Annotated in this window: 49 protein-coding genes and 6 tRNA genes (2 of these 55 running past the window's edge); 30 read left to right on the top strand and 25 right to left on the bottom strand. The window is 55.6% G+C overall.

Translation table 11 applies throughout. The features are described from left to right. The 5 genes from DW088_RS04790 to DW088_RS04770 all read left to right on the top strand — a co-directional run. On the top strand, positions 1-838 hold the 3' portion of the coding sequence (locus DW088_RS04790; protein ID WP_158574612.1) for a bifunctional folylpolyglutamate synthase/dihydrofolate synthase. It extends 467 nt beyond the left edge of the window; 838 of the gene's 1,305 nt are visible here — the last part of the coding sequence; its start codon lies off the left edge, out of view; it ends in the stop codon at positions 836-838. Positions 839-995: 157 nt separating this feature from the next. Further along, a complete protein-coding gene (locus DW088_RS04785) occupies positions 996-1,316 on the top strand; it encodes an anti-sigma factor antagonist (RefSeq protein ID WP_118359905.1) in 321 nt (106 codons plus the stop codon). Beyond that, positions 1,316-1,753: an anti-sigma F factor gene (spoIIAB, locus tag DW088_RS04780; RefSeq protein WP_110435313.1), complete on the top strand. Its 438-nt coding sequence runs from the start codon at positions 1,316-1,318 to the stop codon at positions 1,751-1,753. Before DW088_RS04785 ends, spoIIAB begins: the two co-directional genes overlap by 1 nt. Next, positions 1,750-2,457 (top strand): sigma-70 family RNA polymerase sigma factor, encoded by a 708-nt coding sequence (locus tag DW088_RS04775; protein WP_243029788.1) that lies wholly within the window; start codon positions 1,750-1,752, stop codon positions 2,455-2,457. Before spoIIAB ends, DW088_RS04775 begins: the two co-directional genes overlap by 4 nt. A 276-nt stretch (positions 2,458-2,733) precedes the next feature. Continuing rightward, a complete protein-coding gene (locus tag DW088_RS04770) occupies positions 2,734-3,318 on the top strand; it encodes a PBECR4 domain-containing protein (protein WP_147323783.1) in 585 nt (194 codons plus the stop codon). A gap of 42 nt (positions 3,319-3,360) precedes the next feature. Here the strand turns inward: DW088_RS04770 and DW088_RS04765 are convergent, their stop codons facing one another. Next, complete coding sequence (locus tag DW088_RS04765) at positions 3,361-5,775, bottom strand: ATP-dependent helicase (RefSeq protein ID WP_118359903.1); 2,415 nt, start codon at positions 5,773-5,775, stop codon at positions 3,361-3,363. A 125-nt stretch (positions 5,776-5,900) separates the two neighbouring features. Between DW088_RS04765 and DW088_RS04760 the strand changes: the two genes are divergently transcribed. Continuing rightward, the gene (locus DW088_RS04760) at positions 5,901-6,275 is read left to right on the top strand and encodes a DUF4186 domain-containing protein (RefSeq protein ID WP_118359901.1); all 375 of its coding nucleotides are present in this window, start codon (positions 5,901-5,903) and stop codon (positions 6,273-6,275) included. Between the two features lie 81 nt (positions 6,276-6,356). Here the strand turns inward: DW088_RS04760 and DW088_RS04755 are convergent, their stop codons facing one another. Next, the gene (locus DW088_RS04755; protein ID WP_117489659.1) at positions 6,357-6,551 is read right to left on the bottom strand and encodes a hypothetical protein; all 195 of its coding nucleotides are present in this window, start codon (positions 6,549-6,551) and stop codon (positions 6,357-6,359) included. 439 nt (positions 6,552-6,990) lie between these two features. Here DW088_RS04755 and DW088_RS04745 point away from each other — a divergent pair, with 439 nt between their 5' ends. The 17 genes from DW088_RS04745 to panD all read left to right on the top strand — a co-directional run bounded on the left by DW088_RS04745 (position 6,991) and on the right by panD (position 30,729). Then, complete coding sequence (locus tag DW088_RS04745; protein ID WP_110435309.1) at positions 6,991-7,515, top strand: adenine phosphoribosyltransferase; 525 nt, start codon at positions 6,991-6,993, stop codon at positions 7,513-7,515. A 62-nt stretch (positions 7,516-7,577) separates the two neighbouring features. Then, positions 7,578-8,939, top strand: a complete 1,362-nt coding sequence (locus DW088_RS04740) for an NCS2 family permease (protein ID WP_118359897.1) — start codon at positions 7,578-7,580, stop codon at positions 8,937-8,939. A 231-nt stretch (positions 8,940-9,170) separates the two neighbouring features. Next, positions 9,171-18,500 carry a prepilin-type N-terminal cleavage/methylation domain-containing protein gene (locus DW088_RS04735; RefSeq protein WP_118359895.1) on the top strand — a complete coding sequence of 3,110 codons (9,330 nt, stop codon included), beginning with the start codon at positions 9,171-9,173 and terminating at the stop codon, positions 18,498-18,500. 21 nt (positions 18,501-18,521) lie between these two features. Then, entirely contained in the window at positions 18,522-19,376 is an 855-nt protein-coding gene (locus DW088_RS04730) for a hypothetical protein (protein WP_118359893.1), read from the top strand. Continuing rightward, on the top strand, positions 19,369-19,731 hold the full coding sequence (locus DW088_RS04725) for a type IV pilus modification PilV family protein (protein WP_118359891.1): 363 nt from the start codon (positions 19,369-19,371) through the stop codon (positions 19,729-19,731). Before DW088_RS04730 ends, DW088_RS04725 begins: the two co-directional genes overlap by 8 nt. Before the next feature lie 4 nt (positions 19,732-19,735). Further along, complete coding sequence (locus DW088_RS16025) at positions 19,736-20,431, top strand: type IV pilus modification PilV family protein (RefSeq protein WP_199720408.1); 696 nt, start codon at positions 19,736-19,738, stop codon at positions 20,429-20,431. A gap of 86 nt (positions 20,432-20,517) precedes the next feature. Then, positions 20,518-20,970 carry a prepilin-type N-terminal cleavage/methylation domain-containing protein gene (locus tag DW088_RS04715; protein ID WP_118359889.1) on the top strand — a complete coding sequence of 151 codons (453 nt, stop codon included), beginning with the start codon at positions 20,518-20,520 and terminating at the stop codon, positions 20,968-20,970. A 78-nt stretch (positions 20,971-21,048) separates the two neighbouring features. Continuing rightward, complete coding sequence (locus DW088_RS04710; protein WP_118359887.1) at positions 21,049-21,426, top strand: hypothetical protein; 378 nt, start codon at positions 21,049-21,051, stop codon at positions 21,424-21,426. A gap of 146 nt (positions 21,427-21,572) precedes the next feature. After that, a complete protein-coding gene (locus tag DW088_RS04705) occupies positions 21,573-22,340 on the top strand; it encodes a prepilin peptidase (RefSeq protein WP_118359885.1) in 768 nt (255 codons plus the stop codon). 21 nt (positions 22,341-22,361) lie between these two features. Continuing rightward, positions 22,362-23,618, top strand: a complete 1,257-nt coding sequence (locus tag DW088_RS04700) for a type II secretion system F family protein (protein ID WP_118359883.1) — start codon at positions 22,362-22,364, stop codon at positions 23,616-23,618. A gap of 41 nt (positions 23,619-23,659) precedes the next feature. Beyond that, on the top strand, positions 23,660-25,099 hold the full coding sequence (gene pilM / locus DW088_RS04695; protein ID WP_118359881.1) for a type IV pilus biogenesis protein PilM: 1,440 nt from the start codon (positions 23,660-23,662) through the stop codon (positions 25,097-25,099). Further along, entirely contained in the window at positions 25,096-25,800 is a 705-nt protein-coding gene (locus tag DW088_RS04690; RefSeq protein WP_118359879.1) for a hypothetical protein, read from the top strand. The genes pilM and DW088_RS04690 overlap by 4 nt, the downstream gene beginning before the upstream one ends. Next, the gene (locus DW088_RS04685) at positions 25,797-27,479 is read left to right on the top strand and encodes a GspE/PulE family protein (protein WP_118359877.1); all 1,683 of its coding nucleotides are present in this window, start codon (positions 25,797-25,799) and stop codon (positions 27,477-27,479) included. Before DW088_RS04690 ends, DW088_RS04685 begins: the two co-directional genes overlap by 4 nt. A gap of 273 nt (positions 27,480-27,752) precedes the next feature. After that, positions 27,753-28,619: a Rossmann-like and DUF2520 domain-containing protein gene (locus DW088_RS04680; protein ID WP_158574611.1), complete on the top strand. Its 867-nt coding sequence runs from the start codon at positions 27,753-27,755 to the stop codon at positions 28,617-28,619. Continuing rightward, positions 28,616-29,461, top strand: a complete 846-nt coding sequence (gene panB, locus DW088_RS04675; RefSeq protein WP_117489630.1) for a 3-methyl-2-oxobutanoate hydroxymethyltransferase — start codon at positions 28,616-28,618, stop codon at positions 29,459-29,461. Before DW088_RS04680 ends, panB begins: the two co-directional genes overlap by 4 nt. A gap of 20 nt (positions 29,462-29,481) precedes the next feature. Then, the gene (panC, locus tag DW088_RS04670) at positions 29,482-30,330 is read left to right on the top strand and encodes a pantoate--beta-alanine ligase (protein WP_118359873.1); all 849 of its coding nucleotides are present in this window, start codon (positions 29,482-29,484) and stop codon (positions 30,328-30,330) included. Between the two features lie 3 nt (positions 30,331-30,333). After that, the gene (gene panD / locus DW088_RS04665; protein ID WP_117751412.1) at positions 30,334-30,729 is read left to right on the top strand and encodes an aspartate 1-decarboxylase; all 396 of its coding nucleotides are present in this window, start codon (positions 30,334-30,336) and stop codon (positions 30,727-30,729) included. 470 nt (positions 30,730-31,199) lie between these two features. Here panD and DW088_RS04660 read toward each other — a convergent pair whose 3' ends face one another. Further along, complete coding sequence (locus DW088_RS04660; RefSeq protein ID WP_118359871.1) at positions 31,200-31,706, bottom strand: DUF2798 domain-containing protein; 507 nt, start codon at positions 31,704-31,706, stop codon at positions 31,200-31,202. Between the two features lie 267 nt (positions 31,707-31,973). On the opposite strand from DW088_RS04660, the gene DW088_RS04655 reads away from it, so the two are divergent. From DW088_RS04655 to DW088_RS04645, 3 genes are all read left to right on the top strand, one after another. Further along, positions 31,974-34,517: a heavy metal translocating P-type ATPase gene (locus DW088_RS04655; RefSeq protein WP_118359869.1), complete on the top strand. Its 2,544-nt coding sequence runs from the start codon at positions 31,974-31,976 to the stop codon at positions 34,515-34,517. Then, entirely contained in the window at positions 34,514-34,780 is a 267-nt protein-coding gene (locus DW088_RS04650; RefSeq protein WP_110435290.1) for a metal-sensing transcriptional repressor, read from the top strand. Before DW088_RS04655 ends, DW088_RS04650 begins: the two co-directional genes overlap by 4 nt. Positions 34,781-34,898: 118 nt before the next feature. Further along, the gene (locus DW088_RS04645; protein ID WP_118359867.1) at positions 34,899-35,837 is read left to right on the top strand and encodes a hypothetical protein; all 939 of its coding nucleotides are present in this window, start codon (positions 34,899-34,901) and stop codon (positions 35,835-35,837) included. Positions 35,838-36,492: 655 nt separating this feature from the next. Here the strand turns inward: DW088_RS04645 and DW088_RS04640 are convergent. The 6 genes from DW088_RS04640 to DW088_RS04615 all read right to left on the bottom strand — a co-directional run bounded on the left by DW088_RS04640 (position 36,493) and on the right by DW088_RS04615 (position 37,245). Continuing rightward, positions 36,493-36,568, bottom strand: a tRNA-Val gene (locus tag DW088_RS04640). Positions 36,569-36,572: 4 nt separating this feature from the next. After that, a tRNA-Lys gene (locus DW088_RS04635) sits at positions 36,573-36,648 on the bottom strand. Positions 36,649-36,813: 165 nt separating this feature from the next. Further along, a tRNA-Gln gene (locus DW088_RS04630) sits at positions 36,814-36,888 on the bottom strand. 71 nt (positions 36,889-36,959) lie between these two features. Next, positions 36,960-37,036, bottom strand: a tRNA-His gene (locus tag DW088_RS04625). A gap of 26 nt (positions 37,037-37,062) precedes the next feature. After that, positions 37,063-37,139, bottom strand: a tRNA-Arg gene (locus DW088_RS04620). A gap of 32 nt (positions 37,140-37,171) precedes the next feature. Then, positions 37,172-37,245 (bottom strand) — tRNA-Gly (locus DW088_RS04615). A gap of 155 nt (positions 37,246-37,400) precedes the next feature. Between DW088_RS04615 and DW088_RS04610 the strand changes: the two genes are divergently transcribed. Both DW088_RS04610 and DW088_RS04605 read left to right on the top strand, forming a co-directional pair. Further along, positions 37,401-38,099 carry a response regulator transcription factor gene (locus tag DW088_RS04610; RefSeq protein ID WP_118359865.1) on the top strand — a complete coding sequence of 233 codons (699 nt, stop codon included), beginning with the start codon at positions 37,401-37,403 and terminating at the stop codon, positions 38,097-38,099. Beyond that, on the top strand, positions 38,083-39,735 hold the full coding sequence (locus tag DW088_RS04605; RefSeq protein ID WP_118359863.1) for a sensor histidine kinase: 1,653 nt from the start codon (positions 38,083-38,085) through the stop codon (positions 39,733-39,735). Before DW088_RS04610 ends, DW088_RS04605 begins: the two co-directional genes overlap by 17 nt. Positions 39,736-39,769: 34 nt before the next feature. On the opposite strand, the gene DW088_RS04600 is transcribed toward DW088_RS04605, so the two are convergent. The 10 genes from DW088_RS04600 to DW088_RS04555 all read right to left on the bottom strand — a co-directional run bounded on the left by DW088_RS04600 (position 39,770) and on the right by DW088_RS04555 (position 49,159). After that, positions 39,770-40,024: a DUF4177 domain-containing protein gene (locus tag DW088_RS04600; RefSeq protein WP_181967608.1), complete on the bottom strand. Its 255-nt coding sequence runs from the start codon at positions 40,022-40,024 to the stop codon at positions 39,770-39,772. A 99-nt stretch (positions 40,025-40,123) separates the two neighbouring features. Then, on the bottom strand, positions 40,124-42,406 hold the full coding sequence (locus DW088_RS04595; RefSeq protein WP_118359861.1) for an ATP-dependent Clp protease ATP-binding subunit: 2,283 nt from the start codon (positions 42,404-42,406) through the stop codon (positions 40,124-40,126). Between the two features lie 57 nt (positions 42,407-42,463). Beyond that, the gene (locus DW088_RS04590) at positions 42,464-43,090 is read right to left on the bottom strand and encodes a CvpA family protein (RefSeq protein WP_158574610.1); all 627 of its coding nucleotides are present in this window, start codon (positions 43,088-43,090) and stop codon (positions 42,464-42,466) included. Then, the gene (locus tag DW088_RS04585) at positions 43,077-44,330 is read right to left on the bottom strand and encodes a DUF5711 family protein (RefSeq protein WP_118359857.1); all 1,254 of its coding nucleotides are present in this window, start codon (positions 44,328-44,330) and stop codon (positions 43,077-43,079) included. Before DW088_RS04585 ends, DW088_RS04590 begins: the two co-directional genes overlap by 14 nt. Before the next feature lie 64 nt (positions 44,331-44,394). Next, positions 44,395-45,171, bottom strand: coding sequence for a tRNA pseudouridine(38-40) synthase TruA (truA, locus tag DW088_RS04580; protein ID WP_243029786.1), 777 nt, complete (start codon positions 45,169-45,171; stop codon positions 44,395-44,397). A gap of 137 nt (positions 45,172-45,308) precedes the next feature. Continuing rightward, a complete protein-coding gene (locus tag DW088_RS04575) occupies positions 45,309-46,112 on the bottom strand; it encodes an energy-coupling factor transporter transmembrane component T family protein (RefSeq protein WP_118359855.1) in 804 nt (267 codons plus the stop codon). Next, complete coding sequence (locus tag DW088_RS04570; RefSeq protein ID WP_118359853.1) at positions 46,106-46,981, bottom strand: energy-coupling factor transporter ATPase; 876 nt, start codon at positions 46,979-46,981, stop codon at positions 46,106-46,108. The genes DW088_RS04575 and DW088_RS04570 overlap by 7 nt, the downstream gene beginning before the upstream one ends. 19 nt (positions 46,982-47,000) lie before the next feature. Further along, on the bottom strand, positions 47,001-47,852 hold the full coding sequence (locus DW088_RS04565) for an energy-coupling factor transporter ATPase (RefSeq protein WP_118359851.1): 852 nt from the start codon (positions 47,850-47,852) through the stop codon (positions 47,001-47,003). Positions 47,853-47,881: 29 nt separating this feature from the next. Then, complete coding sequence (locus tag DW088_RS04560) at positions 47,882-48,748, bottom strand: class I SAM-dependent methyltransferase (protein WP_118359849.1); 867 nt, start codon at positions 48,746-48,748, stop codon at positions 47,882-47,884. Between the two features lie 186 nt (positions 48,749-48,934). Beyond that, the gene (locus DW088_RS04555; RefSeq protein ID WP_117489502.1) at positions 48,935-49,159 is read right to left on the bottom strand and encodes a hypothetical protein; all 225 of its coding nucleotides are present in this window, start codon (positions 49,157-49,159) and stop codon (positions 48,935-48,937) included. A 144-nt stretch (positions 49,160-49,303) separates the two neighbouring features. Here DW088_RS04555 and rlmD point away from each other — a divergent pair, with 144 nt between their 5' ends. Continuing rightward, positions 49,304-50,938 (top strand): 23S rRNA (uracil(1939)-C(5))-methyltransferase RlmD, encoded by a 1,635-nt coding sequence (rlmD, locus tag DW088_RS04550; RefSeq protein ID WP_118359847.1) that lies wholly within the window; start codon positions 49,304-49,306, stop codon positions 50,936-50,938. 24 nt (positions 50,939-50,962) lie between these two features. Then, positions 50,963-51,208 (top strand): DUF6061 family protein, encoded by a 246-nt coding sequence (locus tag DW088_RS04545; protein ID WP_118359845.1) that lies wholly within the window; start codon positions 50,963-50,965, stop codon positions 51,206-51,208. A gap of 51 nt (positions 51,209-51,259) precedes the next feature. On the opposite strand, the gene DW088_RS04540 is transcribed toward DW088_RS04545, so the two are convergent. The 6 genes from DW088_RS04540 to DW088_RS04515 form a co-directional block, all read right to left on the bottom strand. Next, a complete protein-coding gene (locus DW088_RS04540) occupies positions 51,260-53,905 on the bottom strand; it encodes an ABC transporter permease (RefSeq protein WP_118359843.1) in 2,646 nt (881 codons plus the stop codon). A 15-nt stretch (positions 53,906-53,920) separates the two neighbouring features. After that, complete coding sequence (locus tag DW088_RS04535) at positions 53,921-54,592, bottom strand: ABC transporter ATP-binding protein (protein ID WP_118359841.1); 672 nt, start codon at positions 54,590-54,592, stop codon at positions 53,921-53,923. A 134-nt stretch (positions 54,593-54,726) separates the two neighbouring features. Continuing rightward, the gene (locus tag DW088_RS04530; RefSeq protein ID WP_118145861.1) at positions 54,727-55,626 is read right to left on the bottom strand and encodes a sensor histidine kinase; all 900 of its coding nucleotides are present in this window, start codon (positions 55,624-55,626) and stop codon (positions 54,727-54,729) included. Then, positions 55,619-56,296 carry a response regulator transcription factor gene (locus DW088_RS04525; RefSeq protein WP_118145863.1) on the bottom strand — a complete coding sequence of 226 codons (678 nt, stop codon included), beginning with the start codon at positions 56,294-56,296 and terminating at the stop codon, positions 55,619-55,621. The genes DW088_RS04530 and DW088_RS04525 overlap by 8 nt, the downstream gene beginning before the upstream one ends. A 16-nt stretch (positions 56,297-56,312) precedes the next feature. Further along, positions 56,313-57,485: a hypothetical protein gene (locus DW088_RS04520; protein WP_118359839.1), complete on the bottom strand. Its 1,173-nt coding sequence runs from the start codon at positions 57,483-57,485 to the stop codon at positions 56,313-56,315. Between the two features lie 35 nt (positions 57,486-57,520). Beyond that, positions 57,521-57,671, bottom strand: partial view of a hypothetical protein gene (locus tag DW088_RS04515; RefSeq protein WP_118359837.1) — the 3' portion only. Its footprint extends 764 nt past the window's final position; the window shows 151 of its 915 coding nt (coding positions 765-915); its start codon lies off the right edge, out of view; it ends in the stop codon at positions 57,521-57,523.

Genomic DNA, 57,671 nt, shown 5'->3' with positions numbered 1-57,671 from the left:
TGTCATCAAAAATGCGGAGGTCTGCGTGATTACGCCGATTTCGCTCGACCATATGGCGGTGCTCGGCAACACAACGGCGGTCATTGCGGCCGAGAAGGCAGGTATTTTCAAGCCGGGTACGGCGGTTGTCTGCGCGGACGGTCAGCCGAACGATGTACAGCGGGTGCTGCGCCGTGCCTGCGATGCGGCGGGCGCTGTCTGGTTCGGCGGAGCGGAGGACTGCCGCGTGCTGCGGTGCGACATCAGCGGTTCGGCGTTCGTGTATGAGGGACAGGGCTACACCATTGCCATGCCCGGACGGCATCAGCTGCAGAATGCGCGGACGGCTCTGCGGGCGCTGAACGCACTGCGTGAGCGCGGCTGGAACATTCCGACCGAAGCCGCTGTGCGCGGTCTGGCGCGGGCGCGTATCGCAGGCCGGCTGGAACGCGTGGTCGATCAGCCGCTCATCCTGCTTGACGGCGCACACAATGCCGCAGGCGCGGACGCGTTGTGTCACGCGGTGGATGAGCTGCTCAAGATGAAGCGGCTGCACGTTGTGATGGGCATGGTGCGCGACAAGGACTACGAAACCTGTGTTCACGAGGTAGCCAGCCGCGCGGACGACTTTTACGCCTGTGTGCCGGATGCGGGTGAGCGTTCGCTGGATGCACACACGATTGCAGAGCTGGCGCGGCAGTCGTGCAAGAGCGTGTACGAGTGCGAATCCGCCGAGCACGCCATTGAGCTTGCGCTGGAGCATGCGAAGATGAACGACTGCATTCTTATCTGCGGTTCGCTGTACCTCATCGGTGAGTGCGAGAAGATTTTGCGCGGCCGACCGAAAACGACAGATTAAAATGGAATAAACAGGTAAAATAAGGCTTGTACTTTGAAAGTACAAGCCTTTTATTTTTGTGTCAGTTGTTTTCAATAGGTATATTGTTTGGTATATCGCAGGGCGGGGTGCCCTGCGAAATAAGAGGTAATATTTTGCTGATTTCGAGGTGACATATATGCTGCAAATCACGCAGAGAAGGCAGGATGGCACGCTGATCGCGGTGTACACCGGTGAGCTGGACCATCATGCAGCACGGACGGCGATCGAGCAGACCGAGGATCTGCTGGTGCTGTTTCCGTGTGAAAAGCTGGTGCTCGACCTGTCCGAGCTGACGTTTATGGACAGCTCCGGTCTGGCGGTCGTCCTGCATCTGTACCGCACCTGTTCCCGCAGCGGACGCGAATTTGCGGTGCGCGGCACACCGCCGCAGCCGATGCGGGTGTTTGAGGCGGCCGGTCTGCCGCAGGTGATGGTTTTTGAAAGGGGGAAGGAATAATGCGGGCGGTCATCAACAAAATGAGCCTGAAATTCGAGAGCCATTCGGTCAACGAGGCATTTGCGCGGCAGGCGGTCGGCGCGTTTGTCGCGCAGCTGGACCCAACGATGGAGGAGCTTGGCGACATCAAAACCGTGGTCTCCGAGGCGGTGACAAACGCCATTGTGCACGGCTACGCGGACAAATGCGGATTTATCACGGTCACGGTGCGGCTGTTCGAGGGACGCGCTCTGGAACTGAAAGTAAAAGACGCCGGATGCGGCATTGAGAATGTCGAGCAGGCGCGCCAGCCCATGTTCACCACGGGCGACGACACGCGCAGCGGCATGGGATTCACTATCATGGAGACATTCACGGACAAAATGCGCGTGCGCTCCACGCCGGGGAAGGGAACGCTGGTTGCGATGGTCAAGGTGCTGAAGGAGCGGCAGGCGTGACCGGAGAAATGCGCACGCTGCTTGAGCAGGCGGCTTCGGGCGACAGGGATGCGGAAGCGCGGCTGATCGAGGACAACAGCGGTTTAATCTGGTCGATCGCGCGGCGGTATTACGGGCGCGGCACCGAGCCGGACGATCTGTATCAGCTGGCGTGTGTCGGCTTCATCAAGGCCGTGCGCGGTTTCGATGTGTCGCGCGGCAACGAGTTTTCTACCTATGCGGTGCCCAAAATCGCGGGTGAGATTCGGCGGTTTCTGCGGGACGACGGTGCGGTCAAGGTCAGCCGGGCGGTCAAGGAACGCGCGGTTCGTGTGCGCCGCCTGCAAAGCGATTGGGAGAGCCGGAACGGGCGGTCACCGACTGTATCGGAACTGGCACAGGCCGCCGGATTGACGGTCGAGGAAGTAGCGGCCTGCGAGCAGGCGGACGTGTCGGTGGACTCGTTCGAGCGGGAGCTGTCCGGCGGCGGACGCGTAGGTGATCTGGTCGGTGACGAGGGAATGGAGGAGAGAACCTGCCTGCATCTGTCGCTGCACGAGGCACTGCAGGACTTGCCAGACCGCGACCGGCAGGTGCTCAGTCTGCGCTATTCACGTGACTTGACGCAGCAGCAGGTCAGCCGCATTGTCGGCGTGTCGCAGGTGCAGGTCTCGCGCATCGAAAAACGTGCCATAGAGAAGCTGAGGGAAATGCTGAGAGAGTAACAGAAAGTCGAAAAAAGAAGAGGAATTGTTCCGGTCGGATTGACATATTTCTCGGTTTGCGGTATTATAATAATACCAGACGGCATCATAGAGTGTCCGTCGCAACTATGAAGCAGGCAATGGGACCGATTTCCGTGTGTCTGTGGAGTTATGTATGTGGGTTCGGGTGAGTACCGCAGATCGGTGTAGGCGTAAGCTGAAAGAAAACACCCTTGAAAGGGATCTGCTTGCAGATCCCTTTCATTTTTACATAGAAATGACGGTGTTGGTATGTGTTTGCTGCGGAAAGCAGCGGAAGCGTGGGAAAAATTATTAAATCTTCGGTATGATATGGTGTTCGGACGCAAAAAGAAAAGCTACGTGGTTTCACTTTCGTTTGAACGCTATGATTTTCCGCATTTAGTCGGTATGCAGTACGCAAATGATGTTGATTTTAAGATCAACTCAGCAGAGTATTACGGCGAAAAGCTGATAACAGCAATTTTATCCGGAAGATTAGATCCGAAGCGGATTGAAAAATCGAAGAACTGGGATCGTATACAAAAACGATTGCAGGTGCTTGTAAATTTACAGGATACGCTGGAAAATGGTTTTTCATTCTTTCTGTTTTCCAAAGCAAAAGTGCCGAGATACAGTAAAATAGATGCAGAGTACCTGATTCGCAACAATCATTCAGGCGAAATGTTCTTTGTTTTTCTGGATAAGGAATCCGGAAGATATTTCTGTAAATCTGCATTTGGTTCGGAAATGGATTATTCTCGCAACCAGACACCGTTGACGCTGCTGTATAAATGCAGGGTAGAAGGAGAAAATAAGGAAGTTTTATTTCAGCACCCAAAGTATGTTGCAGACACTATATAAAAAGGAGATTCTCGTAGAGAATCTCCTTTTTTATAATCAATCTCAAATTTTGTGCATAAACTGTCCGGCCGACTTGGCCATCAGCCGCTTGGTGCCCTTCTGATCAAATGCAATTTCGAGCAGGGCATCGCCGCCCATCGGCTTTACCGACACGATCAGTCCATCGCCGAAGGCCTTATGGAACACGCGGTCACCGGCGGCAAAATTCGGCAGCGGCTTGCTTTGGGCTGCCGAGGTCAGCGACGCGCTCGGCGCTGCATTTGCAGCGGAAACGTACCGCGCGCGCGCCACCTGCGGACGTGAAAGCGTTGGATCGGGTGCAGTTGCGTTTGAGAACCGGCGGCTTCCGGTGATATTGCTCTCAAGCAGCTCCTCCGGCATCTCATCAACAAAGCGCGACGGATGCGAATACTGCGTGCGGCCGTACAGCAGGCGGCGCTCCGCGCAGGTGAGATACAGCTGCTCCTTCGCGCGGGTGACGGCAACGTAGCACAGGCGGCGTTCCTCCTCCATGTCCTCGTCCTTCTCCATTGCACGGAAGCCGGGGAACAGCCCGTCTTCCATGCCCGCGAGGAATACGACAGGGAATTCCAGACCCTTGGCGGCATGCATGGTCATCATGATAACCGCGTCATCGTCCTCGCCGGACTGGTCGGCATCCGTGTACAGCGCCATGTTCTCGAGAAAATCGCCGAGCGACGGCGTTTCGGTCTTGTCCTCGTAATCGACAATGTAGGATTTTAACTCCTCGATGTGCTCAATGCGGCTTTCCTCTTCTGCGCCGCCCTTTAGCTGCAGCGCACGGATGTAGCCGCTTTTGTCCATGAGTTCGTCGTACAATTCGGAAAGCGAGACAAATTCCCGCAGCTTGCGCAGATTTTCGATCATCTCGCCGAACTTCTCCATTGCCGCGGCGCCGCGGGACAGGGCAGGGTACTGAGAAGCATGGCATACCACATCATACAGCGTCGTGCCGTACTCGACGGCAAGCTGCATGGCGGTTTCGACCGACTTATCGCCAATCTTGCGGGCAGGCGTGTTGATGATACGGCGCAGACGCAGCTCGTCTGCCGGATTTTCGATCACCCACAGGTAGGCGAACATGTCCTTGACCTCGGCGCGCGAGAAGAAGTCGCGGCCCTTGTACACGCGGTACGGAATGCCCGCGCGGATGAACGCGGCGGCAATGTTATCTGAAAGCACGTTGTTGCGGTACAGAACGGCAAAATCTCCCCATTTCCGGCCCTGCTCCACGCCTTCGCGGATGGTATCGGCAATGTAGGCAGCTTCGCCTTCCTGGCTGTCCGAGCGATGCAGACGGATTTTCGCACCGTCACCGTGGTCGGTCCACAGCTCCTTGCCCTTGCGGCCGACGTTGTTGCGGATAACCTCGTTTGCGGCATTCAGAATGTTGCCGGTCGAGCGGTAATTCTGTTCCAGACGGATGGTTTTCGCGTCTTTGAACTGCTTTTCAAACTCCAGAATATTCGTGATCGTTGCACCGCGGAACTTGTAGATACTCTGGTCGTCATCACCGACCACGCAGATGTTCTCATAATAACCTGCCAGCAGGCTGGTGAGCACATACTGCGCATAGTTGGTATCCTGATACTCGTCCACGAGAACATAGCGGAACTGGCGCTGATAGTATTCCAGCACCTCGGGGTTGTTCTGCAGCAGCAGCACGGTTTTCATGATAATGTCATCGAAATCCAGTGCACAGGCCTTTTTCATGGCCTTTTCGTAATCGCGGTAGACGTCTGCGACCTTTTCCCGGAAGTAGTCACCAGCGGCATCCGCGCTGAACTGACGCGGGGTCATCAGCTTGTCCTTCGCGCGGGAGATCATGCCCATCACGGTTCGCGGATCAAAATTCTTGGGATCGAGATCGAGCTTTTTCATTACGTTGAGAATGACGCGCTTCTTGTCGTCCTCATCGTAGATGGTGAACGCGCTCTCAAAGCCGAGCAGGTCAACGTGCTTGCGCAGAATGCGCAGGCAGGCTGTGTGGAAGGTGTACGCCCAGACAGCGGACGCGGCTTCCTCGTCACCGAGGGCAAATTCCAGACGCTCGCGCAGCTCACGCGCGGCCTTATTCGTGAACGTGATCGCAATCACCTGCCATGGGCGGGCGGGATTCATCGCGCACAGGTGCTCTGCGCGGGCGCGGTTCTCCGGCTTAGGATCGGTCAGGTATTCGGTCAGGAACAGAAGATCGTCCTCGGTCGCCCAGTCGGGCGCAAGTTTACTTTCCAGTCCGTCACCGAACTTGAGAATGTTGATGATGCGGTTGATGAGCACGGTCGTCTTGCCGCTGCCTGCACCCGCCAGGATGAGCAGCGGGCCTTCGGTCTGATAGACAGCCTCGCGCTGCTTGTCGTTTAATTTGGAAAAGCGCTGTTCGATGATCGCACGCCGGACAGCGGCATATTTCATATCAAATTTGGTCGGTTCCATAGTTTTCCTCGTTTCGTTTGAAGATACACAGATAGTATACCATATTATATGGAGCAGAACAAATGTTCTTTTTCCGTTGACTAAGACAGGGGATCGTGTGTAAAATAAGAGCGAGGTGAACCGTTATGACCGAACAACAGCGGCAGGAAACCTATGCACAGATGCTCGTGCGGCTTTCGCGCTCGAATTTCCGCAGCCGTTTTCATTTGAAGGCACAGGACAAGCAGTACATCCGCGAGAAGGGATGGAACACGGTTGCCGACCACGCGGCAGATTTCGTTTCCAAGCGGCTTGCACCGGCCGAGCCGAAAAACGACGGCAAGCAGACACCCATGCGGGGACATCCGGTGTTCATCGCGCAGCACGCGACCGCCTGCTGCTGCCGCGGCTGTCTGGCAAAATGGCATGGCATCCCGCAGGGCGTGCCGCTTTCGGCGGAGCAGCAGGTCTATATCGTTGGAATGCTGATGAACTGGATGAGGAGAGAAATGGAAAATTGAGAATTAGAGTGAGAGTGAAGAGAGACTTGCGGTTTACCGCTCTCCATAGAATAAAAAAGAGACGCAGTTGCGTCTCTTCTGCTATTTTGGCATATAGCTGCGGATAATACATAGTATGAGTGCGATTCCGCTGGAAACACCAATCAGGTATTGATGGTTGATATAATCGTCCATCGTGTGCGGTGTGTGGGCAGTCAGAGTGATCCAAACCGCAATTCCGACAGCAATCATGGCCGACAGGGCACAGAGAATATTGATAACGCTTTTTCGATTCATCACAGTAGCCTCCCATCATAAACGAGGTTAGTCGGTATATACACAGCATAGCACAGCGATAGGAAGAACGCAATAAATGTGATGCAGATGGTTACAGTAAATAGCGGTTATATAAAAGGTAAGAGGTACTAAAGATGAAACTCTCAGGTGCCGTCCGTAACCACTGGGCCAACGAGTTGCCCGCCGCCGCGGGTGCGGCGAACCACCCAGTCGTCCGGACGGCGCCCGCTCCATATCCGATAGTGAACAATTTGATGAGGATTTGTATAGCTGCAATAATCTTCATGATAAAAATCTACATTTCGTACAATCAATCTCTTGTCACAAACGACACGATTTGATAATATATAAAGTGTATCGCTGTTTTGCTTGCCAAATGACAAAACAGCATAATTGATTCTCTGCCGGGCGGCAGGGATAAGGAGGAAATTGAGGTTTCATGAGTAAGGTTGAGCAGTATATCACCAGCATTCCGGATTTTCCGAAGGAAGGCATTATCTTCCGCGATATTACCACCGTGCTCGGTGACGCGGACGGCTTCCATCTGGCGGTAGACGAGATGACTGCGCTGCTGGACGGCGTAGAGTTTGACGCAATCGCCGGTCTGGAATCCCGCGGATTCCTGTTCGGTGCACCGATGGCGTATAATCTGCATAAGGCATTCATTCCGATCCGCAAGCAGGGCAAGTTGCCGCGTGCAACGTCCCGCATGTCCTACGAGCTGGAGTACGGCATGGAGACCATCGAGGTACACCGCGATGACATCAAGCCGGGGATGAAGATCGTCGTTGTTGATGACCTGATCGCTACCGGCGGCACGCTTGAGGCGGCTGTCCACCTGCTGGAGCAGCTCGGCGCGAAGGTCGTCAAGGTTGTCTGCCTGCTGGAGCTCAAGGGTCTGCACGGACGCGACCGCATCAAAACCTGTCCGGCGGAGACGGTTGTCGCTTACGAGGGGAAGTAAGTAAAATTATCATTTCACAGTAATCAAGGCGAAAGCCTGAAAATTAAAAAGGGGGTTATTCGATGTTTGAACGTGTTTTCAAGCTATCGGAACACAAAACCACAGTCAAGACCGAGGTCATGGCCGGTATCACTACCTTTATGACCATGGCGTACATCCTTGCCGTAAACCCGAGCGTACTCGGCTCCACCGGTATGGATACCACCGCGGTATTGCTGGCAACCGCTCTGGCATCCTGCCTGGGCACGCTGTGCATGGCGTTTATGGCAAACCTGCCGTTCGCGCTCTCTGCCGGCATGGGTCTGAACGCCTTCATGGCGTACACCGTTGTTGCAGGCTATGGCTACAGCTGGCAGGTTGCGCTGCTGGCCGTATTCATTGAGGGCCTGATTTTCATCGTCCTGTCGCTCACCAACATCCGTGAGGCCATCTTCAATGCCATTCCGCTGACGCTCAAAAAGGGTGTTTCGGTTGGTATCGGTCTGTTCATCGCCTTCATCGGCCTGCAGAACTCCGGTCTGTGCGTGGACTCCGCAACGCTGGTCGGCATCATCAGCTTCCCGGAGAATTTCCACACCGCTGGCATCTGCGCGCTGCTGACTCTGATCGGTCTGTTCTTCACCGCAGTATTCTATACCCGCAAGATGAAGGGCGCCATCCTGTACGGCATCCTGCTGACCTGGATCCTCGGCATGATCTGCCAGGTGACCGGCCTTTACGTTCCGACGCCGGACGCAGGCTTCTATTCTCTGTTCCCGAGCTGGGGCATGACCGACTTCTCCAGACTGGGTCTGACCTTCGGCCAGTGCTTCAACGTGGATTTCAGCGCGGTTGGCATTGTAAACTTCATTGTTGTCATCTTCTCGTTCCTGTTCGTTGATATCTTCGACACCCTCGGCACGCTGATCGGTGTTGCCACTAAGGCGAAGATGCTCGATAAGGACGGCAAGCTGCCGGGCATCAAGCCTGCTCTGATGGCAGACTCGATTGCAACCTCCGCAGGTGCAATTCTGGGTACTTCCACCACCACCACCTTTGTTGAGTCCGCATCCGGCGTTGCAGTCGGCGGCCGTACCGGCCTGACCGCTCTGGTTACCGGCATCCTGTTCCTTGTATCCACGCTGTTTGCGCCGATCTTCACTGCCATCCCGTCCTTCGCAACCGCTCCGGCGCTGATCATGGTCGGCTTCCTGATGGTAGGCACCGTAACCGAGATCAACTTCGATCTGGACAACCTGACCGAGTCCATCCCGGCTTATCTCGCCATCATCGCTATGCCGCTGTTCTACAGCATCTCCGAGGGTATCTCTCTGGGCGTTATCTCCTACGTTCTGCTGAATGTTGCAGCCGGCAAGGGCAAGAAGGTTGCTCCGCTGATGTACGTTCTGGCAGTACTGTTCGTACTCAAGTACATCTTCCTTTAATTAAGAAATCGTAAAGATTGCAGAAGGCTGCCGAAGCTCGCTTCGGCAGCCTTTTTTGTATGGCATGAAAATCATGGTGAATATCAGAGAAAATACGCGAAAACAGTGGGGGATTGCAGCTGAACGGTGTCGATACTTGACAGAAAACGTAGGAGTTGGTAAAATATAAAATGACTAAATTGGGGTAGTATACCCATTTATCCTATATCCGAAGGGAAGGAGGCAGCGAATATGACACAGCAGCGCAAAAAGTGCGGAAAAGGCGGCTTTACCCTCGTAGAGCTGGTAGTTGCACTGGTCATTCTGAGCATTCTGTTTGCCATCGCTGTACCGAGCCTTCTGGGGTATATCCATCTGTCACAGTTCCGAAAGAATGAATCGTACGCTAAGACCATGTATCTGTCGGCAGAATCCGAGCTGACCTACCTTCGTACCGGCGGCGAATGGGAGTCGTTCTGCAGTAGGGTGAAGAAGGAAGGCGTGCTGAATCAGTCGTTTGATGAGTCGGACGAGGACCGGAAAAAGCTGGTCGGTCGTATTTACGGCATTCGTCTGGACGCAGGCGAATACGCAGAAGGTGAGCTGTCGGGTGACGGTGCGCTCGTTGGTGCGCTTCTTTCGCAGGATACCTACGATAAAAGTGTGCTGAATGCTGCAATCTGCATCGAAATCGACGTGGAAAGCGGTCAGGTTTATTCGGTTTTCTACGGCACAAACTGCAAGGGACTGTACTACGGATCGAATGAGGACAGCAAACCGGCGGATATGTCCGGCAGCTGGCTGGATATTGATTACAGCAAGCGCGGCCGCGATACGCGTCGGGAAGAACGGCTGGGCTATTACTCGGTTCAGGATGCAGTCAATGCTGTCAGTCTGGATGCGACTAAGCTGAAGATCACCTCGATCAATCTGGTAAACGGTGAAACTCTGTCGCTGAACTGGTCGAGCAATGTGAAGGATCAGGATCTGGATAAGGTTTATTACGAGGTCAAGCTGTACAGCAGTGAGGATAAAGCGCAGCTCCTGTCGATCAATATTCCGGGCAGGAATTTGAAAACGGGTTCGCAGTCGGTTGCGGTTACGACCGAGGACAACGCGACGAAGGATTATACCTTCCCTGTGGAATACGACCGTACCAACAAGCGGGCAACACTTGTGCTGGACGGTATGATGAATGCGAAGCTGTACGACCAGCTGGATAAGCTGTCCGCTGATAACAAAGCAGCCTTCCGGCAGAGCAGCGATACCAGCATCACGCGCTTCGGCGGCAAGTTGGAAGCCCCGCTGAATGTTTACGCAGCCGTGCAGGTATTTCCGGACCCGAATGCAGAAAACACCCGCGGTGAGGAGTATCAAAAGAGTGACGCTATCGAATCCAATAAGGCGAACACGCTTTTCGGTGACGGCACCCGGTCGGATAACGGTCGGTGCGAGATCGAAACCTTCCGTCATCTGTCCAATATCCGTTATATGGATACGGCGGCGGCATTTGCCGTTACCGCGCGTTCGCTGGACTGGACGAGCGACAGTGTAAAGGTTTACGGTACGGCAGCCCGCGGAGCACTTTCGGTCTCCACCGGCAAGGATATCGGCTTCCCGAGCATCCCTGCGCTGCGCAGCAATCAGACACTGGATGGCACAGGCGGTCTGCTGAACCGCATTGCCGGTGTGTTTACCGGCGGGAATGCCATCAGTAATCTCAAGCTGGATGAGACCTCAATTGCCGATGACGCAGAGTATCTTGGTCTGTTTCAAAAAAACGCAGGCACAATCCGTGACCTGCGCCTGCTCAATCCGCAGGTGAAGATTGCATCGGACAGGCTCAAGGGTGTCGGCGCAGTCTGCGGTTACAGCAACGGCTCTTTGAAGGGCGATACCGTGGACGGCACCGAAGCCGAGGTGGAAGCTGCGCTGACCTCGGCACAGGCGCAGGGCATCGGCGGTGTGGCCGGTGTGATTGAAGTCAGCGATTCTAAGTCAGTAATCAAGCTGTCTGCATCGGGTATCGTAACCGGTACGCTGCCGACCGGCGGTACTGCGCGCGGTATCGGCGGTATTGCGGGCAGCCTGACAACAAACGGTGCCGCAGTCAAGACCCTGACCAACAGCGCGGCTGTAACGGGCAATCGCTCGGTTGGCGGCATTGCAGGCTATTTTTCCGGCAAGGATCAGGCCACGGGAAAAGATATGTCTGACTGCAAAAATGAGGGCCTGATTCTCAGCAGCACAGCCGCAGATGATCATTCGCTGGCAGGACATTATATCGGCGGCATTGTCGGTTACGCGCATAACGCGTCTCTTTCCGAATGCAGGAGCCGTGCCGGATATGCGGACGGCTACACCTATAAGCAGGAGGATAGAGACAAGCTGCGCGGCAGATATGTCGGCGGCATTGTCGGCTACGGCGAACAAAGTGTGCTGTATGACTGCGAGACCGAGGCAAACGGCTACGTTCTCGGCAGCGAGTATGTCGGCGGCATCATCGGTGCGCTGAATCAGTCTGATACGCAGACGGCACTGCTCAGTGAAAACGGCACCAGAACAACCGTTAACGCAAGCTATGTCATCGGCAATTCGTATGTCGGCGGCATCATCGGTGAGAATAAAGGCGGTTCGACGATCAAAAACTGCGTCAACACAGGTGTCGTTGCAGGATACAATGTATTTATCGGCGGTATTTGCGGTGCAAATGAGAACAATGCGGCCATCATAAACTGTGCAAGCTATGTTTCGGACACCAATAATGCGATCTACAGGCGTGTCACGGACTGGGGAGCTGTCGGCAGCTATGCGGGCGGTCTGACCGGCTACAACAGCGGCACGATCACCTTCAGCGACAAGGATAACGCAGTCTCCAACCGGAGTGTGGCGGGTATCGTTGTCGGCAGGCACTATGTCGGCGGTCTGGTCGGCTATAACGACACAGACGGCACGATTGACATCAATTACACGCTCATCGGTGGCCGTGTTGCCGCAACCGGAGATTGTGTCGGCGGTCTGGTCGGTCTGAATGCTTCGACGGAGCTGCTCGAGAAGAAGCTGACCATCAAGCCGAGCAGTGTGCAGGGACGGTACTATGTCGGCGGTGCGATCGGTGCAAATGTGGTCAACCCGGGAGAGGATGTCACGGTCAGCGGTCTCAAGGTCGATAACAGCCTTGGCACGGTTACTGCAGAGGCATTCTGCGGCGGTCTGATCGGCTATCAGCGCACCTACACGGAGAAAGACCGGGCAGGCGGAACGCTGTATGCGCTTCTGCCGGGCATCGCGGCAAACAACAGCAATGTGCCGGGAACGGTCAAGGCATCTACCAATACGCATACCATCATCATCACAGCGGACGGCAACAGTGCAGGCAGACTGTCTGCAGTTTCCAACAACATGACCATCCGCGCGTATGCGTATGCAGGCGGCATTATCGGCAGCTGTGAGCCGCAGACCCGGATGAAGGTGGAGCACTGCCTGAACGCAGGCGGCTTTGACCGTCCGGCAGAGGACACCTTCCCGGACAGCAAGCTGAAAACCGGTGTGGATATGGTATCCTATCTGCAGGCGCAGAAGTACACGGATGCCGCGAAGGCACTCTCCGATGAGCTGGGCAGCAGCGAACTGCGTGTTTCCGTCATCGGCGGTGTGATCGGCGTCAACGGTGAGAATCAGGTGATAGACCACTGTGCCAGCAAGGGCACGATGAACGGTCTGAATGCCATGGGCGGCGTGGTCGGTCTGAACGAGGGCATCATCCGCGACTGCACGCTCTCCGGCAGCATGGGCAGCGCAACGCAGGATTATATCGGCGGTATCGCGGGTCTGAACGTCGGCGGCAGGACGGCGGGCACGATTGAAAACTGCACGACCGAGAAAAACTGCACCGTCACCGGACGGAATACGGTCGGCGGCATCGTCGGCTATAATCTCAGCGGCGGCAGGATACAGAACAATACCAGCAGTGCCAATGTCAGCGGTGCAGGCCGTGTCGGCGGTATTGCGGGCGAAAACGGCGGTGCGATCGTGCTTTCGTGCACACCGGCAGGAAAGCGCCGTGTCAACGGCAGCGGCAGCGGTGTCGGCGGCGTGATCGGCGTGAATACCGCAACCGGCACGCTCAGTCCGGCAAGCGGCAGCATGCAGGGCGATGTCATTGCCGCGGATAACAGGCTGACCGTGCGCGGCAGCAGTATGGTCGGCGGTATTGCCGGCATTAACCGCGGTACACTCGGCGGCACGAGCATCAACTGCCTGACCAATCAGGCGGCAGAGGTCCGCGCAGCGGCGGGCAGTGCAGGCGGCGTTGTCGGCGCGCAGGAGGGCACAAAGGCTGTTCTGCGGTACGCGAAGAATCTCGGTCAGGTGACCGCAAATGTCGGTGCGGCAGGTGGCATTGTCGGCATGAACAGCGCGGGCAGCACGGTCGAGAGCTGTATCGGCAACGGCAGCGTCACCAGTAACGACGGCTATGCAGGCGGCGTTGCCAGCGAAAACTACGGTACGATCAGGCGCTGCAGCGTCGGCACGGACAACAGGGTAACGCTCATCACCCGCAACAAGACTGCGGCAGGCGCGATCTGTGCGGTAAACCATAAGGGCGGTACGGTTCAGGGAGCGACACTCGGCGATCATATCACGATTTCCGGCAGTGCATTCATTCTGGGTGCTGTTGTCGGAGACAACAGCGGTACGGTCACTGCAACCGAGGTTTCGCAGCAGCCGACATACAGCGTTTCCGCAAGTACGCTGCAGGTCGGCGGTGCAGTCGGCATCAATCGAGCGGGCGGTACGGTCAGCAAGGTGAAGGTCACCTCGGATTTCGAGAAATTCACGAAGTATACCTATCTCGGCGGTGTAGTCGGTCAGAATAATGCAAGCGGCAAGGTAACCGAATGCACGTATTCCGGCACGATCGACGAAGGAAAGAGCGCGGTCGGCAACTGCTACGGCGGCATTGCCGGACTGAACGGCGGTCTGCTGCAGGGCAGCACCGTTTCCAGGCTGACACTGACGGCGGACGGTGTGTATACCGCAACCTCCACCAGTTCGGCGGCAGAGAAGGAACGCCTGTCCTCGCATATCGGCGGCATTGCAGGCAAGAATGATACGACCGGCATCATCGAGCGGTGCTACATAGACAATACCGGAACCGGCACGATCACGGTCAAAAACGGCATGGTCGGCGGTGTGACCGGCTATAACAAGGGCACGATCACCATGTCCGGCGATAAGAGTACCGAAACCTTGATGGAAAATGTCAGCAAGGTGAGCGACCTGCTGTCCAATGCCGAGGCACAGAAGCTGTCTGCGGATTCCACCTGGGTAAAGTGGGCGGACCGGACGGATGTGGAAAAGCTGTCCTACAACGGCGGCAGCAAGAGCGTAGCGGCAGACCGCACCATGCAGATCATCGTATCGAGCAACGGCAACCTTGGCGGCGTGGCGGGCTACAATGCGCCGACCGGTGAGCTGAATCGCTGCGTCAGCGGCAGCTGGCTGCTGGTCAACAAGTCGGACGGCATCGGTGTCGGCACCGGCGGTATTGTCGGCATGAACGAGAGCGAAAAGGACCTGTCCTATCTGCTCAATCAGGCGTTTGTCGGCCGCCAGCTGGCAAACGGCGCGACCAGCCGATTTGCAGGCGGTATCATCGGCACACAGACCAACCAGACCACAACCGACTGGACGATCGAGAATTGCATCAATTATGGCACGGTGTACGGCTATCTGTCGCACTACTCGGGCGGCATTGTCGGCCAGTGGACGAATAACGGCGGCACGGTTGAGGATTGCTACAATTACGGCAATTTGCAGACGACGTATGAAACCGGCTGGGTCGGTGCATCCGGCGGTATCGTGGCACAGCTGTATCATGCGGCCTCCGGTCAGGATTTCAATATCATCAGCTGTCAGAATCACGGCAGCGTTTTTGGCCGGGATGGTGCAAGCTATTATCATTGGGAGAACAGCAGGAAGGTCAAGGACTGCGCGAACGACAGTGCGGGCATCCTTGGCAACGTTACGGTTTATACGACGTATGATATAAATGCTGCACAGAAGTTCACCATTAACGTTTCGGATTGTGTCAATGCGCCGGGCGTTAAGATCTATTCATCCTCCATGGCCTCCGGTATCGTGGGTTACTTCTCAACAGATACGGCAAGCAGCAAGAACGGCGGTCCGATCGGCACTTCGACCGCAAATATCGTGCTGAATATCGACCGCTGCCGCAACTATGCGGAAACACTGGTCGGCGGCAACAATTATATCGCCGGCATCTTTGGCGACCGGTATAAGGACGGCACTGTGGCGCAGGATAATACTTATATCCAGAACTGTTACTCGGTCATCGGTTCGGATGCGGGTACCAGTACAGGCATCGTATCGCTGAATAACGCCAGCCTGAGCAGTTCCCTGAGCGGCGATAAGGTGGGAAACAATTATTATTTCTTTGATACATGGGGCTTGACGAACACTGCCGGACGAATCTTTGACAGCAGTAATACGCGCAATGAATCACGAAAGGGATTTTCCCGCATGGTTGCCTATGGATACTGGGCAGGCAGTGACGGAAAATGGGCGAATAAGAGCTTTGCCGCCATTGCCGGTCCGCAGCTTGGCGTGATCGACTATACAGACAACCGGATGTATTACAATGTAACAACGGCAAACTCTACGATCGATGAGCATGGCATTATCCGTACGAATATCAATGGTTCTGACCAAATTACGGGACGGATTTTGTTCACCATGCCGGATACACCAACATATAGAGAGATTGCACAGACGAATGGACACGGTGCTTCGTGGCTGCGCCCGCTGCTGTATCAAAAGAATACGGTGTTCAACACAGAGCGAAAGCTGTTTGATGAGTATGCTCGAGAGAACTATCGCGACATGGAGCACGGCCAAAACAGCAAAAAGCTGGATACCTCGTTCACGGTTGATTTGAAACAGCAGACAGACGGCAGTTTCGATGTATCCATCGAGGATACGGACCGTCCTCTGTACTACGAGGGTACAGTGCTCGTTGATGACAAGGAAGTAATGTCCAATCTGCGCTTTATCCCGAACCGAAAGGGACAGGGACAGTGGGACCCGAAGCTGAACGGCACGCAGGCGTACGGCTCCGGCATCACCACCGGCACATTCCAGCTGCCGGCAAGCCTTGCGACAGACACAGCAGGCAAGACCATTACATTGTCGGTTCGTGCTGTCAGTCTGTTTGAGGATACCGCGCCTTCTGCATGGAAAACTGCGGCGACGCAGGATGTGTCGGTGCTGCCGACACCGGATGTCAATATCCGACTGGTGAGCCATTGGAACAATGGCGCAAAATACCAGATCTCGCTGAAAAACCTTGCGGATTATGCGGTCTTCAGCAACTGGAAAGTCACCTTCAGGCTTGGCTCGCAGACCGTGACCATTGATCAGAACAACCATACCGCCGAGATCAACGGCGATGATTTGAAGGAGCTGATCGTCACGGCAGCGGCAGGCATTACGAACGGCATTCAGCCGGCCTCCGTGACGGATACCATCCCGACCGACACGCCGAGGTACAAGCCGGACGGCAGCATCAACAAGCTGTCGGTATCGTACTCGGGCAGTACGGTGGATGATTGCACGGTCACGGCTGCACTGACGGTCAACGAGCCGCAGATGGAAACACCGCCGATTTACCGTATCGAGGTGCTCGGCACGGTTGGCACAAATGAGTATGTTTTTGCGTATGAGGATGTGCTGACCTCGGCGGGCAACACGGTTACGGCAAACTTCCGCAACCTGCCGAAGGAGTATTTCGCGGAGAATGTCACAAATCGTCGGGTGCGTGCATGGTATGCCGCCTCCGGTCTGGGACCGGTTTACACCTATGGTGATACCCGGCAGACCGGCGATGCGTCTGTTACGCTGCGGACTTACAGCGCAGAGGGCGTTCAGCAGCAGGACAAGATCATTTACAGTCATGTCCTTGGCCACGCGAATGACTTTGCAAATTACATTAGAACCGCGGCGCTGAACATCAAGCCGCTGACGGCGCCGGAGCTGAACGACCCTGTACTGATGCAGGAAGATAACGGCAGTATCAGCTACCGGTTCTCGTGGACGCAGCCCGGGCAGGGGACCGCAGTGCCGCACTACAGCGTCAAGCTGACCGGTATTACCGCGGCAGGCGCAAGAATCGGCATTCCGGTCAACGAGGTTTACGGTACGCAGGAGAATCCGAATACTTCCCAATCGTTCACCATCAGCGCGGACGACTGGCAGTATGCCGAGGTTGAGCTGACCGTTACCCGTCTGGGACAGGCATACGGCGAGGTTGGCCTGAGTACGACGAAGAAGTACGCTGTCAAGCAGCGCCTTGAGCGTCCGGGACAGCCGTCGGTAACCAACCCGGATACCAACGAGCTGGAATACACCATCGGTTGGAGTGCCATCGGCAGCGAAAACGGCTGTGCAGGCTATCAGATTTATGTGCAACCGGAGGGCGAAACGGCCGCTGCCCTGGGTGCGCTTGTGCCCGTCAGGGGCGGCACCTGCTCGGTAAGCCGCAGTCTGGAGGATTACGCCGGCAAGACCATCGACCTCTATCTGGTGGCGGTGGCTGCTGATGATTCCGGCTACGCGGACAGCCCGAACGGTATCGTGTACACGATGACCGTGCCGATGCGTCTGGATACGCCGAGCGTCAAGTGGTCGTACAACTGGAATGCGGCAGCAAACAACCCAATTCCGGCGGCCGGCTTCCGAAGCGGCGGCCTGCAGGTCACCGTTACGCCGGAGGATAAAGCCAGTGTACCGCCCGGCGGCAGCACCTATCTGCTGCGGGCAAAAATCACCGGGACGGACGGCACAACGGTGACTTACCCCGTTTCTGCAATGAGCGAAAGCGGCGACAGCTACGTCTGCAGCCTGACCGATCTGGATACGAAATACGCAGGCTGTTCTGTACGGTTTGAGGCTCGTATTTCGCAGTCGGCGGGACAGGTAAGCTCGGTCTGGGTATCGAGCGGCGATGTGGTATTCCCGCGTGTGAAGCTGGAAGCGCCGAGCGCGTCGCTGGCAAACGTGAATGAGACGCTTGCGGTCAGCTATGGCCCGATGAATCGTCTTATCAACACGGCAGAGTGGGATGCACAGCTTACCGCGCTCTCGTGGGACGAGGTGGCAGACGCTGACCTGTATCGGATTGAATTGACCGATAAGGACGATAATTCCACGACGGTTACCGTCGATATGAGCGGGAACCTGCCGGAGATTATCATAAATGGTCAAAATACGTTTGCAGTTGCAGGGGATGACTGGTATACTGTAAAACAGGGCAGTGCGGTCAACGGCAGATACAGCCTTACCAATGGCAGCATTCGTTATTACAGCTATCAGCCGGATACCATGCTGCAGCTGAAGGACGGCACATTTACCTTGAAGCTGCCTAACATTTTCTCCGTGGTAACGCACGAGAATCAGACCCTGCAGCTGACGAATGGTATACAGATCAGCAGGGTAACTGTCATTGCGGACAGCAAGAGCGACCGTTATACGGAATCCGACCCTGCTGAGCGCAGATTTTAGTTGTGAAGGGAGGCGGCAGACATGAAGCGGATACGTCAGGGATGGAACACCCTGCGGCGCAGCAGGCGAAGCGGTGTTTCGCTGATCGTAGCACTTTGTGCTGTCGCCGTCCTGATCGGACTTTCGCTCAGTATCGTGTATTCCTCCTCCATGCTGCTCTCGCGGGCCAACCGCAAGATCGGCAGGGAACGCTGTTATCAGCTGGCGCAGTCCTTTGCACAGGTGCTGGACAGCGAACTGCAGGAATACAAAACAATAAAACCGGAATTAGATACCAATTTTGCGCCGGAAGGCTGTTTCTACCGTGAAGTGAACAACATTTTAGCGGAAGATACGGGATTGGGTATTTACGATCCGGACCGTTCGGATGAAACCACTGCCTGCTATAATGCGGGTTCGACCGAGGATAACTACGGCAGGATTACGATTTTGCTCCGTGATGTTACCGATGCGCAGGACCCGATCACAGGCGATACCTTTGCATACGATGCTCGTGACAAAGGCACCGAAAAGGCAGAGCAGACAACCTTTAACAGACATCAGGTTTGGGTAGGCGTCAAGGCGGAAAAGGGAGCGGACAGCTACATGTACACCACAGAATACCGCCGAAAGGATAGTTTTCAGCCGATCTACACATGGGAAGGGGAAGACGGTGTCAGCGGACAGTTCCCGGTCTACTGGGTAAACGGCCGCTTTTGCCGAAGTGCCAACGGCGAGGAGCCGGTAGAACCCAAGGTCATTGGCGAGGGCAAGGATGCCCGCACGGAGCATGTGGAGATCAGCTACACCTATGATATCAACAATCCAACGTACAGCCGATACGAACCCATCCACAAGCCGGCAGCCCAGGCGACCGGAGGTGCAGCCGATGAATAGACTGATTCGCGTGCTGCGCGACCGCCGGGGCGAATCCATGGTGGAAATTCTGGTTTCCACGGTGGTGTTCATGCTGCTGCTGGGCGCGCTGAACGGCGCAGTCGGCTTTGCCTCAAATGCGCAGCGCAAGTCGGAGCAGCTCCGCAGGGACGCGACCGAACTGCAGGAAAGCGTGCGCGGGAATGCAGAAGTCGCGGACGGCGAAGCTGCCGCATACGATTTTAAGGTAACGACGTCGAACGGCGAAGATACCGATATTGACGCCTTCCGCGTAAAGGTAAAAAAGCAGACCGTAAACGCCAAAACCGAGGACGGCAAAACCGTGCCCTTCTACCGGTTTGCGAAGGGAGAGTGACGGCATGAAACGCATTCGCTCAATCCTGCGCGGCCGGGAAGGCATGACACTGGTGGAGCTGGTGGTCGGCGCCGGACTGCTGTGTCTGGTCATCGGCGTATTCAGTGCGTCGCTGCGACCGGCGGCCGAGGTATCGCGCCGCACGCAGGAGCTGAACAGCGCCGAGCTGATCGCGGACGATCTGCTCGAAACCGTGCGCAGCAAGGTGGAGACCGCCACGGATTACATCAAATGCTACGATAACGGTACGGACGTAACGAATAAAACCGGTTCGTCCGAAGGCTCGGCGATCGAGTTTGGCTATGAGACCGAACAGGGATATAACGCGGCGGAACTGCTGACGGCAGACGGCTGCGGACCAACCAAAATCGTGATTGCCGATAAGGACTCCGGCGAGCAGCCCCGGGTGGAAAAGGGTTATCTTGTCGAGCGTTATTATAAAGATGGCTACAGTCAGGATGCGGACGGCAATCCCATTGCCCGAGCCATGACGAAAACCTACGCAGAGGGCTTTTATATGGGGCTGCGCGCCGGACTGCATTTCAAAATCGACGAAGCAAAGCACACCGTTACCGCCACCGTGACAATTTACCGCGATAAGGATTTGACCGATAAAATCTATTCGGATTCGCTCATTATCGACCTGCGGTACGATATTTCGGTGAAAACCGAGGTAACGGCAACGAAAAAGCCGGCATAACGGCAATACAATATGTGTAACTCTGCGGAGCACCGCCGCGGTTTACAGAAATAGAAAAACAAAAATAAAATTGGAGGAATAAGATCATGATGGAAAAAATGATCGCGCTGCAGCAGAAGCGCCGCAGCAAGAAGGGCGGCTTTACGCTGGTAGAGCTGATCGTGGTTCTGGTTATTCTGGCGATTCTGGCAGCACTGCTGATTCCGGCGCTGACTGGTTATATTGATAAGGCGAAGCAGAAGCAGATTATTGCTGAGACTCGTCAGGTAGTAATGGCTGCTCAGACTTTGGTTGACGAAGCATATGGTACGAAGGATGTTGGTGCTACTATCACCGTAGGTAAGACCGATAGTGATACTGTAAAAATTGATGATGTTGCTAAGCTGGCAGAGGTAAAGGGTACGATCAACTCTGTAACCGTAGGTAAGATTGGCGATGTCCCGAATAAGATTACGCAGGTAGAATATACCAAAAACGGCAAGAAATGCACCTTCAAGGCTTCTGATAAGAATCAGGGCAGCTATGAAGTTGATAAGTAATGCCTAACCGCACCGAACGCCACGGACCGACTGCGCCGATCAAATACGGCGCGGTAAGCTGGTGGCTGACGGTGGTGTGTGATCCTTCTGGCTGTGATCGCGGCGGCGGGCAGCGTGCTCGGTCTGCTCTATCGGGCAGACGCGCATGTGGCGCTCGGCAATGCAAAAACGGTGCGTATGGCGCTATACGCCGCCTCGATCGGGGCCTACGGCGAAAACCGTCCCTTCACGGACTCCGCCCATGAGGGCGGAGTCTCGGAGGCGGTTTACAACGAGGTGCTGACAGCCTGCAAGGTGCCCGGTGATTTCTGGGTGCTGCAGACCGACGAAAACGGCTATACCGTACAGCAGATGATCTACACCGAAGGGGATTTCACCGTAACCTACACCGCCGATCCGGTCACTTGGAACGTGTCCGTCGGTGTTGACCTGATTCATGCCGCCGCAGCACAGTGAACGCACGGTGCGCGTTCGCCGTCGGACGGTATGGCGGGTCACAGCCCCTTAACTGTTAAGAGGCTGTGACCTGCCATGCGGTTTTCTGCATGGTAGATTCTAATTGTAAAAATCATTTCAAACCAACCCAAACGAGGAGGAAACCAATGCTTTACATTGCCTATGCTGTATTATGGCTGTTACGGTTTGCATTGGGCGCGTGCGTATTCAGCTTTCTCGGAGTGGTGGTATGGCGCCTGCCGCGCAGAGAGAGCGTGGTGAAGGGACGCAGTCACTGTCCGGCGTGCGGGCGCACGCTGTCGGCGGCGGAGCTGATCCCGTGCCTGAGCTTTCTCCTGCAGGGCGGCAAATGCCGCGGCTGCGGTGCAAAAATCCCCGCAAGGGATTTCTGGATCGAGGTGCTCGGCGGCTTGTGCTCCTGTGCCTGTGCATACGCCTTCGGCGGCGAGACCGCACAGGCGGCGCTGGCGTTCGCCGTGCTCGGTATTCTGACGGTCGTGGCGCTCATGGACATGGACACGCTTGAAATCTACGATCGGTTTCCGGTGCTGCTGTTTGTCTGCGGCATCGCTGCGCACATACTTATCCCCAGCCTGGGGATAAAATCGCGGCTGATCGGCTGCGTGATCGTCAGCGTGCCGATGCTGCTTCTGGCGCTCATCGTGCCCGGCGGCTTTGGCGGCGGTGATATCAAGCTGATGTTCGGCGCGGGCTTTTTTCTCGGCGCAAAGCTGACGGTCGTTGCCGCGTTCATCGGCATTCTGCTCGGCGGCGGCTTCGGCGCGCTGCTGCTCGCCCAAAAGAAGGCAAACCGGAAAAGCCAGTTCGCATTCGGTCCGTTTTTGTGCATCGGCATTGCGATCGCCATGTTTTTCGGAGAAACGATCGCGGATTGGTATATGGGATTATTGTAATGAATGGAGAGGAGGGTCAGCATGGCTGCATCCAACAACCGCAGGCTGACCGTCACGGTCAAACCGAACAGCGGTCACACGCTGTTCCGCTACACGGCAAAGGACATAGACGGAAAGATAGTCCGCGGCGCAATGGAGGCTGCGGACTATGACACGTTGTATACCCAATTACTCGCTCAGGGGCTGTATCTGCAGAGTGCGACCCGCCGCGGTGCCAGCCGCAAGCCGCGCACGCTGCGTCCGCAGGAGCTGAGCGACCTGTGCCGTCAGTTGTCCACGCTGCTGGCTTCGGGTGTCAGTCTGGTGCGCGCGCTGACTATCATCTCGCAGGATGAGGGCATCAGCGCGGGTCTGCGCCGCATTTACGAGAATGTGCTGGGTGAGGTGCGGAAGGGCTCCAGCCTGTCCGCCGCACTCGAGGCGCAGCAGGTGTTCCCGACGCTCATGCTCGGCATGATCCGCGCAGGCGAGGGCAGCGGCAAGATAGATCAGGTCGCGGAGCGGCTCGCCCTCCACTACGAGAAGGCACACCAGATGAATCAGCAGGTCAAGTCGGCGCTCATGTACCCGATGATCCTTGCGATTCTGGCGGTCGCGGTCGTTATCGTTATCGTAACCTTCGTGCTGCCGCAGTTCAGCGATCTGTTCTCCACAATGGATTCGCTGCCGGGCGTTACGCTGGCGCTGATGGCGTTTTCCGGTTTTATGGTTACCAAATGGTATCTGATAATACTGGGTGTCGCGGCAGTGGTCATGGTTATCCGCTCGCTGCTGCGCATTCCGGCCGTCCGGCTGGAAATGGACCGGCGAAAGCTTAAAATGCCGGTTTTCGGTCCGCTCAATCAGGTTATCTGCACGGCGCGGTTCGCGCGGACCATCAGCAGCCTGTACTCGAGCGGTCTGCCGATCGTCACTGCACTGCAGACCGCCCGTGATACCATCGGCAACGCCTACATCGTTTCACAGTTCGATGATGTGCTCGTGCAGGTGCGTTCGGGCGTCAGCCTGTCCGCCGCCCTCGAGACGGTAGATGGCTTTCAGCGCAAGCTGTGCAGCAGCATCGCAGTTGGCGAGGAGACCGGACGACTGGACTCTATGCTGGATTCCATCGCGGATTCGATGGAATACGATGCACAGCAGGCGAGCAAGCGCATGATGACCATTCTGGAGCCGATGCTGATCGTGCTGATGGCGTTCGTGGTCGGCTTTATCATTATCGCGGTCATGTCGCCGATCATCGGCTCGTACAGTGCGATTGAGAGTTCGGGGAACGTATAACCTCGGAAACGTGTAAACCTCACAAAAGGGGAGAAATGAGAATGAACACAACCGTTTTGGCGCTGCAGGAGGAGCAGGTGCTTGTCGCGGTCGGCAAGTCCGGCGCGCAGCCTTCCGTGCAGGCGCTTTACAGTGCCCCCGCACACGGCGGCGGCATGGAAAACTGGGAGAAGGCGATAGGCGCACTCTGGCAGCAGCACAGACTGCCGACCCGCGGCATCACGCTCGTCCTGCCGGATGAGGCGGTTACCACCAAGACAATCACCGCACCGAGCATGCCGGAAAACAAGCTGGAGGAGCTTGTGCGGCACGAAATGCGTCCGCGGGAGGATCAGCTTGTGGCGGCGGATTATGTGCCGCTCGGCACAGATGCCGAAGGCCGTCAGCAGCTGTTCTGCGCTGCCTGCCGCAAGGAAACGATGGAGGAATACCTTGCAATGACCGATCGGCTCGGTCTGCGCCTGGAGAACGTTACCGTTACCATGGCAGGACGGCTCAAGCTCCTGCATGCCATGCAGCCCATGCAGGGCAAGACCTGTATCTGGCTGTGCTTTGAGGGCAGCAGCGTGCTTTCGCTGCTGGTCGAGAACGGAGAGTACCGTTATTCCAGCCGCAACCGTATTTTCAGTGAGCCAGGCACGGTGGATTTCGGCACCGAGATGACGAGGGATGTCTCCGGTACGATGCAGTTCCACACGGCAAGCCGCTCGGGCGGCACGCTGACCGATGTGTATTACGCCGGCTGCTCGGATGATGATTTCGAGGTGTGTCTGGCGGGTATCCGCGGTCTGGGTCTGGAAGTGAGCCGTCTGCCCGAATGCCGTGCGTTCCGCGCCCTGCCGAACGGCGAGCGGCTGAACGACTGGCTCGGCTGTGCCGAGGCTTTGATTCGCACCGTGCTTCGTGCAAACAAGGAGCTGGATCTGCTCCGCAGCTATCGGCGTTTGTCCCGCGGCAGCAAAGGGCAGACCGGCCTGCTGCACAGCTTCTACACACCGATTGCGGTGTGTCTGGTGGTGTGCGCTGCGGTCTGGTGTGTGTTTCTGCGGATGAACAGCAGCCTGAGCCACAGAACCGACGACATCAACGACTGGCTGAACGATCCGACTGTGATCGAGCAGTACAACGAGGCTGCCGAAAAGCAGCAGCGCAATGACAATCTGGTGCAGGGACTGCAGCAGGTGCGCAATCTGACGGACGCGCTTGCCACCTATCCGCAGGTGGACAGCACCCTGATGAGCAAAATCGGCGCGGCAGGCGGCGCTCAGGTCAGCATGGTGCTGACCGGCTACGATGCGGCTACCGGCGCGCTGCAGTTTGATGCACAGAGCGGCAGCGTTATCGACATTCCGAGCTATGTGCTCAAGCTGCAGAAAACCGGCCTGTTCCGCAAGGTGGACTACACCGGCTATACCTATGAGGACGGCGTGTACGTTCTCAGCCTGAACTGTATCCTGCTGGGAGAGGAGGCAGCCGAATGAACATCGTTGTAACCGAACGTGATAAAAAGCTGCTCCGGCTGGTGGCATGTCTGGCGATAATCGTCATTTTCGGCATGTATCTCATCCGTCCTGCGATGAAAAATCACGAAACGCTGCAGAACGAGTATGATGCCGCCGAACAGAAGCAGCAGGAATATCAGACGCAGATTGCCGCACTTGCGACGATTGACGATATTATCGCGCAGAATGAAGCCGCGCTGAACACGGCAAGCGAAAAATACTACAAGGGCGATCTGGAAACCCGTCAGATGGACGATATCATCACGGGTATCGCGCTCGAGAACGGACTGTTTCCGCAGTCGCTGACGCTGACGGAGGCCGCTCCGGGTGCGGTCAGCGCATATCTCGCCGAGCAGGAAGCTGCGCAGACGGACGGCAGTGCGGACACCTCATCCGATACGGAATCCGCCGATTCGACCGACGATACATCGGCAGCGCTGGTGCAGCCGGTCAACTGCGTTTACATCGGCACTGCGACTATCTCGGCGCAGGGCGCCGTAACCCAGTGGCTGAACTTCCTCGATGAGGTAGAGCACAGGTACAAGGGTCTGCGCGTGACCAATTTCAGTATTGCAGACTATGATTATGTGGAGAACAACACGCAGGCGGTCAGCACCAATCTGATCACCGGCACGCTGGAGATCTATATGTGTGTCAGCGACAAGGAGGCGGACGCATGAAAACCAATTTGCGTATCGGCGAAGTGCTGATGGAGCGCAATTACATCACGCAGGAGCAGATGGAGCAGGCGCTCGCCTACCAGAAGGAGCACCGTGAAAAGCGAGTCGGTCAAATCCTGATCGAGCTGGGCTTTGTCACCGAGACGCAGGTGATCGAGGCGCTGGCTGCCCGTCTGGGACTGGAAATTGTGAGCATCGGACAGATGCAGGTCGATCTGACCGCTGTCCGCATGATTCCGCGCGAGCTGGCGGAAAAGCAGAACCTGCTTGCGGTCGGCTTTGCGGACAAGAGCCTCGAGGTCGTGACGAACGATCCGCTCAACTACTTTGCCTTTGAGGAAGTGCGCCAGCTGACCGGCTGTCAGGTGGTCATCCGCCTGAGTGAAATGGGTCCGCTGCAGAGCGCGATTCGCTACTATTACGCCGAGGTCGGCGCGCAGCAGGCGGCACAGACCGCCAACGAGGACTTTGCAGAGCGTAATGTGGAGATGCTGCAGGTCGAAGAAAGCGAAAGCGGTGATCCGGAAGCGCCGATCGTCAAGCTGCTCAACAGCCTGCTCGACCGTGCAATCAGCACCGGCGCGAGCGACGTGCATATCGAGCCGTTTGAGGGCAGCACGCGCGTGCGCATGCGTATCGACGGCACGATCGTCGATTATGTAACGCTGCAGCGCAGTGTGCACCAGCCGCTGATCGCGCGAATCAAGATCATGGCGAACCTCGATATTGCCGAGCGCCGTCTGCCGCAGGACGGTCATTTCCGTATCCGTGTGAGACAGAGCGAGTACGTCAACATCCGTGTATCGCTGCTGCCGACCGTGTTCGGAGAAAAGGCGGTGCTGCGAATTCTGGCAACGGCCGGTCAGGTCGATTACGCCGGCCACTTCGGCATGGATGACGAAAGCTATGCAAGGTTCCTGCCTATGCTCAACTCACCGAACGGTATTATTTATATCACCGGTCCTACCGGCTCGGGTAAGTCCACTACGCTGTACATGGTGCTCGAGTATCTGTCGCACCGGCAGGTGAATATCTCCACGGTTGAGGATCCGGTGGAGAAGAACGTGCCGAGCATCAACCAGACGCAGGTCAATCCGGTTGCCGGACTGACGTTTGAGTCCGGTCTGCGCGCGCTGCTGCGTCAGGACCCGGATATCATCATGGTCGGTGAGACCCGTGACGGCGAAACCGCCGGTATTTCGGTTCGTGCCGCCATCACCGGTCACCTGGTGCTGAGTACACTGCATACCAACGATGCGGTTTCGAGTATCGTCCGTCTGGCCGATATGGGCATCGACCATTATCTGATCGCAAATTCGCTGGTCGGTCTGGTCGCGCAGCGACTGATGCGCAAGGTGTGTCCGCACTGCGGCAGAGAGGTCGCAGTTACGCCGCAGGAGCAGGCGCTGCTCGGCAAGGATATCACGACCATCAAGCGCGGCACAGGCTGTACCCACTGCAACGGCACCGGCTACCGCGGCCGTATTGCTGTGCATGAGATCGTCACGATCGACCGTAATATCCGCCGCATGATCAGCCGCGGCGCCGAAACCGAGGAGATCGAGGCCTACGCGCGGGAACAGCAGGGCATGCGCAGCCTGAAGGAAAAGGGTCTGGAGCTGGTAAAACAGGGTGTTACTACACCGGAGGAGCTGCTCAGGATCGCGTATTACGCATAACCGGAAACCGCTCTGTATCTTTTGATACAGAGCGGTTTTAACGATTATGGGCAGAATTGCAGAACGAAATTCGCATAAATGAACTTGCGTTCACTGTTGATTAGCTCCCCGAAGCCGAAAACTTTTCCTTTACATTCTTATCGCAAGCGGGTATAATACCCATTGATGGATGGCATTCTGCAGAGCGGAAGCTATACCTTGTCACAACATGTTTTTCAAATTTTTCCGACAGTGATTTTACGTTGCGTCACACCACAGAAAGCGGGTGACAGCATGAACATTGGCATTGTTGGAGCAGGAAAAGTCGGCTTTTCCTTCGGCAGACTGCTTGCCGAAAAAGGCGTGCGGATATCCGGCTATTACAGCCGCAATTCCGACAGCGCAAGAGAAGCCGCAGAATTTACAAATTCCGGACACTATACCGACCTGGGCAAACTCATCGAAGATAGTGACGCGATTTTCATCACCGTTCCGGATAATGCGATTACCGAGGTATATCGGCAGGTCGCAGAATTTGAAATTCAGGACAAGTATATATGTCATTGCAGCGGCGCCTGCACAGCCGAGGAAGCCTTTCCCGGTATTCATGCGCAGGGAGCCTATGCAATATCCATTCATCTGCTATTTCCGATCAGCAGCAAGTATAACTGCTGGCGGGAGCTGGCAGGTGCTTTTTTTTGCGTCGAGGGAGACACGCAGGCGGTCGAGGTCTTTGTGCCGCTGCTGCGCGGACTGGGGCTGCAGGTGCAGACCATTTCGCCGGAGAGCAAGGCGCAGTACCACCTCAGCTGTGCGCTGGCGAGCAACTTTGTCTGTGCACTCGTGCAGCGCAGCGCAGAGCTGCTGAGCGGCTGCGGATTCTCCGAAACGGACGCACTGCATGCGCTTGCGCCGCTCATGCGGAGCAATCTGGCGCATGTAATCGAGCACGGTGCCGTCTCAGCGCTGACCGGACCCATTGAGCGCGGCGACACGCAGACCGTGCAAAAGCATCTGTCGTGCCTGACGGAACGAGACGACCGGCAGCTTTATGCGCTGCTGGGACTCGAACAGGTCAAAATGGCACAGGAAAAACATCCTGAGCAGGATTACGGCACGCTTGCCGCCCTGCTGAACAGGGAAAAGGAGCAGAAAGAATGAAGAACACAGTGAGCACATTTCTCTCGATGAAGCAAAACGGCGAACGCCTCACCGAGATTACCAGCTACGATTACACGACCGCCAAGCTGGTGGAAAAGGCGGGCATCAACGCCATTCTGGTGGGCGATTCGCTCGGCATGACCATGATGGGCTATGACACGACCCTGCCGGTTACGATGGAGGACATGATCCACCACAGTGCATGCGTCGTGCGCGCGTGCGAGAACACTATGGTCATCATGGATATGCCGTTTATGAGCTATCAGGCGTCGGTTTCCGAAGCCGTGCGCAACGCAGGCCGGCTGATGAAGGAAGCGCGTGGCCATGCGGTCAAGCTGGAGGGCGGCGCAGCCGTTGCCGAGCAGATTCGCGCGATTACAGACGCCGGTATTCCAGTGCAGGCACATATCGGCATGACGCCGCAGAGCGTCAACGTGTTCGGCGGCTTTAAGGTGCAGGGCAAGGGCGAGGATGCGGCAAAGCGGCTGCTCGAGGACGCCTTTACCGTACAGGAGGCCGGTGCATTTTCGGTCGTGCTCGAGTGCGTACCGCCCAAGCTGGCGGCGCTCATCTCGAAAAAGCTGACCATCCCGACCATCGGCATCGGTGCGGGTGCAGGCTGTGACGGACAGGTACTGGTCTATCAGGATATGCTCGGCATGAATATGGACTTTACGCCCAAGTTCGCCAAGCAGTTCGACAATATCGGTGAGCGCATGGTGGACGCGTTCCGCGCTTACATGAACGAGGTGCAGAACGGCACGTTCCCGACCGAAAAGCAGAGCTTTGTCAAGTCTGACTGCAGTGATGAATATCTCGCCAAACTCGACGCTGAATTTTGAGAGAAACAGGAGCATATACAATGAAAATCGCAACAACCATCGCAGAAGTACGCGCACAGGTGCGCGAGTGGAAACAGCAGGGTCTGACCGTCGGTCTGGTGCCGACCATGGGCTATCTGCATGAAGGACACGCCAGTCTGGTCAAAACGTCCGTGCAGCAGTGCGACCGCACGGTAGCGTCCGTGTTCCTCAATCCGACCCAGTTCGGTCCGGGTGAGGATCTGGAGACCTATCCGCGTGATTTCGAGTACGACTGTGCGCTGCTGACCGAGTGCGGCTGTGACATGGTGTTCCATCCCGAGGTGTCCGAGATGTATCCGGACGGCTTTGCCACCTTTGTTGAGGTGCAGTCCGAAATGCCGCGTCAGCTGTGCGGCAAGACCCGTCCGATTCATTTCCGCGGCGTGTGCACGGTCGTTTCCAAGCTGTTCAACATCGTAACGCCGGATAAGGCGTTCTTCGGTCAGAAGGACGCACAGCAGCTGGCGATCATCCGCCGCATGGTGCTCGACCTGTCCATGGGCATTGAGATCGTCGGCTGCCCGATCATCCGTGAGGCGGACGGTCTGGCGAAGTCCTCGCGCAATACCTATCTGAGCGCAGAGGAGCGCAAGGCGGCGCTCGTGCTGTCGCGCGCTGTAAAGCTCGGTCAGGAGATGGTGCAGAACGGAGAGAAAAACGCGGATAAGGTCGTGGATGCCATGCGTGCGCTTATCGAGCAGGAGCCGCTGGCGCGTATTGATTACGTTTCCGCAGTGGACGGCCTGACCATGCTGCCGGTGCATGAGATCAACGGCGGCGAACTGATCGCTATGGCGGTCTATATCGGCAAAACACGCCTGATCGACAACTTTTCGGTGGAGGGATAAGCCATGACAGTACAGATGCTCAAGGGTAAAATTCACCGTGCAACGGTCAAGCAGGCTGAACTGAACTACGTCGGCTCGATCACGGTTGATGCCGATCTGCTGGATGCGGCCGGCATTTACGAATACGAGAAGGTTGCCATCGTGGATATTGAAAACGGCAACCGCTTTGAAACCTATACCATCGCCGGTGAGCGCGGCAGCGGCATGATCTGCCTGAACGGCGCCGCAGCGCGCTGTGTCAGCGTCGGTGATAAGGTCATCCTGATGGCGTACGCGCAGCTGACGCCGGAGGAGGTCAAGAACGGCTATGCGCCGCAGGTCGTGTTCGTGGATGAGGAAAATAAGATCGTCCGCACCACCACCTATGAGAAGCATGGTCTGCTCAAGGATATGGCGTAATGAAAAAGGAGAACCCGGGTGGGTTCTCCTTTTTCATTGGTGCATAGCTGAGGATTAGAGTGAAGAGAGGTAAGGTGAAACGCAGGCACAAGAAAATATTCGCAGGTGCCGTCTATCACAACGCGCAAACGAGTTGCGCGACACTGTTGCGTCGCGCCTGCGGAGAGTAAACCGTATATGCAGCAGCAGGGTAGGCGAGAACTGCGTAGAGGTAGAGAAAGGGGCGCACACTGTGCGCCCCTACGGAAGAAAAGATCCTTTGCCGTTTCTCTTTTCGAAGCGGTCGCCGGTCTCTGGTCTGCGCCAGACTATCAAATAAAAGGAAACTGGAGTCCCAAGAGGATAGTACTCATCTAATCCACGCACGGCGTGGGAACAAGGTTTAGTGGCCTACGGGCAAACCTTGGTGTCTATCCTTTTGGAACCCCAGCTAAGGGTTAGCACCCATTCCTTATGCGTAAGTAAGCAGATTAACCCTGAACCGACTCCATCTCCGTCGCAGAGGACTTGTCTGCGTTCTCCCGGAACAGCAGACCGAAAATACGGCGTACCAGCGGACCGGCTGCAAAGAACTGCCACAGCAGTGCCATCGGGAAGTTCATAACGGTGGTCTGTACCCAGATTGCAAAGAACTGTGCGTTATGGCTGTCCTTGAACAGCAGGGTGGCAAAGAAGCTCATGCACGGGCACATCAGCCATACGGATGCAGCCGAGATGGCAAGCATAATGCTGGTCTGGCTGGCTTCGCGCGGATTGACAAGGCGGAATGCAACCTTCATCGCCAGCTTGCCGACAAACACCAGCTCGAGCAGAATTGCGATAACAGTCATGATCGGCCACTCGTGGAACACTGCGAGAAATACCCAGTTCTGCATGGAACCGGTGTTCAGCACGATGTTGTACGCTACCATGCCGTATACCATGACAGAAGCCATGATAATGGTGTAAATAACGTCCTGAAATTTGTTTTTTGGCATTTTGTTTTCTCCTTTTTGTGTATGTGAAATATTTTTTGATAACGAATAGAAATGCAGCTGAACGCAAAAAAATAGGACGAAGTAAACTTTCGTCTACTTCGTCCTATGGACTACTGCAACTACCATTAATTATAAGTATCATACCATATTTTGTGGGTATTCGTCAAGGCTAACTTCGTTCTTGACAATACTGTTCTCTGGGTGTATACTGTGTCTGTAAATGACAACCCCCTCCCTTGGGGGAGGGGTGCAGATAGGAGATGCGATATGAAACAACGGTTTCGGGTGGGCGGCATGAGCTGCGCGGCCTGCTCCGCCCATGTGGAGAAAAGTGTCTCGGCGGTGCCGGGTGTCAGCGGCGTGCAGGTAAATCTGCTCGCCGGCAGCATGGCGGTCGAGTACGACGAAAACGCGTGCGACGCACAGACGATTATAAAGGCGGTCGAGTCCGGCGGCTACACGGCTGCGGTGGACGACGGCAGGCAGACCTCGGCTCCGGCGCAAAGCCCGCAGGCGGACGAGGAGCTGAAGGAAATGAAGACCCGTATTATCGTTTCGGCGATTTTCATGCTTGTCCTGATGTACTTCTCGATGGGCGAGATGGTCGGGCTGCCGCTGCCGCCCTATGCGGCAGGCATGGACGGCATGTTCAATCTGGCGCTCACGGAGCTGATCCTCACGCTGCCGATTGTCATTATCAATCGCAAATATTATATCAACGGCTTCAAAACGCTGCTGCACCGTGCCCCGACTATGGACGCGCTCATCGCCGTCGGCTCGGGTGCGGCGCTCGTGTACGGCATTTACGCGCTGATTCAAATCGCTCTCGCGCCCACGCCTGAGGCAGCCCACAGCTTTATGCACGACCTGTATTTTGAGTCCGCAGGCATGATTTTGACGCTGGTAACGCTCGGCAAGTTCTTTGAAGCGCGTGCCAAGCGCAAGACAGGCGAAGCCATCGCGGCACTGATGGACCTGCGTCCGCAGACCGCCGAGGTCATTCGTGGCGGTCAGACCATGCAGCTGCCGATTGAGCAGGTACAGGTTGGCGACCTCGTTATCGTGCGCGGCGGTCAGTCCGTGCCGGTTGACGGCGAGATCACCGAGGGCAGCGCGTATCTGGACGAAAGCGCCATCACCGGTGAGAGCATGCCGGTCGAAAAGCATGTCGGCGACACCGTGATCGGTGCTACCGTGTCCAAGAGCGGCTATGTTGTCATGAAGGCATTGCGTGTCGGTGACGATACGACTCTGAGCCAGATCATCCGTCTGGTAGAGGAGGCAGGCGCGTCCAAGGCGCCGATCGCCAAGCTGGCGGATAAGGTGGCAGGCGTGTTCGTGCCGGTCGTTATGGGTATTGCGCTCGTGACGGCAATCATCTGGCTGCTGGCTGGCGAAACGCCGAGCTTTGCGCTCACACGCGCGATTTCGGTTCTGGTCATCTCGTGCCCGTGCGCACTGGGACTGGCTACGCCGGTCGCTATCATGGTCGGCACAGGTGTCGGTGCGAAAAACGGCGTGCTGTTCCAGTCGGCGGAGGCGCTCGAGAATCTGCACAACGTAAACGCAGTTATTATGGATAAGACCGGCACCGTAACCGAAGGACGTCCGGTCGTAACCGACGTAAAATCCTTCGGTGTGGAGTCGGCTGACCTGCTCTCACTGGCGCTGTCACTCGAGAGCCGCAGCGACCATCCGCTGGCGGACGCCATTGTGCGCTATGCACGCGAGAAGAACGCGCAGGAGCGTTCGGTTACCGACTTTGAGATGCTCGAGGGGCAGGGCATTCGCGCATCCGTGGACGGCGTGCCGTGCTTTGCGGGCAACCGCCGCATGCTGCTCGCCAACGGTCTCGCGCTGTCCGGCTCAATGCAGAAGCTGGGCGATGAGTTTGCCGCAGCAGGCAAAACGCCGCTGTTCTTTGCGGCAAACCGTCAGATTGTCGGTATTTTTGCGGTCGCTGATGTGCTCAAGCCGACCAGCAAGGCGGCAGTCGAAGCGCTGCGCAGCATGCACATCGACGTAACGCTGCTCACCGGCGACAATAAGAAAACCGCCCAGTCTATCGCGTCCGAGCTTGGCGTGACCGATGTGATCGCTGAGGTGCTCCCGCAGGACAAGGAGCGCATCGTGCGCGAAAAGCAGGGCAAGGATCGCAAGGTTGCCATGATCGGTGACGGCATCAACGATGCACCGGCGCTTGCGCGTGCCGATGTCGGCATTGCGATTGGTGCAGGCACGGACGTGGCTATCTCGTCTGCTGACGTTGTGCTGATGAAGAGCGACCTGATGGACGCGGTGGACGCCATCCGGCTGTCGCGCCGGACTATGCGCAACATTCGCCAGAACCTGTTCTGGGCGTTCTTCTACAACTGCATCGGCATTCCGATTGCGGCGGGTCTGCTGTGGGTGCCGTTCGGCATCAAGCTCAGTCCGATGATTGGCGCGGCGGCAATGAGCCTGTCGTCCGTCTGTGTGGTCTCGAACGCGCTGCGCCTGCGCTTTTTCAGCGCAACACCGAGAAAAACGGCGGGGACGCCTGCTGTTTTGCCCGTAAGCGGCGAAAAGCCGCTTACGGCATATAAAAAGGAGGAAAATGTTATGGAAAAGACAATCAAGGTTAAGGGCATGATGTGTCAGCACTGCGTGGCACATGTCAAAAAGGCGCTCGAGGGTGCAGCAGCCGGCTGTGATGTTGCGGTCGATCTGGATGCAGGCAAGGCAGTCGTTTCGGGCAAAACGCTGCCGGAGGATGCCGTTCTGACCGCAGCCGTCACCGAGGCGGGCTATAAGGTGGTTGACATCAAATGATGGCAGATCGTAAAAAGGTCGAGCCGCTGCTCAGGACCGCGCGCGGGCAGATCGACGGCGTGCTCAAAATGATCGAGGACAACCGCTACTGCATGGATATTATGATGCAGCTGCAGGCGGTGGAATCGCTGGTGCATAAGGCGCAGAGAGAGGTTCTTCGCGGACATCTTTCCGGCTGTGTGCAGGATGCGTTTGAGACCGGAGATCAGAACGAGCGTGAGCAGAAGATCGCAGAGATCATCAAGCTGCTGGATAAAGCGTAAACGGAAGGACGTGCCAAAAGGCACGTCCTTTTTGCCTGAAAATTGAAGTTTTCTGCAGTTTATACAGGCTGTACAAAAATTACAAGCAAATAAGGATAACGCTCACAGCGGTATCTTCATGTACGGCGGCAAAGTTGATGCACAGAACGGTACAGCGCTGACAATTACCGGCACCGGTAATTCTGTATCCAAGGAAGTCGTAGAGGGTTACTATATCGGTGCTCTGGCTATAGGAACCGCTGATCCGGCTAACGCAAATGTCCGATTTGCAGATAATGCAACCGTAAATTTGGTTGACAATGCTGTTTCTGCAATCAGAAACGGTGGCGAAGTTTATGTTGGCGCAGGCACTGTTATCATGAATAATGGTAGTAAAGCATCGTATGGCGGCGGTATTCAGAATTATGGAAAGATTACCGTTTCTGATGGAGCAAAGCTGTATAACAATCATGCGCAAACAGCAGGTGATGATATTGATAGCACCACGTATGTTGCAGATAGTGCAAGCTACAATCCGCCTGTCCTCACCTTTGCACCTGTTGGTGACGGCTGGATTCTGGATGACTGCAAAGAAGAGCACCCAATCGTAGGCTGGTATCACGACGGCAAGGAAAAGCTGACGGACAATGCCTACAAGAGCTGGAACGGTGATGGTAAAGGCGATGCCTACTACGCTGATGAATACACGGTTAGCGAAGAGGATGTTTCCGATGCACTGGCGCTCAAGGCTGCACACGGTCAGTTCTGCAGCGTAACCTACGAAGTAACCGGCGACATTCCGTCTGATGCAGGCGCAGTTCCGGCGGCAGCCAAGGTTAAGATGAACGGCAGCTACACCGTAGCACCGGTACAGACCACCTCGCAGAGCCGCTACACGTTCAGCGGCTGGCGGATCAACGGTAGTGGTGATGTTGTAACCGAGATCAAGGACATTCAGCAGGATGTCAAGCTGATCGGCGTATGGACCCGCAGATCGTCCGGCGGTGGCGGCGGCAGCAGCAAGCCGACCGTTGACATTCCGGATGATGTACCGACCTCAGCGCACCCTGCGGGGTAGATTGTACTAATTGTTAGATTCGCAGGTGTTGTCCATCGCCACCAGACCGACGAGTTGTGCAACACTGTTATCACCCAGGGCCCCTCTCTTGCTCTTCGGCGATTCACCTCGTGTCGCGCTTGCGGTATGGCCTTAACCGTATGTGCAGCAGTACGCTGTCTGTGAACTGCGAATATTTCACGAAAGATACGGTAGAGTAACCCGACTGCCGTTCCCCATTTCGGAGCGGTCGCCGGTCTCTGGTCTGCGCCAGACTAACAAACAAGGGAAAGGGATGAAAATCAGAGGGTGGAAACCGTAGGTGTCTACCCTCTTGTGCCCCTGCCGGGTAGGCACATCCCCGCTGAATCTCAGCGAAAAACATCCAGTCCGTTAGGGACGAATACGCTTACGCAGTTCGAGTACTCCGCTCAGCCGGTGCTGAAAAAGCTGCCGCCCGGACAGGGCGTAGCGCATACGCGCCTCGTGTGCCAAGCAAAACCGGTGTCGAGAATGGCCTCTGCTAAAGATAAAAAGAAAAAGCACTTACTTTCGTAAGTGCTTGATGGTGGAAGTTACAGGGCTCGAACCTGTGACCCTCTGCCGGTTGGCAGATGACGAACCCAGCTGCAAAAAAAGGCAAAGAAAAAGCACTCATCTTACAATGAGTGCTTGATGGTGGAAGTTACAGGGCTCGAACCTGTGACCCTCTGCTTGTAAGGCAGATGCTCTCCCAGCTGAGCTAAACTTCCATTTTGGTGACCCAGCGGGGATTCGAACCCCGGACACCCTGCTTAAAAGGCAGGTGCTCTGCCGACTGAGCTACTGGGTCAGGTCAAAAAAGTTTTGCGCTGAGTATGAAATTAAGTCGTATGCCGTAATGGCAGGGACGGCTGGATTCGCTTTTGCTGCGGCAAAAGTCACGGCGGTTACAATATGCCACCGGCATATTGCCAAGAGCCGCCTTTCGAATCCGAGGATTCAAAATCTGCCGTAATGGCAGGGACGGCTGGATTCGAACCAGCGAATGTCGGCGTCAAAGGCCGATGCCTTACCGCTTGGCGACGCCCCCGTATTCGTTTGCTCGAAACAGCGTTACCCTAAAGATAACGCGCTGCGTTCGCAGCGCGTCACAGGGTTATATGGGGTGGGTAAAGGGACTCGAACCCTCGACCCTCGGAACCACAATCCGATGCTCTAACCAACTGAGCTATACCCACCATATAAAGTTTGCAGCCGACGGAAATGGCACGCCAGGAGGGATTCGAACCCCCGGCCTACTGCTTAGAAGGCAGTTGCTCTATCCGGCTGAGCTACTGGCGCATATCAATTCCGACAAACCCATTCGAAGAAAATGGAGCGGGTGATGGGAATCGAACCCACGTGTTCAGCTTGGAAGGCTGACATTCTACCATTGAACTACACCCGCGGGTCTTTCTGACGCTCATTTAGTATATCAATAAAACCCTATAATGTCAACATCTTTTTTCAAATTTTTTTGAAAAACTTTTTTCGGCCAAATTTGCAAAGAACATCAAAAGGGCAGATGGTCATGCTATACTGTAATCAAAGGAGGGAGAGAGCATGAAAGCAACGATCTTACTGGCCGAGGACGAGCAGGCCATGCGGGAGGTGCTGACCGACTACTTCACCGCAAAGAGCGGCGGTGATTTTACGGTCGTGCCTGCGCCGGACGGCGACACGGCGCTGCACCTGATCGAGACCCGGCGGTTCAACCTGCTGCTGCTCGACATCATGCTGCCGGGCACGGACGGCTTCGCGCTGTGCCGCGCAGCACGGCAGCAGGGAGACGCGCCCATTCTGTTCGTCACGGCGCGCGAGGACGAGCAGGACAAGCTGCACGGCTACGGCCTCGGTGCGGATGATTACGTTGTCAAGCCGTTTTCGCTGGCGGTGCTGTACGCCAAGGCACTGGCGCTTCTGCGGCGGGCGCGGGGCCTCGGCGCCGGGAATACGCTGACAGCGGGTTTCCTGTCACTTGACCCGGAACGGGGGATTGTCACAGCGGACGGCAGGCGCATCGACCTGCCGCCCAAGGAATTTGCTTTGCTGCGGGCGCTGATGGAGCGCAAAAACCGCGTGCTGACCCGGGACGAGCTGCTTAATCTTGCGTGGGGCTGGGATTTTGACGGCACGGACCGCGTGATCGACGGGCACATCAAAAAGCTGCGCCGAGCACTCGGTCCGCATGCGGACTGTATCAAAACCGTGGTAAAGCGCGGCTACAAGCTGGAGGTGGACGGAGATGAAAACCAAACGTAGAACCTTTTGGAGCTTTTTCACACGAATCGGCGCGGGCTTCCTTGCATTCTGGCTGGCAGTGATGGCGGTGTTCACCGTCCTGCTGTCGCAGCAGCGTGCAAAGCTCATGCTGGCGGAAATGGAAAGCAAATCGGACAAGCTGATGGGAGAGGATACCTATTTTTTGCTTGATCCCTCGAGCTATGACACGACGGACGAGACGGAACTGCGCAGACGATTGAGCAAGCCGGTATTCATGGCGGACAGCGCAGACCCGCCCAATCTGCAGATCATCGAGACCGCTATCACCGACCTGAAATCCGGCAAAGTTCTGCAAAGCAACCGCTGGTGGCTTGAGTTGATCGAGGGAGACAACCTGTACCGCGTGGATATGAGCGGTCAGCCGCGCGAGGTGTGCGAGGCGGTTCTTGCGGGTGCGGGCACAGGCGAGTCGAAAATAGAATCGCTGCCGAAGATGACCTTTGAGGCGTGGACGGACAGCGTGCCCGGATACCGCGATGACGCCTATCTGAAATCCATCACGATCGAGCCGACCAAGAGCGGCACTTGGGAGCCGACCGGAGAGGTGCGCACGATTGAATGCGCATATGACGCGGAGCAGGTGAAAGGTCTGACGCTGAAAACCATGAGTTGTAATCGCTTGGTGTGCCCCGGACCGAACGGCGCCACGACCGAACAGATTGCGGAATCCCTGTCCTCGCCCGCGCGGCAGGCGCTGCGGGAATGGGCAGAATACCCGAGCCGCACAAACAGCAGCCAAACGGTCGAGAAGCTGTGGCTCGTGCGAACGTACCGGCGGACGATTAGATATTGTCCGTTTGCGGAAAGCGGCGCTGTGCTGGTGTCCTATGCGGCGGAAGGATATCCGCTCAAAGCCTTGCTGCCGGTACTGATTCCCGTATGGGCGTTCAGTCTGGTGCTGGCGCTATTCTGCGCGGCAGTGCTGTCCGGTGCGCAGCTGCGCGTCTGGCGTAAACAGGAGCGTGTAGAGCGGGTACGCCGTGAAACGACCGCCGCGCTCGCGCACGAGCTGAAAACGCCGCTCTCCGTGCTCAGCGCCACCGCCGAGCTGCTCGGTGACAACCTTGCACCAGAAAAGCAGGCGCACTATCTGGGTGTCATTCAGCAGCAGGCGCAGCGGATGGACGGCAGTGTGCGGCACATGCTCGAACTGTCGAGATTGGAGACCGGCGCAAAGGCTTTGCGGCGAACCGCATTTTCTCTGGCAGAATTGGCGCAGGAGCGCCTGCAGGCGGCTCTGCCGGCCGATTCCACCATCTGCACCGAATTTGCAGCACAGGACAAATTTGAGGTCAATGCAGACAGGGCACTGCTTGCGCGGGCACTGGACGCACTGCTCGAGAATGCCGTGCAGCACACGCCGGAGGGCGGCTGCATCATGGTGTACCTCGCAGACGGTGTGCTCTCGGTGACAAACACCGGCGAAGCCATTCCGGCGGACGCGCTGCCGCGGCTGTGGGAGGCGTATTATCAGGCCGATCCGTCGCGCAGCGCAAAAGGCGACGGACTGGGACTGTCGATTGCGAAAACCGTGTTCGATCTGCATGGATACGCCTGCGGAGCGGAGAATACCGAAATCGGACCGAAGTTCTGGTTCCGATTTGCCGATAAATAACAAAAAACCGCTCGAAAGAGCGGTTTTTGCTTTGTTAAATAACCTTTTCGAATACCATGGTTGCCTGAATGCGGTCGCCGCCCATCAGACCCTTGCTGCCGCCGTTCGATGTAGTAATCGTGTGCAGGCGATAACCCTTTTGCGCTTGATGGTTAATCGCTTCTTCCAGTTCGGTCAGGTTGCCGGAACCGGTGCCGAGAAATTTTTCCTTCAAAGTAACCTGCAGGACAACGTAATGATAGTCCTTGCCGGATGCGGTGGAGAAAGTCGAGGAATCGCTGAAATCCATAAATAACACCTCCAGTAATTTACACGATTATATCGTATTCGACAGAGATTGTCAATCTGCGTGCAAAAGAAAACCGCCTGTTCAGGCGGTTTTCACGTGTTAGATGGTATCCAGCTTAACCTTGCCGTCCTCAGCGGACAGGTGAACGCCCATCAGCGGCTTATCACCGGTGACGATGGCGGTGGCCAGCGGATTTTCGATCTCCTTTTCGATTAGGCGGCGCAGATTGCGGGCGCCGTACTTGACCGAGTAGGACTTCTCGGTGAGCAGGCCGAGCAGGCTGTCGTCCCACGTCAGGCGGATATCCTTGTCTGCGAGCGTGGTGCGCAACTCACCGAGCATGATCTCAGCGATATGGCGGAAGTTATCCTCGGACAGCTGGTTGAACGCAATAATCTCGTCAATGCGGTTGAGAAACTCCGGACGCATGATTTCTTCAAGAGCCTTCATCACGCGGTCCTTGCTCATCTGAGACACGGTGCGGCCGAAGCCTGCAGGCGTGTTATTGGACTGCGAACCGGCGTTCGAGGTCATAACGATGACCGTGTTCTCGAAGCTGACAACGCGGCCCTGCGCGTCGGTCAGACGGCCGTCATCCAGAATCTGCAGCAGAGAATTGAGTACATCCGGATGCGCCTTCTCAATCTCGTCGAACAGAACGACAGAGTACGGACGGCGGCGGATCTTCTCGGTCAGCTGACCGGCTTCATCGTAGCCGACGTATCCCGGAGGGGAACCGATCAGGCGGGAAACTGTGTGCTTTTCCATATATTCGGACATGTCGAGACGCACGAGTGCATCCGGCGAGTCGAACAGGTCGAGAGCAAGCTGCTTGACCAGCTCGGTCTTGCCGACGCCGGTCGGGCCGACGAACAGGAAGGATGCTGGCTTGCGCTTGGGGCTGATGCCCGCGCGGTTGCGGCGGATGGACGCGCAGACCGCGTCTACGGCTTCGTCCTGACCGATAACGTGCGATTTCAGGCGGGATTCCATATCGCGCAGGCGTGCAGACTCCTGCGCTGCTACCTTGGATGCCGGAATGCCGGTCCAGATTTCGATCACCTCAGCCAGAAGCTGTTCGTCAACCTGCGGTGCAGGCTTGGTCAGCAGCTCGTGCAGATGTGCCTCCACCTGCAGAATGCGGCTGCGGCAGGTGGCGATCTTGGCGTAGGTCTCCTCCTCCTCGGCGCGGGCAGAGGACTGGGTCAGCTCATCAAGCTGTGCCTGCAGGCGCTCAAGCTCGTTCTGCAGCTCGGGAATCTCAGACAGCTGCGGAGAATCCAGATTGAGCCGCGAGCAGGCTTCGTCGATCAGGTCGATGGCCTTATCCGGCAGAAAACGGTCGGTGATATAGCGTTCGCTCATCTCAGCGGCACGGCGGCACATCTCATCGGAAACAGTAACGCCGTGGAAGGTCTCGTAGTACGAGCGGATGCCCTTCAAAATCTCGGTGGTCTCGGCAACCGACGGCTCACCGATATAGACCGGCTGGAAACGGCGCTCGAGCGCGGCGTCCTTCTCGATATACTTGCGGTACTCCTTGAGCGTGGTCGCGCCGATCACCTGAATGTCACCGCGGGCGAGGGCAGGCTTGAGGATGTTTGCGGCGTTCATCGAGCCTTCGGAATCGCCGGTGCCGACAATGTTGTGCACCTCGTCGATGACAAGGATGATGTTGCCGATACGCTTTACCTCGTCGATCAGGCCCTTCATGCGGCTCTCAAACTGGCCGCGGAACTGCGTGCCCGCCACGAGAGCGGTCAGGTCGAGCAGATGGACTTCCTTGTTGCGCATCTTGAACGGAATGCGGCCCTCGTTGATGCGGACTGCCAGACCCTCGGCAACGGCGGTCTTGCCGACACCGGGTTCGCCGATCAGGCATGGGTTATTCTTCTGGCGGCGGTTCAAAATCTGAATGACGCGGTCGGTCTCGCGGTCGCGGCCCACGATATGGTCAATGCGACCCTCTGCGGCCTTTTGGGTCAGATTTTCGCAGTAATTGTTCAGATATTTACGCTTTTTGTCCTCCTTGCGGGAAGAACGGGTACGGGTCTCCTCCTGAGAGCCGCCTGCGGGCTGTCCCGGCAGAGCACCGGCAGCAACCGGATCGGTCTCATGGGGGGCGTCGTCGTCCGTGCCGTCCGAACCGGCGGGAACCAGGTCGTTCAGGTCGGACAGGGAGCCGATCTCACCGGAGAGCGCTTCGAGGTCATCCTCGGTGATACCCATTTGCTCCATGATGTTGTCGAGCGGCTTGACACCCAGTTCGCGTGCACATTTGAGGCACAGACCCTCCTGGGTGGTCTTATCCGGTCCCTCGATTTTGGTGATGAACACCACCGCGATGTTTTTCTTGCACCGCGAGCACATTGGCATATTCATAGGTTAAACTCCTTTTAGGAATTGATAATAGAAAATGGAGAATTAAGGTGTTCTCCATTAAATGGAGATTGGTAAAACATCCACTAGCTGTTTGAGCAGCAGCGTATGCTTGACACGCTCCGGCGAGAGATAGCCGAGCGATGTGTAGGTGATCGGGAACAGCCACTGCAGCACAATCAGCAGGATGCAGACGAATGCAACGCCGGTTACAAAGCCGATGAGTGCGCCGCCTGCAGAATCGAGTGCGCTGAGCGGTGTACGCCGCACAATGAGTTTGAGGCTGCGGCCGAAAATCCAGATGAGCCGTCCGAACAGCACGCTGAACAGCACCACAAGCATAGAGAACGCGATGCTCTCCGACATGCCGACAGCCGCTTCGGTAACGTTCTGCCGCAGACCGTCCAGCACGCCTTCAGCGGTTTTAAGTGCGGCCTGCTTTTCAAACAGCTGACCGACTGCCGGCACGACCACCCACTGCGCGATATACGGTGCGGTATACTTGGCGGCGGCGACCGACGCGGCGATCATACCGATGCGGCCAATCACGCCGTACAGCGCACCGACCAGTCCCCGACGGGCACCGAGCCAGACGTTGGCCAGCAGCACGGCAATGAGGATAAGGTCAGGCGCGTTGAGCAGCTGCGCCGCTGTGGAAATAAAATCGTTGATATCAGTTATCTGCATGTATTTCCTCGGATCGTTCGGAATGCGCGGTAAAGATACGCGCGTTGCGGTTGTAGAGCAGGAAAACCGTACCGTCATCGGTCATGAGCACACGGCGTGCGCCGACAGCGTCATCATTGTGCCACTGCGGCTCGGCGGAGGTGTTGTAGACCGTAACGCCGGACGCAGACAGCACCGCCGTACCGGCGTTGGAGACGGCAAGCGCCGTCGGCTCCTCGGTCAGTGCGAACGGACCGTGCAGACTGCCGTTGCGGACGGTATAGAGGTCGCTGCGTGCATCGTTCAGGTAGGAGCGCACAGCGACAGCCATCGTACTGCCCTGAGAGGCAGTGGCGATCAGATCCTGCGAGCTGAGCTCGAGCAGCACATCGACCGTGCCTCTGCGGGTGACATGATACAGGCCGGTGTCGCACAGCGCGATGGCGGCGTTGTTCTCGGAATAAGTGAGCGTTACACCGAGCGCGTCAGTCAGTGCGGTGTCCGAAACCTGCTTGCCGGAGGACACATCAAAGAACAGCACATGGGATTCGAGCGTTACGCCCTTCTGCCGAAAGGCGAGAATGCCGAGCGTATTGCAGTCCGGCGAGAGTACGGCGGATACAATATAGTATTCCGATGCACGGTATTTGAAAACCTCTTTTCCTGCGGTGTCGTAAACGGCAGCGGCGGTACGGTAGCCGTGCTCATTGGTGGTGAGCACGAAACGGCCGCTGCGGCCGATCGAACCGTTCAGAATGGTGGATTCCAGCTCCAGCTCTGCGACAGCGCCTGCCGAGCCGACCAGTGCGGCTTTGACGCCGCCGCGGTCGTACACGAGCACATGATTCGTGCTGCTCTCCACCGCGGGATCGGAGTAGCCGAGCGAATAGCGCAGCGTGGTCATGCTGCCCGCACGGGACAGGAACAGCGCGTCACTGTCCGCGTACGCCAGACCGGATTCAAACAGCGCACCGTCGCTGAAGGTCTCATTTTCGTAGTTGATGGTGGTGATATCGCCGTCATGCGAGCGAATACCGGCCGCAATGTAGCTGCCGAGCGTGCGCAGCGAGGTCGGCGTAAAAATACGGTAGTTGGCGATCAGGAACAGGGCTGTTCCCAGCACCAGAGCCCAGCCGCAGAGCATGCGGAGCAGAGCGGTCGTGCGGATACGCGCGTCCTTGCTGTCGAGCAGGCGCTGACGGCGCTCCCGCCTGGAGAGCGGAAAGCGGATGATATTCTGCTTTGGGTTCTGTTCGCTCATGAAATCCCGCCTCCTTATTGTAGCGTGTTTTGTGGGTGAAAATGTGAATAAAACTTGAAAATTGTCAGTCCGACAGGCGGAATCTGTCCAGTTCGGGTGTATCGTCGTACCACAGGCGGTTCATGAACAGACCGCAGGCAGGCAGGGTCGGTCCGGCCTGCTCTCTGTCGCAGGCGAGCAGTACGTCGCGCACTTGCTCGGGCGCCAGCTTGCCGCCGCCGACATACGTCAGCGTGCCCGCAATCGCGCGGACCATGTTGTACAGAAAACCATCGCCGCAGACGCGGATGCGGATGAGGTCATCCACCGGCTCCACCTCGCACCAGAAAATGGTGCGAACCGTGCTCTTGACCGGTGTGCCCTGACTTCTCACGGATGCAAAGTCCTGCTTGCCGACAAAATACTGTGCGCCTTCCTGCATTTTTGTAATATCCAGCGGATAATTGTACCGATATGCGTACCGCGCGTGGAACGGGTCCCGCAGGGTGGAAGGGAACAGATAATAGGCGTATTCCTTTTTGGTACAGTTGAAGCGCGCATCGAAGTCCTCGGGAACCTCGACTGCGCCGGAAACCGCAATGTCCTCGGGCAGAAAGCTGCTCAGCGCATACGGCAGACGGTCCATCGGGATCGTGCAGTCTGCGTGGAAGTTTGCCACATACCGGCGGGCATGAACGCCGGAATCTGTGCGTCCGACACCGGAAACATGAACTTTTTGCTTCAGCAGATGGAAAATCGCGTCCTCCATGCTCTCCTGAATCGAAGGACCGTTTTTCTGAATCTGCCAGCCGTTATAATGGGTGCCGTCGTAAGACAGCACTACTGCAATATTTTTCATCATTTCAGTTACTCTTAGTGGGTCGTGAATGGAGAATTGAGAATGGAAAAATGGAGAATGAAGGTGCGGTGCAAAAGCGCCGATTATAATAAATCACACTTTATGCGATACCGCAATTCTCCATTATCAATTTTCAATTATCAAAGGCCAAAATGCTTGAGTATAATAACAACTGCGAACAAAACCGCAACCCACAATAAAGCGCAAACATCTACGCGGGCGATCTTCAGCTGGCGCATGCGGGTACGGCCAACATCGCCGCGGTACAGTCGGCACTCCATGGCGGTTGCGAGTTCGTCTGCACGGCGGAACGCCGAGATGAACAGCGGCACGAGAATCGGGATCATGGCCTTGGCACGCTGAATCAGGTTGCCGGAGTCAAAATCTGCACCGCGCGCCTTCTGTGCCGAGATGATCTTCTCGGTTTCCTCGATGAGGGTCGGGATAAAGCGCAGTGCGATCGACATCATCATGGACAGCTCATGCACCGGCGCGTGCAGCTTTTTGAGCGGAGAAAGCAGACGCTCGAGTCCGTCGGTCAGCTGAATCGGTGAGGTGGTGTAGGTGAGCATGGATGTTGCGATGATCAGCAGCATCAGGCGCAGTACCATGAAAATGGCCAGCTTAACGCCTTCCACACTGATGTGCAGGAAGTACCACTGGAAAATGTAGGTGCCTGGTGTATAGAACAGGTTGAGCACCGCTGTGAAGATAACGATGAACAGGATCGGTTTGAGGCCGCGCAGCACCATTTTGGGCGAAATGCGCGAAATACCGATGATAACCGCCAGAAATGCGATGATGAGCGCATACGAAACCGGGCCCTGCGCCAAAAACAGCAGCACGATGAATGCCACCGTCAGCACGATCTTTACGCGCGGGTCAAGACGGTGCACCGCACTGTTGCCCGGAAAAAACTGACCGAGGGTAATATCCTTCAGCATTCGCGAGCAGCCTCCTTCCGCTTGCAGGCACGCAGAGCATCCATGGCCTGCGCTACGGTATAGACCGAGGTATCAACATCGTGACCGCGCTTTTTCAGCTCGAGCATGACCTTGGTGATCATCGGGATGTCCAGTCCTGCGGCAATGATCTCGTCCGCGTGCGAGAAAACCTCGCGCGGCGTGTCGCAGAACAGCACCTTGGCGTGGTTCATCACAAGCAGACGGTCGGCAATCTGTGCGATATCCTCCATCGAGTGGGACACGATGAGGATGGTCGCGCCGGACTGCTTGTGGTAGCTGCGGACCAGCTCAAAAATCTCGTCACGGCCCGCCGGATCGAGGCCCGCGGTCGGCTCGTCGAGCACGAGTACATCCGGCCGCATGGCGATAACGCCTGCGATGGCTACGCGGCGCTTCTGACCGCCGGACAGCGCAAACGGAGACTGGTCGGCAAGCTCAGGTGCAAGACCGACTGCCGCCATGGATTCGCGCACGCGCTCGTCAATCTCGGCCTGCGGCAGCTTCATGTTGGTCGGGCCGTAGGCGATATCCTTTGCGATGGTCTCCTCGAACAACTGGTATTCCGGATACTGGAACACCAGACCGACGCGGAAGCGCGTTTCGCGGCTGCACTTGCCCTTGGCATCCCAGATGGACTTGCCATCGAGCAGGACCTCGCCTTCGGACGGCTGCAGCAGACCGTTCAGGTGCTGAATGAGCGTAGACTTGCCCGAACCGGTGTGACCGATCACACCGAGAATTTCGCCTTTTTCGATTTTCAGGTCAACATGGTCAAGCGCAACACGCTCAAAGGGGGTGCCTGCGCCGTAAACGTGCGTCAAGCCCCTCGTTTCAAGTATGGTTGACATAAGATTCTCCTTCGGATAATCAATTCAAATATTCTTGTTCGAGAATATCTGCACATTCCTCGATCGAAAGTGCGTCGATCGGCAGTTTTTCGCCGTCCTGCTGATCGAGGTCGTACAGGACTTCGATGGTCTGCGGTACGGTCAGGGAAGCCGCGCGCAGCTTGTCCACCTGCGTGAAAATCTCGCGCGGAGCGCCGTCCATCAGCACGTTGCCCTTGTGCATGACAACCACACGCTGCGCCTGCACGGCTTCGTCCATGTGGTGGGTGATAAGGATAACGGTGATGCCGAATTTGCGGTTCAGCTCACGGACAACATTCATGACCTCACGGCGGCCCTGCGGATCGAGCATGGCGGTCGGCTCATCGAGTACAACGCAGCGCGGCATCATGGCGATAACGCCTGCGATTGCGATTCGCTGCTTCTGTCCGCCGGACAGACGGTGCGGCGCCTGTGCGCGGTATTCGTACATGCCGACGGCACGCAGTGCATCGTCAACGCGCTTGCGGATTTCCTCGGGCGGCACGCCCATGTTCTCCAGCGCGAATGCGACATCTTCTTCAACAACGGTGGCGACAAGCTGGTTGTCCGGATTCTGGAATACCATCGAGACGGTTTTGCGCACATCGTAGGTGTTGTTTTCGTCGCGGGTGTCCATCATGTCAACGTAGCATACGCCGCCGGTCGGCAGACGGATCGCGTTGAAGCAGCCGGCAAGCGTACTCTTGCCCGAGCCGTTGTGACCGAGCACCGCGACGAACTCGCCGCGCCGGATGGAAAGATTTACGCCCTTTAGCACAGGAACGGAAAGCTGTCCGTCCTCGGCCGGATAGGCATACTGCAGGTTTTCGGTTTTGATGATTTCACTCATTTATTTTCGTCCTTCGGTAAAAAAGGTTATTATTCTTCCGCGATAAACCGTGCCGACGAGCCGCACGGCAGCACCAGACCGGTCGATTCAACCGGCAGGCCAAGCTCCTGCGCCTCAATCTTGCCGGCGGCGCGTTTGCCGGCGGTGATGCCGAGCAGATAGCTCATCACAGACGGCGCAAGGCCGGTGGAATAGCTGGAAATGAGCACGAACAGCGGCTTGTCGCTCAGCACGCCCATGGTCAGGTCTATGAAGTCGGCAACGTCCTCCTCGATCTTCCACGTCTCGCCGGACGGACCGCGGCCGTAGCTCGGCGGGTCCATGATGATGGCGTCATACTTGCGTCCGCGGCGGATCTCGCGCTGCACGAACTTTTTGCAGTCGTCCACGATCCAGCGAATCGGGCGGTCGCTCAGACCGGAGGACGCGGCGTTCTCCTTGGCCCACTGCACCATGCCCTTGGATGCGTCAACGTGGCAGACGGACGCGCCGGCGTTTGCCGCCGCAAGCGTAGCGCCGCCGGTGTACGCGAACAGGTTGAGCACGCTGATCGGGCGGCCTGCGTGACGGATCATCTTGTCGATAAAATCCCAGTTGGCAGCCTGTTCGGGGAACAGACCGGTATGCTTGAAGCTCATCGGCTTGAGCTGGAACGTCAAATCACCGTAGTGGATAGCCCACTGCTCGGGCAGTTTGCGGATTTCCCACTTGCCGCCGCCCGCGTTCGAGCGATGATAGATAGCGTTCGGCTTATTCCAGATTTTGCAGTCCTTGTCGCGCGGCCAGATAGCCTGCGGGTCGGGGCGCTGCAGAATCTGATTGCCCCATCGTTCAATTTTTTCACCGCCGCCGCAGTCGAGCACGGCGTAGTCTTTCCAATGATCTGCGATCCACATAAATATTCTCCATTACATTATATATAAGTCGTTGTTTATACAATAATTCAGTATCTATTCTACCACCAAATATGCACTAACGCAATGAAAAGCGATTAGAAATAAAAGGTGTCAAGACAGCGTATTTTGGCGAATACAGCAAAACGGCTGCACCGTAAGGTACAGCCGTTCGAGCGGGAAAAGCGGTCAGAACCGTTCGCAGAAGCCTTCGCCGCCGTTTGCAAGCGACTTGAGAGCCGTCGCGCGGCGTTCCTCGGGTTCGTCTGAGATACATACCGCATCGGTCAGCACCTGCCGCGCCTGATATGGCAGATCAAAGAACTGCTCCATTGCCCGCGGACTGTGGCCCATTTCCTGCATAAAATGAAAGGGAATCTCGCCGGAGACCTGTTTTTTCCTGTCCTGCGCCATAATTGCACGCTCCTTTCGATTGCAGTATCTCCGAAGTTCGTGCTATAATACCATTATAAAAATTAGTAATTAGGAATTAGTAATTGAGGGGAGAAGTTCACTTTCCATTCTCCATTCTCAATTTTCCACTATTGAGGGGTTTTTATGGATTTGCAGAAGAATAAGACGTATCGTTGTCAGATTACGGATTACACGGCGGACGGCACGGGGTTTGCGAAGATCGAAGGCCGGGCGGTATTTGTGCCGCGCACGGCAGTTGGCGATCAGTGCGATGTCCGCATTGTCAAGGTGACGAAAAATGTGGCGTTCGGCAGGGTAGAGAAGATTATCGTGCCGTCGGGACAGCGCATTGCGCTTGCATGTCCGGTGGCGGACAAGTGCGGCGGCTGCTGTTATCAGCACATCACCTACGGGGAAGAACTGCGTGCAAAGGAGAAAAAGGTGCGTGATGCGCTGACGCGCATTGGCGGTCAGGACGGCGCAAAGCTGCTCGGCATTACGGGTGCGCCGACGACTGAGCATTACCGCAATAAGGCGCAGTATCCGGTCGGACGGGACAAAGAGGGCAGCATCGTTACCGGCTTTTACCGTCCGCGCAGCCACGACATTGTGCCGGTGGACAGGTGTCTGATCCAGTCCGAGACGGCAGACAAGATTGCTGCTGTGGTGCGTGAATGGATGACGGAGTTTTCGGTCAAGCCGTACGATTATGCGAGCAAGCGCGGCACGATTCGCCATATTTATGTTCGAGTGGGCGAAAAAAGTGGCGAAAGCCAGCTGACGCTCATTTCCGCGACCAAGAAAATGCCCGGGCTGGACGTGCTGGTCGAGCGCCTGCGCGCGGCAGCGCCGTCGCTGACGGGTATTCTGCTCAACCACAACCAGCGCGATGACAACGTGATTCTGGGTGACCGGACGGATGTTCTCTGGGGTGAACCTATGCTGGAGGACCGCCTGTGCGGGCACACGTTTTTGCTCTCGCCCGAGGCGTTTTATCAGGTCAACCACGCGCAGGCCGAGCGTCTGTATGCGTGTGCGGTGGACTACGCCGGTCTGACCGGCGAGGAGACCGTGCTTGACCTCTACTGCGGTGCGGGTACGATCACGCTGGCGCTGGCCGAGCACGCAAAGACTGCCATTGGCGTGGAAATCGTGCCGGAGGCCATCGAAAATGCCAAGCGCAACGCGCTCCGCAACGGCATGGAAAACACAGAGTTCTTCTGTGCGGATGCGGGTCAGGCAGCGCAGCGGCTGGCCAAGCGCGGTATTGATGTGCTGGTAGTCGATCCGCCGCGCAAGGGTCTGGACGCGACTGCACGCGACGCGATCCTTAAAATGCAGCCGCCTAAGGTCGTGTATGTTTCGTGCGACCCGGCAACGCTTGCGCGCGATGTGGCGGAGCTGTGCGGCGCAGGCTATACGCTTGAGAAGGCACAGGCGTTCGATCTGTTCCCGAGAACTTTTCATGTGGAGACGGTTGTCTTGCTTTCCAAGGGTGAGGTCGACTCGAAAAAGATTCGGGTTGAGTTCTCTTTGGAAGATATGGATATGTCCGAATTTCAGGATGGGGCAACCTATCCGCAGATCAAGGAGTATGTGTTGGAGCATACCGGGTTAAAGGTGTCCAACCTCTATATCTCACAGATTAAACGAAAATGTGGGATTGGGGTTGGTAAGAACTATAATCTGCCGAAGTCCGAGGATTCCAGACAGCCCCAGTGTCCACCGGAAAAAGAGAAAGCAATCCGAGAAGCATTCAAATATTTTGGGATGATCTAACATCCAGCAAAGTGGAGGTTTCTTATGGATAGGTTGATTTCTTGTGAGTTCAACATGGATACTGCCTGTGTAGAGCTGAAATTCTTTGATGGCAGCATCATTGCCATTGACACCATCGCCGTGGAAAAGGAGGTTGCCGACAATATGTATCAGCGGTCAGAGCTGGATTATCTGATCTACAATGATCCGATTGGATATGCAGACTTGATATTGAACGGTGATCCCGAAATTTATCTAAAAACTGTAACTGAATGTAAACCCTTAGATTAAAACTCAGCCCTCTGCCTTTTCATTGGCAGAGGGCCGTTTTTTGCTTAACAGTTATTGAGCATCCCTTAATTGCTCTACAACACTGCATTTCGCTGCGTTGTCATACATCATGCAAGGAATCAGCCACCCCAGCAGAAGAAATACCGGAATTGTCAGCAGGACAGGCAGAATGGTGAATCGATACTCAAAGAACCAGAACATACTGCCCAGCATTTTTCCTGCAAGAGGTCCCACCGCCAGCGACAGAATAAAGGCCGCCGCTACGGAGGACATTGCGTAAAACAACCCCTCATAGATCAGCATGGTTTTGAGCTGCCGGTTTGTCATTCCTACAGCCTGAAGCACAGCAAATTCACGGCGGCGGGAAAGAATACCGGTCATCATGGCGTTGAAGAAATTTAAGAGTCCCACCAGCCCAATGATAGCACAGAGGATACCACCTATCAGAAGGAACATCTGCCGGAACTGAGCAAATTCAGAGCGAGCCGTGGCCTTGCTTTCATACATCAAGGGCGAAAACTCACCGGCAGTGAGCTTCGATAGATATTGCTCTGCTTCGGCCTCGTCCGCTTCGTCCGCTGTGTCGAACAGGTAGAGCAGCGGAATGGCCGCACCACCGCTGTCCCGCTGTGCAGTATCCACAGACAAAACTGTCTCATATCCAATACCACCATAACGATAACTCATGGAATACGGAAGCTCTACCAAGGCGCAGACCGTGTACGCTACATCTCTGGCTCCATACAGTTTTTCCTGAAGGTACTCCTCCGGTGTATCTTCGGTGCAGAGTTCCCCGGTGCGGCTGTCGATATATTTCACATCGTCCGCATAGGTAGCGGTGATCGTGTCTCCCACCTTGGGGTAGTATTCAAGATTGGGCAGATTACCGTAGTCATCTAAGGAAACCGCAATGGCAATGGCGTTATTGTCCGGCTCCAACATGGGAGAAATATCTCCGTCGAACACTTGCAGCTTGTCAAACAGACTGTTATCCAGAGCCTCAATTCTGGTCTTTCCCATCACCATATTGCCCCGGTGCTCCAGACGGCTCATATGGCTGTCCAACTGCTCGGCGCTTTCGTACCTTGCATAGTCCTGCCGCAGAGCATCCTCCGTCATCCACAGATATGCGGGTTTTCGCACAGCATATCCCGTGCCGGAAAGACTGGCCTTTGTGTTTGCTGCGATCTCTCCGATCTGTTCTGGCGTGATGAATTCATCTGCTGAGTTGTAACGGAAATAGTCGGGCGTGCTGACGATAAAATCGGCGCAGGTCTTGGCGGATACATACTTCTCCATGCTGAAGCCGCCCACAAAGGTACACAGCGCATTGAACAGTGTCACCGACAGTGCCAGAGACACCACCACCAGTACCGTCTTTTTCTTGTTTCGTCCCAAATTGGCAAAGGCCATCTGATGGAGCTTCGCTCCCCGGGTGCTGCGCTGTTTTTTCTTGGTCTGCATTGCATCCGTATATTTGGTAGCCTCCACCGGAGAGACCTTAGCTGCCATTTTTCCGGGCTTGGAACAGGACAAGAGCACTGTCAGCAAGGCGAACAGCATAGAACCAAGGAAGATCACAGGCGATGTGCTGATGGTGGTGATGCCTGCATCCAACTGGGTGGAGCGCAAGACAACAGGCACCAGAACAGCGCCGATGCCGTAGCCCAGCAGCAGCCCTGCCGGAATGCCGATCAGACAAAGCAGAAGTGCCTGCTGGCGAATGATACGTTTGAGCTGCCGGGGCGTTGTGCCAATGGTTTTCAGAAGTCCGTAAAACCGGATATCCCCTACAACAGAGATCTGGAAAATGTTATAGATGATAAGATACCCCGTGAAAATCACCAGCAGCAAAAAAGCCGCTATGGCGATCACAAGTTCCGGATCAAGCTGCGACTCCAGCTGGGATGAGGTATATCCCCAGTTGACGCCGATCCGGACGCTGTTGGGATCGGTATAGCTGTCCCATGTGTAGCCAAGATCGGTATCCACCTGCTCCATCTGCCCTTGAATGTTTGTGCCGGAGGCCAGCATGACATTCAAATCGGTGCGGAAAGGCTGTAAACCTGTTTTCACTGCCTGCGCTTCGATGTCATCTGCGTAATCACGGCTGATGTTGATGTAATGAACAGGCATTAGTTCATCATAGTCCCAATAGCCCACCAGCGTAAAGGTATCTGTTACAGTAAAGGCGGTTTGATCCTTGTCCGTAATGGAATAGGAAACCGTGACCTCGGCGCCCAGCTCCGGCGTTACGCCAAGCAGCTGCAACGCTGCCGTATCCATGGCTACCTCTTTGCCGCTTTCGGGCATCCGTCCGGTAGTAGGGGTTGCATAGCTCCATTTAGTGCAGTTGGCATCCATGTAGCTGATCTCTGCCGGTATTTTGGCAAAGACCCCCTCCGCAGTGATACCGATTACCTTCCGTACCCCCGCAGCCTTCACCTTTGGGTGGGCAGCGATGCGTTCCGCCTGCTCGGGGGAAACATCCTTAAAGGTGCCATGTGCATAGCCGCCTACCTGCCGAAACTGGTAGGTTTCATAGCTGGCGTTCAGTGACAAGACAATGGTGAACATGGACGTAAATAGCAGCGTTGTCAGCGCAATGGCAAAAATAGCGATCAGATTGCGGCGACGGTTCGCATAAAGAGATTTTAAGCTGAGTTTTCGAATACATTTTCGATTTTTGACATTCATCGTAGCCACCTCCCGTTAGTTCTGGGAGACGATCCGACCATCTTCGATACGGATAATGCGGTCTGCCATCTGCGCAATTTCTTCGTTGTGAGTGATCATTACGATTGTCTGGGCGAACTTTTGACTGGTGACTTTCAAAAGGCTCAATACATCCTGGCTGGTTTTGGAATCCAGATTGCCGGTGGGTTCATCTGCCAGAATGATAGCGGGTGCCGCTGCCAGCGCACGGGCAATGGCTACCCGCTGCTGTTGACCGCCTGAGAGCTGATTGGGCAGCGCATCCAGACGATCATCCAGCCCAAGTGTCTGTACAATCTGCTGTACGAAATCCTTATTGACCTTGCCACCGTCCAGCTCAATGGGTAGAACAATATTTTCATACACATTCAGCACCGGAACAAGATTATATGCTTGGAACACAAAGCCGATTTTCCTGCGGCGGAAGATGGTCAGCGCTTCCTCCTTCAGGGAGAAAATATCCTGTCCGTCCACCATGACCGTGCCGCTTGTAGGGCGATCCAGCCCGCCCAGCATGTGCAGCAGCGTGGATTTGCCGGAGCCGGATGTGCCGACGATTGCAACAAATTCGCCCTTCTTTACACTTAAATCAACTCCATCCAACGCATGAACTGCGTTATTGCCGGAGCCATAAATCTTTTTCAGGTTTTTTGCCTGTAAAACATCCATAAATGAGTACCTCCATGAAAAATCTGTATGTATGAAAGGAAATGATCCTTTGATACATACAGATTATCGCATAGGAATCTTTCCACATTCTTTCCGGCGGAAAATGAAATCTAACAGTTTTGATAGAATTGTTGTTATTTCGGCAGAAATATGGAAAACGTACTTCCTTTTCCCGGAACGGAAGCAACCTTGATATAACCGCCCTCGCCGGATATGATCTGTCGGGCAAGGTATAAGCCGATGCCGACCCCTTCCTGCTCCTGAACCGCCTTTGAGCGGTAAAAGCGAGCAAATATCTTCGCTTGCTCAGTTTCCGGTATGCCTGAACCGGTATCCGATATATCGATCCTTGCAAACATTTCGTAACTTACGGCAGAAATCCTGATTGTGCCATGCTCTGTATATTTGATGGCATTGTCTACGATATTCGCCAGCGCTTCCGCTGTCCATTTGAAGTCGAATACAGCAAAAGCATCTGTATCCTGCATTTGCAAAGACAATCCTTTTTCAGAAGCCTTGGCAGTATATTGTTCTACCACACTTTCAAGCAGCGGCTGCAGCGCTGCTTGCTGAGGGGTGAGTGAAATGATCCCGTTTTCCAGTCTGGAAAGCTTTACGAGAGAATCGATCAGAAATCGCAGCTTTTCCGATTGTTTGTACAGCGCCTCCACATTTGCCTTCGCCGATGCAGGCAGAGTTTCCTCCTTCAGAAGCTCGCTGTATAACAGCAGGTTTGCAATCGGCGTTTTTGTCTGGTGCGAGATGTTCGCAATCAAGGTTTTGATTTTGTCTTTTTCCTGCGCTACATTTCGAGAAGATGCTTCTGCGGCAGAAAGATAGTGTGCAAACTTTGTTTCCAAAGCAGACAGCCGGCTTTCATCAAAATTGGTTTCAGAGAAGGAGCCGGTCATGGAAGCGTCCAGCATCCTTTCGATTTCTTCCATCGTTTTTCTGGCCTTTCTCCGCTCCCATAACACAACAGCTGCCGCCGCCAGAAAACATAGCAGTATGATCACAATACCGGTTTTATTCATCTTTTGTCACCCAGCTATAACCGATTCCATAGACGGTTTTAATGTATTTCTGTGCACCAAGCTTATCCCTCAGACGCTTGATCGTAACAGACAAAGCATTTTCATCCACATATTCTGCACCATCTGTCCAGATCCGGTCGACAAGGTCTCCACGGGTCATGGTTCGACCACGATTTTCAACAAGCAGACGCAGTAATTTTTGCTCGGTTTTGCTCAATTCCACTTTTGAATCTCCCACATAAAAGGTCATAGCCTCAAAGTCAAAGTGAAATAGATTCATATGGAACGGCGCATTTTTATGGTTTGACGCTTGCTTTCGCAGTTGGGTATTCACCCTTGCCCGCAAAACCGAAAGAGAAAAGGGCTTGGTAATATAATCATCAGCGCCCCGCTCCAGTCCGTCTACGATGTCCAGATCGGTGTCATTGGCAGTCAGCAGAATAACAGGAATATAGGGTGTGTTTTCCTTGACCTCCCGGAGCAACTCGAGCCCGCTGCCATCCGGCAGATTGATATCCAGCAGGATCAGGGATACACCGCCGCAAAGAAGCTGTTCCTTCGCCGCTTTTAGGTCTTGGCAGGAAATGATCTGACGGTCATCTGCTTTCAGTGCTTTACTTAAACCCTGATTCAACCCTATATCATCTTCAATAATCAATAATTGTTCCATGTATCTCACTCCCTCGTTATTCAAAGGCCACCATTATTTCCTTGGGTAATTTTTCGTTCTCACAGTTCAGAAGATAGGCGATTGCTCTGCTTGCAAATTTGTTTGTTTTCACTGTATCCCAATCGGCAAGCAAAATGACCTCTGCCTTGCCGTTCTCAAAATCTAATGATATTTCGCCCCATTCGCCGTCGCAGTCTGCCTGGTATTCGTAGATTGCGGCGGCGATTTTCTTTTTGCGCTTAGTCTTGGATTTCTGTTTTAGCCGGACTGCATGGATTGCGCCCTCGGCAACCAACAATTCCGTCAGTTTGTCCACTGCTTTTCGGTAAGCTCGTTCTGCACCGCTGGCTGTACTGCCCTCAAACATAACCGCCAGTTCCTCAAAGGTGGGGCGGCCTTTCCATGAGCCGACACGCCCGCAGGTCATGCAGATCGCCAGCCGTTTTTCAAGTAAGGTCTGTTCCCGGTAATTCAGCTTCTCAAATGCCCGCTGCACCTTTTCTGCTTGTATGCCGTTCCAGAGGATATCGGTATAGTTCCAGCTATCGTCAAGGGCTACATCCTCGCCTGTTTCCTCGCCGCTCTCGTCTGTCACATAGAATGGCTGCGGATTGCGGATACCTCGCATAACTTTCAGATAGTCTTCGGCAAGAGCAAGATCACAGTTGTATTTCTTGGAAAACTCGTTGACCGCATCCTTGGTATTGTGGTACAGCCAAGCCATTGACCGCACCATTTTGTAATTAGTCAGAGAGGATACCGACCATTTTTCTTCGCCCATGCGAAAACGGAGCATAGCATCCCGGATGAACGGATAGATGTATGTAGCATACTCCGCACCCTTGGCAGGATCATAGTCCATCAGCTTTTGGAGTATCTGTTCCCGGCAGGAGAGCTTTATATCTATAAATCGGTCTGTGTCGTACAGATCGCCGCCATCCATGCCGAGAAAGGATTTGATACGCTTGTTGAGCTGCGGCTCGTAGTGGTGTAGGAAGAACGAAAAATAAAGCAAATTCTTTTCCTGCAAGGCAGACAGGATATATTCGTTCAGACTGTCCACCGCTGGCGGCTCCGGTTCCAGTTGGAAGATGCGCTCTGCCACATAGGGAATGATGCCGTTATCGTGCGGATTGACTTGGTGTTTTGGTATGTATCCGGTCATATTCCATGTAAAATCATTCAGCATAGCGCACCTTCTTTCAGCTTTCAAAATCTATTCAGTCAAACAATATGTGCTGCCCAAATATGTACCCTGATTTTTTGACCATTTCTATTCAAAATGATTTGAGCATGCTTCAACTCTCCATATCCCGTTTCCACATCTAAAAGACTACATTCTCGTGGAAACGGGTAGGAATATTTATCAAAATGG

Source organism: Butyricicoccus sp. AM05-1 (assembly GCF_003474415.1).
Classification (GTDB): domain Bacteria; phylum Bacillota; class Clostridia; order Oscillospirales; family Butyricicoccaceae; genus Agathobaculum; species Agathobaculum butyriciproducens.
The sequence above is the reverse complement of the archived record's forward strand: the minus strand, read 5'-3'. Positions and strand labels throughout refer to the sequence as shown.

Bases quoted from the DNA above. Each gene is read 5' to 3' on its own strand.
- DW088_RS04785 (WP_118359905.1), top strand. From the start codon at position 996: ATGCTGCAAATCACGCAGAGAAGGCAGGATGGCACGCTGATCGCGGTG.
- spoIIAB (WP_110435313.1), top strand. From the start codon at position 1,316: ATGCGGGCGGTCATCAACAAAATGAGCCTGAAATTCGAGAGCCATTCG.
- DW088_RS04765 (WP_118359903.1), bottom strand. From the start codon at position 5,775: ATGGAACCGACCAAATTTGATATGAAATATGCCGCTGTCCGGCGTGCG.
- DW088_RS04760 (WP_118359901.1), top strand. From the start codon at position 5,901: ATGACCGAACAACAGCGGCAGGAAACCTATGCACAGATGCTCGTGCGG.
- DW088_RS04755 (WP_117489659.1), bottom strand. From the start codon at position 6,551: ATGAATCGAAAAAGCGTTATCAATATTCTCTGTGCCCTGTCGGCCATG.
- DW088_RS04745 (WP_110435309.1), top strand. From the start codon at position 6,991: ATGAGTAAGGTTGAGCAGTATATCACCAGCATTCCGGATTTTCCGAAG.
- DW088_RS04740 (WP_118359897.1), top strand. From the start codon at position 7,578: ATGTTTGAACGTGTTTTCAAGCTATCGGAACACAAAACCACAGTCAAG.
- DW088_RS04735 (WP_118359895.1), top strand. From the start codon at position 9,171: ATGACACAGCAGCGCAAAAAGTGCGGAAAAGGCGGCTTTACCCTCGTA.
- DW088_RS04730 (WP_118359893.1), top strand. From the start codon at position 18,522: ATGAAGCGGATACGTCAGGGATGGAACACCCTGCGGCGCAGCAGGCGA.
- DW088_RS04725 (WP_118359891.1), top strand. From the start codon at position 19,369: ATGAATAGACTGATTCGCGTGCTGCGCGACCGCCGGGGCGAATCCATG.
- DW088_RS16025 (WP_199720408.1), top strand. From the start codon at position 19,736: ATGAAACGCATTCGCTCAATCCTGCGCGGCCGGGAAGGCATGACACTG.
- DW088_RS04715 (WP_118359889.1), top strand. From the start codon at position 20,518: ATGATGGAAAAAATGATCGCGCTGCAGCAGAAGCGCCGCAGCAAGAAG.
- DW088_RS04705 (WP_118359885.1), top strand. From the start codon at position 21,573: ATGCTTTACATTGCCTATGCTGTATTATGGCTGTTACGGTTTGCATTG.
- DW088_RS04700 (WP_118359883.1), top strand. From the start codon at position 22,362: ATGGCTGCATCCAACAACCGCAGGCTGACCGTCACGGTCAAACCGAAC.
- pilM (WP_118359881.1), top strand. From the start codon at position 23,660: ATGAACACAACCGTTTTGGCGCTGCAGGAGGAGCAGGTGCTTGTCGCG.
- DW088_RS04690 (WP_118359879.1), top strand. From the start codon at position 25,096: ATGAACATCGTTGTAACCGAACGTGATAAAAAGCTGCTCCGGCTGGTG.
- DW088_RS04685 (WP_118359877.1), top strand. From the start codon at position 25,797: ATGAAAACCAATTTGCGTATCGGCGAAGTGCTGATGGAGCGCAATTAC.
- DW088_RS04680 (WP_158574611.1), top strand. From the start codon at position 27,753: ATGAACATTGGCATTGTTGGAGCAGGAAAAGTCGGCTTTTCCTTCGGC.
- panB (WP_117489630.1), top strand. From the start codon at position 28,616: ATGAAGAACACAGTGAGCACATTTCTCTCGATGAAGCAAAACGGCGAA.
- panC (WP_118359873.1), top strand. From the start codon at position 29,482: ATGAAAATCGCAACAACCATCGCAGAAGTACGCGCACAGGTGCGCGAG.
- panD (WP_117751412.1), top strand. From the start codon at position 30,334: ATGACAGTACAGATGCTCAAGGGTAAAATTCACCGTGCAACGGTCAAG.
- DW088_RS04660 (WP_118359871.1), bottom strand. From the start codon at position 31,706: ATGCCAAAAAACAAATTTCAGGACGTTATTTACACCATTATCATGGCT.
- DW088_RS04655 (WP_118359869.1), top strand. From the start codon at position 31,974: ATGAAACAACGGTTTCGGGTGGGCGGCATGAGCTGCGCGGCCTGCTCC.
- DW088_RS04650 (WP_110435290.1), top strand. From the start codon at position 34,514: ATGATGGCAGATCGTAAAAAGGTCGAGCCGCTGCTCAGGACCGCGCGC.
- DW088_RS04645 (WP_118359867.1), top strand. From the start codon at position 34,899: ATGTACGGCGGCAAAGTTGATGCACAGAACGGTACAGCGCTGACAATT.
- DW088_RS04610 (WP_118359865.1), top strand. From the start codon at position 37,401: ATGAAAGCAACGATCTTACTGGCCGAGGACGAGCAGGCCATGCGGGAG.
- DW088_RS04605 (WP_118359863.1), top strand. From the start codon at position 38,083: ATGAAAACCAAACGTAGAACCTTTTGGAGCTTTTTCACACGAATCGGC.
- DW088_RS04600 (WP_181967608.1), bottom strand. From the start codon at position 40,024: ATGGATTTCAGCGATTCCTCGACTTTCTCCACCGCATCCGGCAAGGAC.
- DW088_RS04595 (WP_118359861.1), bottom strand. From the start codon at position 42,406: ATGAATATGCCAATGTGCTCGCGGTGCAAGAAAAACATCGCGGTGGTG.
- DW088_RS04590 (WP_158574610.1), bottom strand. From the start codon at position 43,090: ATGCAGATAACTGATATCAACGATTTTATTTCCACAGCGGCGCAGCTG.
- DW088_RS04585 (WP_118359857.1), bottom strand. From the start codon at position 44,330: ATGAGCGAACAGAACCCAAAGCAGAATATCATCCGCTTTCCGCTCTCC.
- truA (WP_243029786.1), bottom strand. From the start codon at position 45,171: ATGATGAAAAATATTGCAGTAGTGCTGTCTTACGACGGCACCCATTAT.
- DW088_RS04575 (WP_118359855.1), bottom strand. From the start codon at position 46,112: ATGCTGAAGGATATTACCCTCGGTCAGTTTTTTCCGGGCAACAGTGCG.
- DW088_RS04570 (WP_118359853.1), bottom strand. From the start codon at position 46,981: ATGTCAACCATACTTGAAACGAGGGGCTTGACGCACGTTTACGGCGCA.
- DW088_RS04565 (WP_118359851.1), bottom strand. From the start codon at position 47,852: ATGAGTGAAATCATCAAAACCGAAAACCTGCAGTATGCCTATCCGGCC.
- DW088_RS04560 (WP_118359849.1), bottom strand. From the start codon at position 48,748: ATGTGGATCGCAGATCATTGGAAAGACTACGCCGTGCTCGACTGCGGC.
- DW088_RS04555 (WP_117489502.1), bottom strand. From the start codon at position 49,159: ATGGCGCAGGACAGGAAAAAACAGGTCTCCGGCGAGATTCCCTTTCAT.
- rlmD (WP_118359847.1), top strand. From the start codon at position 49,304: ATGGATTTGCAGAAGAATAAGACGTATCGTTGTCAGATTACGGATTAC.
- DW088_RS04545 (WP_118359845.1), top strand. From the start codon at position 50,963: ATGGATAGGTTGATTTCTTGTGAGTTCAACATGGATACTGCCTGTGTA.
- DW088_RS04540 (WP_118359843.1), bottom strand. From the start codon at position 53,905: ATGAATGTCAAAAATCGAAAATGTATTCGAAAACTCAGCTTAAAATCT.
- DW088_RS04535 (WP_118359841.1), bottom strand. From the start codon at position 54,592: ATGGATGTTTTACAGGCAAAAAACCTGAAAAAGATTTATGGCTCCGGC.
- DW088_RS04530 (WP_118145861.1), bottom strand. From the start codon at position 55,626: ATGAATAAAACCGGTATTGTGATCATACTGCTATGTTTTCTGGCGGCG.
- DW088_RS04525 (WP_118145863.1), bottom strand. From the start codon at position 56,296: ATGGAACAATTATTGATTATTGAAGATGATATAGGGTTGAATCAGGGT.
- DW088_RS04520 (WP_118359839.1), bottom strand. From the start codon at position 57,485: ATGCTGAATGATTTTACATGGAATATGACCGGATACATACCAAAACAC.